The sequence below is a fragment of the Streptomyces sp. AB3(2024) genome, from assembly GCF_041862025.1.
In the GTDB taxonomy this organism is placed as follows: domain Bacteria; phylum Actinomycetota; class Actinomycetes; order Streptomycetales; family Streptomycetaceae; genus Streptomyces.
The window spans coordinates 1-51,808 of record NZ_JBGWAB010000047.1; the positions used below are offsets into that span (position 1 = coordinate 1).

Annotated in this window: 48 protein-coding genes and 1 pseudogene; 32 read left to right on the forward strand and 17 right to left on the reverse strand. The window is 74.2% G+C overall.

Annotated features, from left to right (window positions below; all coding sequences use genetic code 11):
* Positions 1–237 precede the first annotated feature (237 nt).
* From ACEPPI_RS19685 to ACEPPI_RS19760, 16 genes are all read left to right on the forward strand, one after another.
* Complete coding sequence (locus tag ACEPPI_RS19685; RefSeq protein WP_373916576.1) at positions 238–1,995, forward strand: enoyl-CoA hydratase-related protein; 1,758 nt, start codon at positions 238–240, stop codon at positions 1,993–1,995.
* A gap of 84 nt (positions 1,996–2,079) precedes the next feature.
* On the forward strand, positions 2,080–3,138 hold the full coding sequence (locus tag ACEPPI_RS19690) for a hydrogenase expression protein HypE (protein ID WP_285540187.1): 1,059 nt from the start codon (positions 2,080–2,082) through the stop codon (positions 3,136–3,138).
* A gap of 67 nt (positions 3,139–3,205) precedes the next feature.
* On the forward strand, positions 3,206–4,990 hold the full coding sequence (locus ACEPPI_RS19695; protein ID WP_373916536.1) for a nickel-dependent hydrogenase large subunit: 1,785 nt from the start codon (positions 3,206–3,208) through the stop codon (positions 4,988–4,990).
* On the forward strand, positions 4,987–5,514 hold the full coding sequence (locus tag ACEPPI_RS19700) for a hypothetical protein (RefSeq protein WP_373916537.1): 528 nt from the start codon (positions 4,987–4,989) through the stop codon (positions 5,512–5,514). The genes ACEPPI_RS19695 and ACEPPI_RS19700 overlap by 4 nt, the downstream gene beginning before the upstream one ends.
* Positions 5,511–6,161, forward strand: coding sequence for a DUF5947 family protein (locus tag ACEPPI_RS19705; protein ID WP_373916538.1), 651 nt, complete (start codon positions 5,511–5,513; stop codon positions 6,159–6,161). The genes ACEPPI_RS19700 and ACEPPI_RS19705 overlap by 4 nt, the downstream gene beginning before the upstream one ends.
* Positions 6,158–6,874, forward strand: coding sequence for a DUF6084 family protein (locus ACEPPI_RS19710; protein ID WP_373916539.1), 717 nt, complete (start codon positions 6,158–6,160; stop codon positions 6,872–6,874). The genes ACEPPI_RS19705 and ACEPPI_RS19710 overlap by 4 nt, the downstream gene beginning before the upstream one ends.
* Positions 6,871–8,289 (forward strand): hypothetical protein, encoded by a 1,419-nt coding sequence (locus ACEPPI_RS19715; protein WP_373916540.1) that lies wholly within the window; start codon positions 6,871–6,873, stop codon positions 8,287–8,289. The genes ACEPPI_RS19710 and ACEPPI_RS19715 overlap by 4 nt, the downstream gene beginning before the upstream one ends.
* Entirely contained in the window at positions 8,286–8,861 is a 576-nt protein-coding gene (locus tag ACEPPI_RS19720) for a hydrogenase maturation protease (protein WP_373916541.1), read from the forward strand. The genes ACEPPI_RS19715 and ACEPPI_RS19720 overlap by 4 nt, the downstream gene beginning before the upstream one ends.
* Positions 8,858–8,962: a hypothetical protein gene (locus ACEPPI_RS19725; RefSeq protein WP_373916542.1), complete on the forward strand. Its 105-nt coding sequence runs from the start codon at positions 8,858–8,860 to the stop codon at positions 8,960–8,962. The genes ACEPPI_RS19720 and ACEPPI_RS19725 overlap by 4 nt, the downstream gene beginning before the upstream one ends.
* Positions 8,963–9,075: 113 nt before the next feature.
* Complete coding sequence (locus tag ACEPPI_RS19730) at positions 9,076–9,471, forward strand: hydrogenase maturation nickel metallochaperone HypA (RefSeq protein ID WP_356211720.1); 396 nt, start codon at positions 9,076–9,078, stop codon at positions 9,469–9,471.
* A gap of 3 nt (positions 9,472–9,474) precedes the next feature.
* Entirely contained in the window at positions 9,475–10,326 is an 852-nt protein-coding gene (gene hypB, locus ACEPPI_RS19735; RefSeq protein ID WP_373916543.1) for a hydrogenase nickel incorporation protein HypB, read from the forward strand.
* Positions 10,326–12,695, forward strand: a complete 2,370-nt coding sequence (gene hypF / locus ACEPPI_RS19740; RefSeq protein ID WP_373916544.1) for a carbamoyltransferase HypF — start codon at positions 10,326–10,328, stop codon at positions 12,693–12,695. Before hypB ends, hypF begins: the two co-directional genes overlap by 1 nt.
* Entirely contained in the window at positions 12,664–13,032 is a 369-nt protein-coding gene (locus ACEPPI_RS19745) for a HypC/HybG/HupF family hydrogenase formation chaperone (protein ID WP_373916545.1), read from the forward strand. The genes hypF and ACEPPI_RS19745 overlap by 32 nt, the downstream gene beginning before the upstream one ends.
* Positions 13,029–14,297 carry a hydrogenase formation protein HypD gene (hypD, locus tag ACEPPI_RS19750; protein ID WP_373916546.1) on the forward strand — a complete coding sequence of 423 codons (1,269 nt, stop codon included), beginning with the start codon at positions 13,029–13,031 and terminating at the stop codon, positions 14,295–14,297. Before ACEPPI_RS19745 ends, hypD begins: the two co-directional genes overlap by 4 nt.
* Positions 14,298–14,376: 79 nt before the next feature.
* Positions 14,377–15,366, forward strand: a complete 990-nt coding sequence (gene hypE / locus ACEPPI_RS19755) for a hydrogenase expression/formation protein HypE (protein WP_373916577.1) — start codon at positions 14,377–14,379, stop codon at positions 15,364–15,366.
* 187 nt (positions 15,367–15,553) lie between these two features.
* Entirely contained in the window at positions 15,554–16,009 is a 456-nt protein-coding gene (locus ACEPPI_RS19760; protein ID WP_373916547.1) for an N-acetyltransferase family protein, read from the forward strand.
* 54 nt (positions 16,010–16,063) lie between these two features.
* Here ACEPPI_RS19760 and ACEPPI_RS19765 read toward each other — a convergent pair whose 3' ends face one another.
* Both ACEPPI_RS19765 and ACEPPI_RS19770 read right to left on the reverse strand, forming a co-directional pair.
* On the reverse strand, positions 16,064–16,336 hold the full coding sequence (locus ACEPPI_RS19765; protein ID WP_373916548.1) for a hypothetical protein: 273 nt from the start codon (positions 16,334–16,336) through the stop codon (positions 16,064–16,066).
* A pseudogene (locus tag ACEPPI_RS19770) lies at positions 16,333–17,149 on the reverse strand (MFS transporter). The gene ACEPPI_RS19765 and the pseudogene ACEPPI_RS19770 overlap by 4 nt, the downstream one beginning before the upstream one ends.
* Before the next feature lie 317 nt (positions 17,150–17,466).
* Between ACEPPI_RS19770 and ACEPPI_RS19775 the strand changes: the two are divergent.
* Positions 17,467–19,560: a discoidin domain-containing protein gene (locus ACEPPI_RS19775; protein WP_373916549.1), complete on the forward strand. Its 2,094-nt coding sequence runs from the start codon at positions 17,467–17,469 to the stop codon at positions 19,558–19,560.
* 176 nt (positions 19,561–19,736) lie between these two features.
* Complete coding sequence (locus ACEPPI_RS19780) at positions 19,737–20,396, forward strand: TetR/AcrR family transcriptional regulator (protein ID WP_373916550.1); 660 nt, start codon at positions 19,737–19,739, stop codon at positions 20,394–20,396.
* On the opposite strand, the gene ACEPPI_RS19785 is transcribed toward ACEPPI_RS19780, so the two are convergent.
* The 5 genes from ACEPPI_RS19785 to ACEPPI_RS19805 all read right to left on the reverse strand — a co-directional run bounded on the left by ACEPPI_RS19785 (position 20,362) and on the right by ACEPPI_RS19805 (position 27,056).
* The gene (locus ACEPPI_RS19785) at positions 20,362–21,762 is read right to left on the reverse strand and encodes an NADP-dependent succinic semialdehyde dehydrogenase (RefSeq protein ID WP_373916551.1); all 1,401 of its coding nucleotides are present in this window, start codon (positions 21,760–21,762) and stop codon (positions 20,362–20,364) included. The genes ACEPPI_RS19780 and ACEPPI_RS19785 overlap by 35 nt on opposite strands.
* A 191-nt stretch (positions 21,763–21,953) precedes the next feature.
* Positions 21,954–23,483 carry an ABC transporter ATP-binding protein gene (locus ACEPPI_RS19790; RefSeq protein WP_373916552.1) on the reverse strand — a complete coding sequence of 510 codons (1,530 nt, stop codon included), beginning with the start codon at positions 23,481–23,483 and terminating at the stop codon, positions 21,954–21,956.
* Positions 23,480–24,496 carry an ABC transporter permease gene (locus ACEPPI_RS19795; RefSeq protein ID WP_373916553.1) on the reverse strand — a complete coding sequence of 339 codons (1,017 nt, stop codon included), beginning with the start codon at positions 24,494–24,496 and terminating at the stop codon, positions 23,480–23,482. Before ACEPPI_RS19795 ends, ACEPPI_RS19790 begins: the two co-directional genes overlap by 4 nt.
* Positions 24,493–25,512: an ABC transporter permease gene (locus tag ACEPPI_RS19800; RefSeq protein WP_373916554.1), complete on the reverse strand. Its 1,020-nt coding sequence runs from the start codon at positions 25,510–25,512 to the stop codon at positions 24,493–24,495. Before ACEPPI_RS19800 ends, ACEPPI_RS19795 begins: the two co-directional genes overlap by 4 nt.
* On the reverse strand, positions 25,500–27,056 hold the full coding sequence (locus tag ACEPPI_RS19805; protein ID WP_373916555.1) for an ABC transporter substrate-binding protein: 1,557 nt from the start codon (positions 27,054–27,056) through the stop codon (positions 25,500–25,502). The genes ACEPPI_RS19800 and ACEPPI_RS19805 overlap by 13 nt, the downstream gene beginning before the upstream one ends.
* 313 nt (positions 27,057–27,369) lie before the next feature.
* Between ACEPPI_RS19805 and ACEPPI_RS19810 the strand changes: the two genes are divergently transcribed.
* The 6 genes from ACEPPI_RS19810 (at position 27,370) to ACEPPI_RS19835 (ending at position 34,009) form a co-directional block, all read left to right on the forward strand.
* Positions 27,370–28,365 carry a TauD/TfdA family dioxygenase gene (locus ACEPPI_RS19810; RefSeq protein WP_373916556.1) on the forward strand — a complete coding sequence of 332 codons (996 nt, stop codon included), beginning with the start codon at positions 27,370–27,372 and terminating at the stop codon, positions 28,363–28,365.
* A gap of 31 nt (positions 28,366–28,396) precedes the next feature.
* Positions 28,397–29,431: an ornithine cyclodeaminase family protein gene (locus tag ACEPPI_RS19815; protein WP_373916557.1), complete on the forward strand. Its 1,035-nt coding sequence runs from the start codon at positions 28,397–28,399 to the stop codon at positions 29,429–29,431.
* A gap of 35 nt (positions 29,432–29,466) precedes the next feature.
* Positions 29,467–30,855: a Y4yA family PLP-dependent enzyme gene (locus ACEPPI_RS19820; protein WP_373916578.1), complete on the forward strand. Its 1,389-nt coding sequence runs from the start codon at positions 29,467–29,469 to the stop codon at positions 30,853–30,855.
* Positions 30,856–30,885: 30 nt separating this feature from the next.
* Positions 30,886–31,914, forward strand: coding sequence for a cysteine synthase family protein (locus ACEPPI_RS19825; protein ID WP_373916558.1), 1,029 nt, complete (start codon positions 30,886–30,888; stop codon positions 31,912–31,914).
* A gap of 3 nt (positions 31,915–31,917) precedes the next feature.
* On the forward strand, positions 31,918–33,333 hold the full coding sequence (locus tag ACEPPI_RS19830; protein ID WP_373916559.1) for an MATE family efflux transporter: 1,416 nt from the start codon (positions 31,918–31,920) through the stop codon (positions 33,331–33,333).
* 85 nt (positions 33,334–33,418) lie between these two features.
* Positions 33,419–34,009, forward strand: a complete 591-nt coding sequence (locus tag ACEPPI_RS19835) for a hypothetical protein (RefSeq protein WP_373916560.1) — start codon at positions 33,419–33,421, stop codon at positions 34,007–34,009.
* A gap of 23 nt (positions 34,010–34,032) precedes the next feature.
* Here ACEPPI_RS19835 and ACEPPI_RS19840 read toward each other — a convergent pair whose 3' ends face one another.
* Positions 34,033–34,830 (reverse strand): LysR family substrate-binding domain-containing protein, encoded by a 798-nt coding sequence (locus ACEPPI_RS19840; protein WP_373916561.1) that lies wholly within the window; start codon positions 34,828–34,830, stop codon positions 34,033–34,035.
* 58 nt (positions 34,831–34,888) lie between these two features.
* Here ACEPPI_RS19840 and ACEPPI_RS19845 point away from each other — a divergent pair, with 58 nt between their 5' ends.
* A complete protein-coding gene (locus ACEPPI_RS19845) occupies positions 34,889–35,293 on the forward strand; it encodes a DUF5997 family protein (protein WP_373916562.1) in 405 nt (134 codons plus the stop codon).
* 81 nt (positions 35,294–35,374) lie between these two features.
* Positions 35,375–35,974: a DinB family protein gene (locus ACEPPI_RS19850; RefSeq protein WP_373916563.1), complete on the forward strand. Its 600-nt coding sequence runs from the start codon at positions 35,375–35,377 to the stop codon at positions 35,972–35,974.
* Between the two features lie 68 nt (positions 35,975–36,042).
* On the opposite strand, the gene ACEPPI_RS19855 is transcribed toward ACEPPI_RS19850, so the two are convergent.
* Positions 36,043–36,732 (reverse strand): response regulator, encoded by a 690-nt coding sequence (locus ACEPPI_RS19855; protein ID WP_373916564.1) that lies wholly within the window; start codon positions 36,730–36,732, stop codon positions 36,043–36,045.
* The gene (locus ACEPPI_RS19860; protein ID WP_373916565.1) at positions 36,729–37,925 is read right to left on the reverse strand and encodes a sensor histidine kinase; all 1,197 of its coding nucleotides are present in this window, start codon (positions 37,923–37,925) and stop codon (positions 36,729–36,731) included. Before ACEPPI_RS19860 ends, ACEPPI_RS19855 begins: the two co-directional genes overlap by 4 nt.
* 187 nt (positions 37,926–38,112) lie before the next feature.
* Here ACEPPI_RS19860 and ACEPPI_RS19865 point away from each other — a divergent pair, with 187 nt between their 5' ends.
* The 3 genes from ACEPPI_RS19865 (at position 38,113) to ACEPPI_RS19875 (ending at position 40,465) form a co-directional block, all read left to right on the forward strand.
* Entirely contained in the window at positions 38,113–39,030 is a 918-nt protein-coding gene (locus ACEPPI_RS19865; protein WP_373916566.1) for an ion transporter, read from the forward strand.
* A gap of 87 nt (positions 39,031–39,117) precedes the next feature.
* Entirely contained in the window at positions 39,118–39,855 is a 738-nt protein-coding gene (locus ACEPPI_RS19870; RefSeq protein ID WP_373916567.1) for a molybdopterin-dependent oxidoreductase, read from the forward strand.
* Complete coding sequence (locus ACEPPI_RS19875) at positions 39,839–40,465, forward strand: cytochrome b/b6 domain-containing protein (protein WP_373916568.1); 627 nt, start codon at positions 39,839–39,841, stop codon at positions 40,463–40,465. The genes ACEPPI_RS19870 and ACEPPI_RS19875 overlap by 17 nt, the downstream gene beginning before the upstream one ends.
* Positions 40,466–40,506: 41 nt before the next feature.
* On the opposite strand, the gene ACEPPI_RS19880 is transcribed toward ACEPPI_RS19875, so the two are convergent.
* From ACEPPI_RS19880 to ACEPPI_RS19905, 6 genes are all read right to left on the reverse strand, one after another.
* Entirely contained in the window at positions 40,507–42,075 is a 1,569-nt protein-coding gene (locus tag ACEPPI_RS19880; RefSeq protein WP_373916569.1) for a hypothetical protein, read from the reverse strand.
* Positions 42,076–42,204: 129 nt separating this feature from the next.
* Positions 42,205–42,864 carry an ABC transporter ATP-binding protein gene (locus ACEPPI_RS19885; RefSeq protein WP_373916570.1) on the reverse strand — a complete coding sequence of 220 codons (660 nt, stop codon included), beginning with the start codon at positions 42,862–42,864 and terminating at the stop codon, positions 42,205–42,207.
* Positions 42,857–43,753, reverse strand: a complete 897-nt coding sequence (locus tag ACEPPI_RS19890; RefSeq protein WP_373916579.1) for an ABC transporter ATP-binding protein — start codon at positions 43,751–43,753, stop codon at positions 42,857–42,859. Before ACEPPI_RS19890 ends, ACEPPI_RS19885 begins: the two co-directional genes overlap by 8 nt.
* Positions 43,754–43,830: 77 nt before the next feature.
* A complete protein-coding gene (locus tag ACEPPI_RS19895) occupies positions 43,831–44,754 on the reverse strand; it encodes an ABC transporter permease (protein WP_373916571.1) in 924 nt (307 codons plus the stop codon).
* Complete coding sequence (locus tag ACEPPI_RS19900; RefSeq protein ID WP_373916580.1) at positions 44,747–45,739, reverse strand: ABC transporter permease; 993 nt, start codon at positions 45,737–45,739, stop codon at positions 44,747–44,749. The genes ACEPPI_RS19895 and ACEPPI_RS19900 overlap by 8 nt, the downstream gene beginning before the upstream one ends.
* Positions 45,736–47,325 (reverse strand): ABC transporter substrate-binding protein, encoded by a 1,590-nt coding sequence (locus tag ACEPPI_RS19905; protein WP_373916572.1) that lies wholly within the window; start codon positions 47,323–47,325, stop codon positions 45,736–45,738. Before ACEPPI_RS19905 ends, ACEPPI_RS19900 begins: the two co-directional genes overlap by 4 nt.
* Before the next feature lie 229 nt (positions 47,326–47,554).
* On the opposite strand from ACEPPI_RS19905, the gene ACEPPI_RS19910 reads away from it, so the two are divergent.
* Together ACEPPI_RS19910 and ACEPPI_RS19915 are read left to right on the forward strand one after the other, a co-directional pair.
* Entirely contained in the window at positions 47,555–48,523 is a 969-nt protein-coding gene (locus ACEPPI_RS19910; RefSeq protein WP_373916573.1) for a fibronectin type III domain-containing protein, read from the forward strand.
* A 172-nt stretch (positions 48,524–48,695) separates the two neighbouring features.
* On the forward strand, positions 48,696–50,732 hold the full coding sequence (locus ACEPPI_RS19915) for an NB-ARC domain-containing protein (RefSeq protein ID WP_373916574.1): 2,037 nt from the start codon (positions 48,696–48,698) through the stop codon (positions 50,730–50,732).
* Between the two features lie 143 nt (positions 50,733–50,875).
* On the opposite strand, the gene ACEPPI_RS19920 is transcribed toward ACEPPI_RS19915, so the two are convergent.
* Positions 50,876–51,061, reverse strand: coding sequence for a DUF5999 family protein (locus ACEPPI_RS19920; protein WP_100661028.1), 186 nt, complete (start codon positions 51,059–51,061; stop codon positions 50,876–50,878).
* A gap of 155 nt (positions 51,062–51,216) precedes the next feature.
* Between ACEPPI_RS19920 and ACEPPI_RS19925 the strand changes: the two genes are divergently transcribed.
* Entirely contained in the window at positions 51,217–51,639 is a 423-nt protein-coding gene (locus ACEPPI_RS19925) for an SRPBCC family protein (RefSeq protein WP_373916575.1), read from the forward strand.
* The last annotated feature ends 169 nt before the right edge of the window (positions 51,640–51,808 follow it).

The window sequence follows — 51,808 nt, forward strand, 5'->3', positions numbered from 1 at the left end:
CGCCGCGGCCGGGCCCGGCGCTGCGGCGCTGCGGCGGTGGCGCGCAGCAGTGCCGCCGCGGTGCGGCCGAGCGGCCCTCCACGGAGGCGCTTTCGAGTGACACCGCCGCCCGGCTCCGGGCGTGGCCCCCGCCGGGTGCCCGACCATCTCAGGCGGCCGGTCATGCTCCGGTCACGGGCTGCCGATCAGGCCGGGATCCACGCCGTCGTGGCACCGGGCCGCCGCTGGGAGACACACGTGTACGTCCTGCTCGTCGCGAGCGCCTTCAACAGCCTCACGCAGCGAGTCCACGCCGAACTGCGCGACCACGGCCACCGCGTGGCGGTGGAACTCGCCCTGCCCGGCGTCCCCCTGGCGGAGGCCGTGCGCCGGCACGATCCCGATCTGGTCCTCGCCCCGATGCTGACGACGGCGATCCCCGAGGAGGTGTGGGCGGCCCGCACCTGTCTGATCGTCCACCCGGGGCCCGTCGGCGACCGGGGCCCTTCGTCCCTCGACCGGGCCGTGCAGGAGCAGGTGACCCGCTGGGGCGTGACGGTGCTCCGGGCCGGGGCGGAGATGGACGCCGGCGACGTGTGGGCCTCCGTGGAGTGCCCGGTCCCGCCGGTCGGCAAGAGCGACCTGTACCGGGGGGAGATCGCCGACGCGGCCCTGCGGGCAGTGCTGCTCGCCGTCGAGCGGTTCGCGTCGGGCACCCACACCCCCGCGCCCCAGGACCCGGCCACCGTCCGCACCCGCCCCTACCTGCGCCAGGAGGCCCGCCGCATCGACTGGGAGGCCGACTCCACCGACCGGGTCCTGCGCACGCTGCGCGCGGCCGACTCCCGGCCAGGGGTCCTGGACGAGCTGCTGGGCGGCGAGTGGTACCTGCACGGCGGCCACCCCGAACACCGCCTGCGCGGCCGCCCCGGCGACCTGCTGGCGACCCGGGCGGGGGCCGTGTGCCGGGCCACGGCCGACGGCGCCGTGTGGATCCCGGAGCTGCGGGCCCGCCGAGTGCCCGGGGAGCCCGCCCCGGTGAAACTGCCCGCCGTCCTCGCGCTCGGCGACCGGCTGCCGCCGCTGCGCGAACACCCGGCCCCGCCCCCGCACGCGGACGCCCGCAGCCGTACGTGGGCGGACATCCGCTACCGGGAGGAGGGGCCGGTCGGGTTCCTGTCCTTCGCCTTCCCCGGCGGGGCGATGGGCACCGCGCAGTGCCGCCGGCTGCTGGAGGCGTACCGGGCCGCCCGCGCCCGCCCCACCTCGGTACTCGTCCTGGGCGGTGGCCGCGACTTCTTCTCCAACGGCATCCACCTGGGCGTCATCGAGGCGGCCGCCGACCCGGCCCGGGAGTCCTGGGACAACATCAACGCCATGGACGACCTGGTCGAGGCGGTCCTCACCACCACCGACCGGCTGGTCGTCGCCGCCCTCGGCGGGAACGCCGCCGCGGGCGGGGCCATGCTGGCGCTCGCCGCGGACGAGGTCTGGTGCCGCGAGGGGGTGGTGCTGAACCCGCACTACCGCCTGATGGGGCTGTCCGGCTCCGAGTACTGGACGTACACGCTGCCGCGCCGCGTCGGGGCCGCCGCCGCGGACCGCCTGACCGCCGAGGCCCTGCCGCTGAGCGCGGCCGGCGCGCTCCGGCTCGGGCTGGTCGACCGTACGGTGCCCTGCGCGCCCCAGGCCTTCGCCGGCGAGACCGCGCGGCTGGCGGCGCACCTGGCGGCACTGCCCGCCGCCCAGTCCCGGATCGCCGCGAAGAAGGCCCTGCGGGAACGGGACGAGGCCGTCCGGCCGCTGGCCTCGTACCGGGAGGCGGAGCTGGCGCTGATGCACCGCACCTTCTTCGACCCCGCGGCCCCGTACCACGCCCTGCGCCGCGCCTTCGTGCGCAAGGAGCCGGCGGCCGCCACCCCGCCGCACCTGACCCGTCCCGTGCACGGGCGGCCCGCGGCCGCCGTCACTCCACTGGCCGTACATCACGGAGCACCGGGGGCCGAGGGCTGTTAGCAAGAAAGGTGTGGCCGGGGCAGTCCGGCCCACCGCGCACCCCGCCCGGAACTCCTCCCCGCCCTTCCCCAAGGAGGCATCCGCATGGATGCAGCACCGACCGCCGCCCCGGCAGAGGACCCCCCGATCCACATTCTCTGGATCAACGCGGGGCTGAGCTGCGACGGCGATTCCGTGTCCCTCACGGCAGCGATGCAGCCCAGCATCGAGGAGATCGTCATGGGGGTCCTGCCGGGACTCCCCAAGATCGCCGTGCACTGGCCCCTGATCGACTTCGAATGCGGCCCCGTCGGGGGCGCGGACACGTTCATCGAGTGGTTCTTCAAGGGCGAACGGGGCGAGATCGACCCGTTCGTGCTGGTGGTCGAGGGCTCGATCCCCAACGAGAAGATCAAGCCCGAGGGCTACTGGTGCGGGTTCGGCGACGACCCGGAGACCGGCCAGCCCATCACCACCAGCGAGTGGATCGACCGGCTGGCCCCCAAGGCCCTCGCGGTCGTGGCCATCGGCACGTGCGCCACGTACGGCGGCATCCACGCCATGGAGGGCAACCCGACGGGCGCGATGGGCGTGCCGGACTACCTCGGCTGGAACTGGACCTCGAAGGCCGGGATCCCGATCGTGTGCGTGCCGGGCTGTCCGATCCAGCCCGACAACTTCTCCGAGACCCTCACCTACCTGCTGTACCAGGCGGCGGGCTCGGCCCCGATGATCCCGCTGGACGACAAGCTGCGCCCGACCTGGCTGTTCGGCGCCACCGTCCACGAGGGCTGCGACCGCGCCGGCTACTACGAGCAGGGCCAGTTCGCGCAGACCTACGACTCCCCCCAGTGCCTGGTCAAGCTGGGCTGCTGGGGTCCCGTCGTCAAGTGCAACGTGCCCAAGCGCGGCTGGATGAACGGCATCGGCGGCTGTCCCAACGTCGGCGGCATCTGCATCGCCTGCACGATGCCCGGCTTCCCCGACAAGTTCATGCCGTTCATGGACGAACCGCCCGGCGCCAAGGTCTCCAGCAAGGCCAGCGGCGTGTACGGAGCGGTGGTCCGCCGGCTCCGCGCGATCACGGAACACACCGTCGACCAGGAGCCGAAGTGGCGCCAGAGCGGCCGGACGCTGACCACGGGCTACCGCCCGCCCTGGTGAGCTCCGCCGTCTCCCCCCGCACCCAGCGCACCAACCCCCGCACCGAAGAAGGGTCACGGCAGAAACGATGACACCGAAGACGAAGGCGGCCGGAGACGGCAGCGGCCTGGTCGAGATGGCCTGGGATCCGATCACCCGGATCGTGGGCAGCCTCGGCATCCACACGAAGATCGACTTCAAGCAGAAGCGGGTCGCGGAGTGCTACAGCACCTCGTCGGTCTTCCGCGGCTACAGCGTCTTCATGCGCGGCAAGGACCCCCGCGACGCGCACTTCATCACCAGCCGGATCTGCGGGATCTGCGGTGACAACCACGCCACGTGTTCCGTGTACGCGCAGAACATGGCCTACGGGGTGAAGCCGCCGAACCTCGCCGAGTGGATCATCAACCTCGGCGAGTCGGCGGAGTACATGTTCGACCACAACATCTTCCAGGAGAACCTGGTCGGGGTCGACTACTGCGAGAAGATGGTCCGCGAGACCAACCCGGGCGTCCTGGAGAAGGCCGAGCGCACCCCCGCCCCGCACGCCGGCGAGCACGGCTTCAAGACCATCGCCGACATCATGCGCTCCCTCAACCCCATCGAGGGCGAGTTCTACCGCGAGGCCCTCCAGGTCAGCCGGTACACCCGCGAGATGTTCTGTCTGATGGAGGGGCGCCACGTGCACCCCTCCACCCTCTACCCGGGCGGCGTCGGCACCATCGCCTCCGTGCAGCTCTTCACGGACTACATGAGCCGCCTGATGCGGTACTGCGAGTTCATGAAGCGGGTCGTGCCGCTCCACGACGACCTCTTCGACTTCTTCTACGAGGCCCTGCCCGGGTACGAGGAGGTCGGCCGCCGGCGCGTGCTGCTCGGCTGCTGGGGCGCGCTCAACGACCCCGAGCACTGCGACTTCACGTACGCCAACATGACCGACTGGGGACGGAAGATGTTCGTCACCCCGGGCGTGGTGGTGGACGGCAAGCTGGTCACCAACGACCTCACCGAGATCAACCTCGGCATCCGCATCCTGCTGGGCAGCTCGTACTACGACGACTGGGAGGGCCGGGAGCAGTTCGTCACGCACGACCCGCTCGGCAACCCGGTCGACCCGCGGCACCCGTGGAACCAGCACACCATCCCGGCCCCGCAGAAGCGGAACTTCGACGACAAGTACAGCTGGGTGATGTCGCCGCGCTGGTTCGACGGCAAGGACCACCTCGCGCTGGACACCGGCGGCGGCCCCCTCGCCCGCCTGTGGTCCACGGCGCTGTCGGGGCTGGTGCAGACCGACTACGTGCAGGCCACCGGTCACAGCGTGGTGATCACCCTGCCGCGCACCATGACCAAGCCCGAGACCCGCTTCGAGTGGAAGATCCCGAAGTGGTCCAACGCGCTGGAGCGCAACCGCGCCCGCACGTACTTCCAGGCGTACGCCGCCGCGATCGCGCTGCACTGCGCCGAGAAGGGGCTGGCGGAGGTCCGCGCCGGACGGACCCAGACCTGGGAGAAGTTCGAGGTCCCGGACGAGGGCCTGGGCGTCGGCTTCACCGAGGCCGTGCGCGGGGTGCTCTCGCACCACATGGTGATCCGCGACGGCAAGATCGCCAACTACCACCCGTACCCGCCGACCCCGTGGAACGCCAGCACCCGCGACACCTTCGGCACCCCGGGACCGTACGAGGACGCGGTGCAGAACACCCCGATCTTCGAGGAGAACTCCCCGGAGAACTTCAAGGGCATCGACATCATGCGCGCGGTGCGCAGCTTCGACCCCTGCCTGCCCTGCGGCGTCCACATGTACGTGGGCGGCGGCAAGACGGTCAAGACGATGCACGTGCCCACCGGCCTGAGCGGACTGGGCGGATGAGCGCCGCCCTGGACGCCCGGCAGGCGGGCGCACGGGTGGAGGAGGTCCTGGAAGGCCTGGCCTCCGGCGGGGACCGGCGGGCGTGCGCGGCCGCCGAGGAACTGGTGCGCGTCCTCATGGACTTCTACGGGGCCGGGCTCGCCCGGATCGTGGAGCGGCTCGGCGGGCAGGCGCTCGCCCCGGTGCTGGACGACGAGCTCGTGGCGAGCCTGCTCTCGCTGCACGACCTGCACCCCGAGGACGTCGGCACGCGGATCGGGCGGGCCCTCGGCGCCGCCGGGGACACGGTGGAGCGGGTCGCCTTCGACGGGGCCACCGGGGTGCTGCGGGTACGCCCCCGGGCGGCGGCATCCGGCTGCGGGTGCGGGAGCGGTTCCGCGGAGGACGCCGCCCGGGGCCTGGAGGAGGCACTGGCCTGCTTCGCACCCGAGGTGACGGCGGTGGAGACGGAGGCCGCCCCGGCCCCGCAGCAGCCCCTGCTGCAGATCTCCGTCCGGCCGCACGCCCCGGTGCGGGTGCCGTGACGGGGCCCGGCCTCCTGGCGGGCGGCCCGCGCGGCCTGCGCCGGTTCACGGGCCCCCGTCCGCCCCGCCCCGAGAGCTGCGAGCTGTGCGGGACCGCGGTGGCCGGGGACGGCCACCGCCACCTCGTGGAGACCGAGAAGCGGTCGCTGGTGTGCGCCTGCACCGGCTGCGCGCTGCTGTTCGACCGGCCGGGGATCGTGACGGGCCGGTTCCGCGCCGTCCCCGTCCGGTACCTGGCCGATCCCGGGCACCGGCTCGACGACGGGGCCTGGGAGCGCCTCCAGATCCCGGTCGGCGTGGCGTTCTTCTTCCGCAACGCCGCGCTCGACCGGCTGGTCGCCCTCTACCCGAGCCCGGCGGGGGCCACCGAGAGCGAGCTCGACCCGCAGACCTGGCAGAGCGTGCTGGGCTCCGGCCGGCTGTCCGCGCTCCTCGAACCCGACGTGGAGGCACTGCTGCTGCGCCGCACGGAGGGCCGCACCAGCTGTCATCTGGTGCCGATCGACATCTGCTACGAGCTGGTGGGGCGGATGCGGCTGTTGTGGCAGGGCTTCGACGGCGGCGCCGAGGCCCGGGCCGCGCTGGACGCGTTCTTCGCCGAGGTCGAACGGCGCGCCAGGGTGCTCGCTCCGGGGCCGGTGTCATGACGGCCGCCACGGAGTTCACCTTCACCTGCACCGGGGTGCGCGCCGACCCGTACGCCGCGGGCCCCACCCTCGTCTTCCGGCTGCGCGTCGGCGCGGGGGCGGGGGTGCGGGTGCACGCGCTGGCCCTGCGGGTCCAGTTGCGGATCGAGCCGGCCCGGCGCGGCTACTCGGACGCCGAGGCCGAGGGGCTCGCCGACCTCTTCGGCGAACGCTCCCGCTGGGGCAACACCCTCCAGCCGGTGCAGTTCGCCCAGGTGTCGGTGATGGTGCCGAGCTTCACCGGGGAGACCGAGACCGATCTGGTCGTCCCCTGCACCTACGACATGGACATCGCGGCCACCCGCTACTTCGGCGCCCTGGAGGACGGCGAGGCGCCGCTGCTGATGCTCTTCTCCGGCACGGCCTTCACCGGCGGGGGCGGCTTCCGGGTCGAGCCGGTGCCCTGGGACCGGGAGGCCTCGTACCGGATGCCGGCCGCGGTGTGGCGGGAGATGGTCGAGCAGCACTTCCCGGGCTGCGGGTGGCTGCGGCTGCCCCGCGACACGATGGCGGAGCTGCTCGCCTACCGCTCCCGGCACGCGCTCGCCTCCTGGGAGGCGACGGTGCGCTCGCTGCTCGACTCGGCCGCCGGGGCCGTCCCGGCCACCGCCCCGCCCCCGCCGCTGCGGCTGGGGGCCGTACTGCCGCGCGTCACCGAGAGGACCGCTCCGTGACCACCACCACCGAGCGGGACACCCGCTTCGACACCGCCCGGCACGTGGCGGACGCCGTCCTCTTCGAGGGGTACGTGCTCTACCCGTACCGGGCCTCGGCGGCCAAGAACCGGCTGCGCTGGCAGTTCGGGGTCCTGGTGCCGCCCGCCTGGGCCCCCGCGCACGGCGAGCACGCCTTCCAGCGGACCGAGGTCCTGATGGAGCCCCGCGGCGAGGCGACGCTCCACTTGGAGCTGCGCTTCCTGCACGGCCGGCGCCGCACCGTCCAGCGGCTCCACCTCGACGGCACCTACGCCGACGTCGGCGAACTGCACCTGCCCGACCGGATCCTGGTCCCCTGGGACGAGGGCGCCGAGGAACGGGTCGTACTGGCCGTCCCCGTGGCCGCGCTGGCCGGTGAGGGGGTCGTGCTCCCCTTCACCCGGCCGGCCCTCGAAGAGAGCGAACCGGTGCTGGACGGCTCGGGGCGCGCCATCGGCCGCCTGCTGCGGCGCACCGAGGAGGCCGAGGGCCGGGTACGGCTCTCGGCGGCCGAACTCGACGGCCCCTACCGGGTGCTGAAGCTCACCGCGGTCGTGGAGAACACCAGTGCCTGGACCCCCGCCGACGGGGACGGGGCCACCCGCGAGGCGGCCCTGCCGCGCTCGCTCGTCGCCACCCACCTCCTGCTGGGGCTGGACGCCGGATCCTTCCTGTCGATGACCGACCCGCCCGAGTGGGCCCGGGAGGCCGTGGCCGCGTGCGACAACCGGCACACCTGGCCGGTGCTGGCGGGCGGCGACGGCCGCTCCGACGTGGTCCTGTCCTCCCCGATCATCCTGGAGGACCATCCCGCGATCGCACCGGAGAGCGCCGGGGCGATGTACGACGCCCTGGAGATCGACGAGATCCTCGCGCTGCGCACCGCGACGCTCACCGAGGAGGAGAAGCGCGAGGCGCGCGGGACGGACGCCCGCGCGGCCGCCGTGATCGAGCTCGCCGATTCGATGCCGCCCGAGGTCCTGGAACGGCTGCACGGCGCGGTGCGCGGGCTGCGGGAGGTCACCGGCCCGGATGCCTTCGACGGGCCGTCCACCCTGACGGAGATCCCGGACGGGGAGGCCGTGTTCCGGCCGGAGGCTCCCTGGTGGGACCCGGCAGGAGCGGCTCCCGCGCCCGACCGGATCCGGGTCGACGGGGTCGTCGTGGGACCCGGCAGCCGGGTGCTGCTGCGGCCGGGCCTGCGGCGCACGGACGCCCAGGACCTGTTCCTCCAGGGCCGCTGCGCCCTGGTCGAGGCCGTCCTGCACGACGTGGACGGCGGGGTGCACCTCGCCGTCACGGTGGAGGGGGACCCGGGCGCCGACATCCGCCGGGAGCAGGGCCGGTTCCTGTACTTCCAGCCCGACGAGGTCACCCCGCTGGAGGACGCGTGAGCGGCGCGGTCCTGATCGCCGGCATCGGCAACGTCTTCCTCGCCGACGACGGCTTCGGCGTCGAGGCGGTGCGCGCCCTGGCGGCGCACCCGCTGCCGGCGCACGTGGAGGTGGTGGACTTCGGGGTGCGCGGGGTCCACCTGGCCTACCAGCTCCTGGACGGCTACGACACGCTCGTCCTGGTCGACGCCACCGCGCGCGGCGGCGCCCCCGGCACGCTGTACCTGATCGACGCGTCCGCCGGGGAGGCGGGCCCCCTGTCCCCGGGACCCGGCTCCCCCGGCGGCGCCGTCCTCGACGGCCACCACATGTCCCCCGACACCGTCCTGGCCCTGCTGGGCACGCTGTGCGCGGGCACCGGAGCAACTCCGCCCCGGCGGACCCTCGTCGTCGGCTGCGAACCCGCCCGCGTCGAGGAGGGCATCGGGCTGAGCGACCCGGTGGCCGCCGCGGTGCCGGAGGCCGTAGGGATGATCCTGGACCTGCTCCGGGAGGAGGAACCGCAGGGGGCCGCGGCCGACGCCGTCGCCACCGCCCACCCGAACCGCCGTGAACTGAGGAGAACCCCATGAAGAAGGCCGTCATCGGCACAGCCGCCGCCGTGGCCCTGGTCGCCGTCCTCGCGCAGGTCCTCCCCGACCTCAAGCGTTATCTGCGCATGCGCTGCATGTGAGTCCCGCTCCGCCCCGGCGCCCGAATGGCGTACGGGGCGTGTGGCGCACCGGCGTGCCCGCCCGTGCCTCCCGCGTCCTGCCGGTGTAATGAGCCCCGGCAGGACGGAGTCCGATGCACGAGATGTCGATCGCCATGGCCGTCGTGGGCCAGGTGGAAGAGGCGGCCCGGGCGGGCGCGGCGAGCGCCGTGCGCCGCGTGGAGCTCCAGGTCGGGGAGCTGGCCGGTGTGGTGCCGGACTCCCTGGCCTTCTGTTTCGAACTGGCCTGTGCCGGAACGGTCCTCGAAGGCGCCGAACTCGTCACGCGGTCCGTGACGGCCAGCGCCCGCTGCGCGGACTGTGCCGGAGCGTGGGCGGTGGGCATGCCGCCCGACCTGTGCTGCCCCGTCTGCGGACGGGCCACCGAGGTGGAACTGCTCACGGGGCGCGAACTGCGCATCCTCAACGTGACCTGGGAGGACGCCCCGGGCGCGGCCTCCTGCCGTGAACCGATCCCCGAGGAGGCCTGAACCATGTGCCGAGTGGTCGATCTGCAGCAGGCGGTGCTCGCCAAGAACGACGGGGCGGCGCGCGCCCTGCGCACCGAACTCGCCTCACGGGGAACGGCGGTCGTCAACCTGCTGTCCAGCCCCGGCAGCGGGAAGACGGCGCTGCTGGAGCGGGAGCTGTTCCTGGCCCGGGAGCGGGGCGTGCCCGTGGCGGCCCTGACGGCCGATCTCGCCACCGAGAACGACGCGGTGCGCCTGGCCCGTTCGGGCGTACCCGTCAAGCAGGTGCTCACGGACGGGCTCTGCCACCTGGAGGCCTCGATGCTGGGCCGCCACCTGGACGGGTGGCTGCCCGAGGAAACGCGGCTGCTGTTCGTGGAGAACGTGGGGAACCTGGTCTGCCCGGCCTCGTACGACCTCGGGGAGTCGCTGCGCGTGGTCCTCGCCTCGGTGACCGAGGGCGAGGACAAGCCGCTGAAGTACCCGACCGCCTTCGGGCTGGCCCAGCTGGTCGTGGTCACCAAGACCGACATCGCGGTGGCCGTCGAGTTCGACGAGGCGGCGTTCCGCGCCAACGTCCAGCGGGTCAACCCGGGGGTGGAGGTGGTGCTCACCTCGGTCCGCGCGGACGAGGGGACGGGCCTCCTGCTGGACCGGGCCCTGGCGGTCGGGGCGGGGGCGCGGGCGCACGCTCCCGTGATGGCCCGACAGCGGCACGAGGCCGGCCACCACGGCCACGGACACGAGCACGGGCCGGGTCACACCCACGACCACGACCACGACCACGACGATCACGATCACGGTCACCGCGGCCAGAATCACGAGCACGGACACGGACACGGTCAGCCCGGCCCCGCCGTGGCCCAGACCCGCTGATGGAGCACCTGGAACGCCGACGGGTCACCGTACGGGGCGTGGTGCAGGGGGTCGGCTTCCGGCCCTACGTCTACACCCGCGCCACCGGCCTCGGCCTCGCCGGGCACGTCACCAACACCCCGGAGGGCGTGGTCGCCGAGGTGGAGGGCTCCGCCGCCGCCGTGTCGGAGTTCTGCGAGCGGCTCGCGGCGGACGCCCCGCCGCTGGCCGTGGTGGACGCCGTCGACCACCGCCCGGTCCCCCTCGCCGGCGGCGCCGGCTTCACCATCATCGCCTCCCGGTCCGGCGGCCCCGCCCGGACGCTGGTCTCCCCCGACGTCGCCACCTGCGCGGACTGTCTCGCCGAGCTCGCGGACCCGGCCGACCGCCGCCACCGCCACCCGTTCATCACGTGCACGCACTGCGGGCCCCGCTTCACCATCGTCACCGGGCTTCCCTACGACCGGGCCCACACCACGATGGACCGCTTCCCGATGTGCGCCGACTGCGCCCGCGAGTACGCCGACCCGGCCGACCGCCGCTTCCACGCGCAGCCCGTCGCCTGCCCGGCCTGCGGGCCCCGGCTGCGGCTGCTGACCGGGCGGCCGCCGGGCGGGGAGACCCCCGATCCCGTCGCGGGCGCCCGCGCGCTGCTGGCCGCGGGAGCGGTCCTGGCCGTGAAGGGGCTCGGCGGGTACCACCTGGCCTGCGACGCCACCCTGCCCGGTGCCGTCGCCGAGCTGCGCCGCCGCAAGGACCGCGGGGACAAGCCCTTCGCGCTGATGGCCCGGGACCTCGCCGACGTCGAGGCCCTCGCCCACCTCGGCCCCGAGGAGCGGGAGCTGCTCACCGGCGGGGTGCGGCCCATCGTGCTGCTGCGCCGCCGCCCCGACGGCGCCCCGCTGCCGGGGGTCGCCCCCGGCAGCCCCGACCTGGGCGTGATGCTCCCGTACACCCCCCTCCACCACCTGCTGCTCGGCCTGGACGGGGACCCGCGGGGCCCGCGCCTGCTGGTGATGACCAGCGGGAACCTCTCGGGCGAGCCCATCGTCACCGACGACGCCGAGGCACTGGAGCGCCTCTCCGGCCTCGCCGATGCCTGGCTGACCCACGACCGGCCGATCCACGTGCCCTGCGACGACTCCGTCGTGCGGGTCTGCGACGGCGAACCCCTGGTCCTGCGCCGCTCGCGCGGGTACGCGCCGCTGCCGCTGACCCTGCCGCTGCCGGTCCCCGCCACCCTCGCCGTGGGCGGCGACCTCAAGAACGCCTTCTGCCTCGGCGAAGGACGTCGGGCCTGGCTTTCGGCGCACACCGGCGACATGGACGACCTGGCCACCCGGTACGCCTTCGAGCGGGCGGAGCGGCAGCTGGAATCCCTCACCGGGGTCACCCCCGCGCTCCTCGCCGCCGACGGGCATCCCGGTTACCGCTCCGGCCGCTGGGCCCGCGAGCAGGCCGGCGACCGCCCGCTGGTCCCCGTACAGCACCACCACGCGCACGTCGCCTCCGCGCTCGCCGAACACGGCCTCGACGGCTCCCGGCGGGTGATCGGCGTCGCCTTCGACGGCACCGGATACGGGGACGACGGCGCCGTCTGGGGCGGGGAGGTCCTCCTGGCCGACTACGCCGGGTACACCCGCTTCGCGCACCTGGCCTACGTACCGCTGCCCGGCGGCGACGCGGCCGTGCGGCGGCCCTACCGGATGGCCCTGGCCCACCTGTGGGCCGCCGGCCTGGACCGGGCTCCGGACCTGCCCTGCACCGCGGCCTGCCCGCCCACCGAACTGCGGGTCCTGGAGACCCAGTTGGAGCGTGGCCTGAACTGCGTCCCCACCTCCAGCATGGGCCGGCTCTTCGACGCCGTGTCCTCCCTGGCGGGCGTCTGCCAGCACGCCGGGTACGAGGCGCAGGCCGCCATCGAGCTGGAGGGCGCCGCGTGCGGGGCGCCCGCCGCCGGTCCCGGCTACGCCTTCGCCGTGCGGGTGCCCGGGGCCGGTGCGGCCGGCCCGGTCATCGCCGATCCGGCGCCCGTACTGGCGGCGGTGGCGGCCGACGTACGGGCGGGGGCCGGCCGGCCGGTGATCGCCGCCCGCTTCCACGCCGGCGTCGCGGACCTCGTCGGCACGCTCTGCGGACTCGCCCGCGACCGGCACGGCCCGGACACGGTGGCCCTCACCGGCGGGGTCTTCGCCAACACCCTGCTCTCCTCCGCCTGCGCCCGCCTGCTGCGCGAACGGGGGTTCACCGTCCTGAGGCACCGCACGGTCCCGCCGGGCGACGGCGGGCTGGCACTGGGCCAGCTCATGGTGGCGGCGGCCGGACACGTCACGGAACACCCACAACGAGGAGAAGCCCATGTGCCTGGCGGTACCCGGCAGAGTGCTTGAGATCGGGGAGAGGGACGGCACGCGCATGGCGACCGTCGACTTCGGCGGCGTGCAGAAGGAGGTGTGCCTGGAGTACCTGCCGGACCTGCGGGTCGGCGAGTACGCCATCGTCCACGTGGGGTTCGCCCTCCAGCGGCTGGACGAGGAGTCCGCCCTCCAGACCCTCGAACTCTTCGCGCAACTCGGAATGCTCCAGGAGGAGTTCGGCGACCCCTGGGAGCAGGCGGCCCAGGCGGGCGGCGGCGACTGGCCCTTCGCCGACGATCCGGCGGCGCCCGCCGCACGGCCCGCCACGGCCCACGGGAGCGACGTCCGGCAGGAGGAGGCACCGCGGTGAAGTACATCGACGAGTTCCAGGACCCGGCACTGGCCCGCCGGCTCCTCGACGAGATCCGCTCCACGGTGACCCGGCCCTGGGCGCTGATGGAGGTCTGCGGCGGCCAGACCCACACCATCATCCGGCACGGCATCGACCAGCTCCTGCCCGATCAGGTCGAGTTGATCCACGGGCCCGGCTGTCCGGTGTGCGTCACGCCGCTGGAGGTCATCGACAAGGCGCTGGAGATCGCCTCCCGCCCCGGGGTGATCTTCTGCTCCTTCGGGGACATGCTCCGCGTCCCCGGCACCGGCCGCGACCTGTTCCGGGTGCGCGGCGAGGGCGGCGACGTACGGGTCGTCTACTCGCCGCTGGACGCCCTGCGGATCGCGCGGGAGGACCCCGGGCGGGAGGTGGTCTTCTTCGGCATCGGCTTCGAGACCACCGCCCCGCCCAACGCCATGACCGTGTACCAGGCGCGCAGGCTCGGCATCCGCAACTTCAGCCTGCTGGTCTCCCACGTACGGGTGCCCCCGGCGATCGAGGCGATCATGCGGTCCCCGAGCTGCCGGGTCCAGGGCTTCCTGGCCGCCGGGCACGTGTGCAGCGTGATGGGGACGGGCGAGTACCCGGAGCTGGCGGCGCGCCACCGGGTGCCGATCGTCGTCACGGGCTTCGAGCCGCTGGACATCCTCGAAGGCGTGCGCAGGACCGTGATGCAGCTGGAGCGCGGCGAGCACACCGTCGACAACGCCTACGCGCGCGCCGTGCGCCCGGAGGGCAACCCGGCCGCCCTCGCCATGCTGGAGGACGTCTTCGAGGTCACCGACCGGGCCTGGCGAGGCATCGGGGTCATCCCGCGCAGCGGCTGGCAGCTGTCACCGCGCTACCGGGAGTTCGACGCCGAGCACCGTTTCTCGGTCACCGGCATCACCACCCGGGAGCCGGCCGAGTGCCGGAGCGGGGAGGTGCTCCAGGGGCTGCTGAAGCCGCACGAGTGCGAGGCCTTCGGCGGTCCGTGCACCCCGCGCAACCCGCTGGGCGCCACCATGGTGTCCAGCGAGGGCGCCTGCGCGGCGTACTACCTCTACCGCCGCCTCGACCTGCCCGCCGCCGGACCGCGGGCGGCCTCCGGCGCCGTACCGGCCACCACGCCCGGCGACGCGCCCGTCCCCTCACCGGATCCCGTGCCCGATCCGGCCCCGGACGTGCGGCCGGACCCCGCACCGCGGGCCGTGCCGGCCGCCGCTTCGAAGACCACGCTGGAGGCGAGCCCCGTTGCCTGAGACCGCACCGTCCGAGACCGTCCTCGACGTCACCGGCTGGACCTGCCCCGCCCCGCTGCGCGACCACCCCCGGGTGGTGATGGGCCACGGCGGGGGCGGCGCGCTCTCCGCCGAACTGGTCCAGCACCTGTTCGTCCCCGCCTTCGGCGGCGAGGCGCTGGCCCGGCTCGGGGACTCGGCGGCCGTCTCGCTGGGCGGCGTACGCCTCGCCTTCTCCACCGACTCCTACGTCGTGCGCCCGCTGTTCTTCCCCGGCGGGAGCATCGGGGACCTGGCTGTCAACGGCACGGTCAACGACCTGGCCATGAGCGGCGCCCGCGCGGCCTACCTGTCCTGCGGGTTCATCCTGGAGGAGGGCGTCGAGATGTCCGCGGTGGCGCGCGTGGCCGAGGCCATGGGCGCCGCCGCGCGGACCGCGGGCGTGGAGATCGCGACCGGGGACACCAAGGTCGTCGAGGCGGGCCACGGGGACGGGATCTACGTCAACACGGCGGGGATCGGGCTGATCCCGCAGGGGGTCGACCTGCACCCGCAGCGGGTGGTCCCGGGCGACGTGGTGATCGTCAGCGGCGAGATCGGCCTGCACGGCGTCGCGATCATGAGCGTCCGGGAGGGCCTGGAGTTCGGCGTCGACATCGAGAGCGACTGCGCGGCCCTGGGTGGTCTCGTGCAGAGCATGCTCGCGGTCACCCCGGACCTGCACGTCCTGCGCGACCCCACGCGGGGCGGCCTGGCGGCCTCCCTGAACGAGATCGCGGCCGCCTCCGGCACCGGGGTCGTCCTCCACGAGGGCCGCGTCCCGGTCCCCGAGGCCGTCGCGAACGCCTGCGCGATCCTCGGACTCGACCCGCTCTACGTGGCCAACGAGGGCAAGCTCGTCGCCTTCGTGCCCCGCGAGCACGCCGACGCCGTCCTCGACGCCCTGCGCGCCCATCCGCTGGGCCGGCACGCGGCGGTGATCGGCGAGGTCGTCGCCGATCACCCGGGCATGGTCGTGGCGCGGACCGGGCTCGGCGGCACCCGGGTGGTCGACCTGCCCGTCGGGGAGCAGCTGCCGCGGATCTGCTGAGGGATCCCGTGCGCCCCGGCGCACCCCCGCGGGCCCCGCCGACCTGTCCACGGCGGCGGGCTCGCGGCCGGCGTTTCGACACGGTGGCAGGCCCGCGCGGCGCGCGGCTCCCGCATGATCGGTTGCCTCGGCGGAGGAGGCCCCCTCCGCCCGCGCACCCGCCCCCGATCACAGGAGCCGCACCGCCGTGTCCGACATCACCGTCCGCGCCGTCCGTCCCGGGGACTTCGACCAGTGGCGCGCCCTCTACCGCGGCTACGCCGACTTCTACCGCGTGGAGCAGACCGAGGAGGCGGCCGCGACGGTGTGGGCGTGGGTGAACGACCCCGGGCACGAGGTCGGCGCGCTGGTCGCCGAGGACGCCTCGGGCCGCCTCCTGGGGCTGGCCCACTACCGTCCCTTCGCCCGGCCGCTGTCCGCGACGGTGGGCTGCTTCCTGGACGACCTGTTCGTGGCCCCGGAGCACCGGGGCTCCGGCGCCGCCGACCTGCTGCTCGGGGCGCTGCGCGCGCTGGCCGGGGAGCGCGGGTGGAGCGTGGTGCGCTGGATCACCGCCGACGACAACCACCGGGCGCGCGCCAAGTACGACCAGGTGGCCACGCGGACCATGTGGGTCACCTACGACATGGCCCCCGGTAACTGACGTGCCTCTGCGTGGCCGCGTGCCGGCGCGCTACCGCGTCCGCCGCGGTCGGCGCTAGCCGGCCGCGTCGTCGCAGGCGGGGCAGACCCGGTCGGCGTACCGCGGCGGGTACCAGGGGGCGTCCGGGTGTTCGGCGGGCCGCCAAGGGGCCGTCTCCATCGCGAAGGTGTCCCGGCCGCACAGGGTCCTCGGCCCCCGGACGGAGGTCCGGCCCGGGGCCGCGGGCGCCGCGTGCACCCGCAGCGGGGGCCGTTCGTCCCCGGAGGCGGAGTCCCCGGGCGGGGAGTCCCCGGAGGCGTACTCGTACACCACGACCGTCTCGCTCATACCTCGACGATAGGCGGCGCCGCCCCAGCCCGCGTGCCCGCGCCGCGGGCGGGGTCCGGGACGGTCTCCGGGCCGGGCCACCGCGCGCCGCGGTCGGCCGCCGGGAGCAGCGCCACCGGCGCGGAGGGCCGGTCCCGGGCGGTCCCCACCGCGAGCAGGCCGAGGTCGACGACGGTGGCCGCGGCCAGTGCCCGCATCGGAGCGATCCGGCTGCCGGCCCGGTCGGACCACCAGCCGGCGACCAGCCGCACTCCGGCCCCGGCCAGATTGGCCACGGCCGGCACACCGGCGGCCGCGCCGACGGACCAGCCGCGCGCCTGCGCCAGGAGCAGCAGGGAGAACCCGGTGACCACGAACTGGGGCACGCACAGCAGTCCGGCCGCCGCGTGGATCCGCCACAGGTAGCCGCCCCGGTAGGGCGCGGGCGTCCGGGGTGCCCTCCCGCTCCGCGGGGCGCGGCGGATCGACGGCGCGCAGGGCGATCGCCACCCCGGCCGCCCCGCACAGCGCCGCGCAGAACCCGAAGGCCCCGGCCAGGCCCGCGAGGTGGGCCAGCGGTGGGAAGACCGCGGCGGCCAGTGCGGTGCCGAGCGGCTGCGAGGCCTGCCGCACCCCCATCGCGATACCGCGCCGGGCGGGCGGGAACCAGCCGATGACCAGGCGGCCGGAGGCGGAGTTGACGGAGCATCCGGCGGCGCCCGCCAGGACCAGCAGCGCGCCCAGCGGGACCGCCCCCCGGACGGCGGCGGCGCCGGAGGGCGGGGAGCAGGTAGGGCAGACCGTAGAGCGCGACGGTACCGGCGGTCTGACCACCGGTCCCCAGGGCGAGCATCCTCCAACTGCGCGGTACTCGACGGGCGTTCATGCTGCCACCCTACGTTCGTGTCGACATTCGAGACAGATCGTTTCGAATGTTGGGACGCAGACAGAATCCCGGAGCTCCGCGCCGTGCCGGTGCCGGCGGCCCCGTCCGCACCGGCCTGGAGGGTGGCCGGAGCGTCATCAGGTCATCCGTCCCGGACTCTTGACTCCGTTCGCGCCACTCGCGATTCTCGACGCACCGTTTGTGCGGGGCATGACAATTCATGCCCGGATTCGACCGCGCCCCACGCCGACCGAAGACACGAGTGATGACCTTGACCCCTCACCCTCGCTCCCCACGCCCGCCGCGGCCACGCCGCAGGCGCCGCCCCCTCGCACTCCTGTCGCTGCTCCTCGCCGCCGTACTGGCCATGGTGCTGGGGCCCGTGCCCAGCTCCTCGGCCGACGCCGGCTGGTGGACCCCGACCGCACGCCCGCAGCCCGACGCCGACATCAACGTCACCGGCGAGCCCTTCAAGGGCACCGACGACCAGGGACGGGTCCGCGGCTTCGTCGACGCCCACGACCACATCATGGCCAACGAGGGCTTCGGTGGCCGCCTGATCTGTGGCAAGGCCTTCTCCGAACTCGGGGTCGCCGACGCGCTCAAGGACTGCCCCGAGCACTACCCCGACGGCTCCCTCGCCGTGTTCGACATGGTCACCAAGGGCGGGGACGGCAAGCACGACCCCGTCGGCTGGCCCACCTTCAAGGACTGGCCCGCCCACGACTCGCTCACCCACCAGCAGAACTACTACGCCTGGATCGAACGCGCCTGGCGCGGCGGCGAGCGCGTCCTCGTCAACGACCTCGTCACCAACGGCGTGATCTGCTCGGTCTACTTCTTCAAGGACCGCGGCTGCGACGAGATGACCGCCATCCGTCTGGAGGCCCAGAAGACGTACGACATGCAGGCCTACATCGACAAGATGTACGGCGGCCCCGGAAAGGGCTGGTTCCGGATCGTCACCGACTCCGCCCAGGCCCGTGAGGTGATCAAGCAGGGCAAGCTGGCCGTCGTCCTCGGGGTGGAGACCTCCGAGCCCTTCGGCTGCAAGCAGATCCTGGACGTCGCCCAGTGCAGCAAGGCGGACATCGACCGCGGGCTGGACGAGCTGTACGGGCTCGGCGTGCGCAGCATGTTCCTGTGCCACAAGTTCGACAACGCCCTGTGCGGCGTCCGCTTCGACGAGGGCGCGCTCGGCACCGCGATCAACGTGGGGCAGTTCCTGTCCACCGGCACCTTCTGGAAGACCGAGCAGTGCGCCGGCCCCCAGCACGACAACCCCATCGGCCTCGCACCGGCTCCACAAGCCCAGAAGGAGCTCCCGGCCGGCGTGACGGTGCCCTCCTACGCCGACGGCGCGCAGTGCAACGCGCGCGGACTGACCGACCTCGGCGCCTACGCGGTGCGCGGCATGATGAAACGCAACATGATGCTGGAGATCGACCACATGGGCGTCAAGGCCGCGGGCCAGGCCTTCGACATCATGGAGTCCGAGTCCTACCCCGGTGTGATCTCCTCGCACAGCTGGATGGACCTGGGCTGGACCGAGCGGCTGTACAAGCTCGGCGGGTTCGCCGCCCAGTACATGAACGGATCCGAGGGCTTCACCGCCGAGGCGGCCCGGACCAAGGCCCTGCGCGACAAGTACAACGTGGGCTACGGGTACGGCACCGACATGAACGGGGTCGGCGGCTGGCCGGGTCCCCGCGGCGCGAACACCCCCAACCCGGTCCGCTACCCCTTCCGCACCGCCGACGGCGGCTCGGTCGTCGACCGGCAGACCGCCGGCTCGCGGACCTGGGACATCAACACGGACGGGGCCGCGCAGTACGGCATGGTCCCCGACTGGATCGAGGACATCAAGCAGGTCGGCGGCCAGAGCGTGGTCGACGACCTGATGCGGGGCGCCGAGTCCTACCTGCACACATGGGGGGCCACGGAGAGCCACCGGGCCGAGGTCAACCTCGCCTCCCAGACCCCCGCCTCGGCCAGCTCCACCGAGTGGTGGAACCCCTTCGTCGACTACTCGCCGGGCAAGGCCGTCGACGGGGACACCGGCACACGCTGGGCCAGCGAGTGGAACGACGACCAGTGGGTGCAGTTCGACCTCGGATCCGCGCACACGATCCGGCGCGTCACCCTCGACTGGGAGGCCGCGTACGGGAAGTCGTACCGCATCGAAACCTCGGTCGACGGCGCCAACTGGCAGACCGCCTGGTCCACCACGACCGGCGACGGCGGGGTGGACACCGCCCGGTTCGCCGCCACCCCGGCCCGCTACGTGCGCGTCCACGGCGTGCAGCGCGGCACCCAATGGGGCTACTCGCTCCACGAGGTGGGCGTCTACGGCGGCTGACGCCCGGCGGGGGGGGGGGGGGGGGGGGGGGGGGGGGGGGGCGGGGGGGGCCGCGGGGCCCCCCCCCCCCCCCCCCCCCCCCCCCCCCCCCCCCCCCCCCCCCCCCCCCCCCGCCGCGTTCCCCGCCCCACAGCCGTAGCCGAACCCGCACGCGTACCCGCACCGAAAGGACCCCCATGGCCCGGATGCCCTCGGCCGAGCGGCGCCGCCAGCTGACGGAAGCGGCGATCCGCGCGATGACCCGCGACGGCGTCGCCCGGACCACGACCCGCTCCATCGCCGCGGAGGCGGGGGTGTCCCTGAGCGTCTTCCACTACTGCTTCGCGTCCAAGCAGGCCCTCCTCGAATCCGTCATCGAGGCGATCACCGCCCACTACATCACGGTGGTGCGGGAGGCGATCCGCCCGAGACCCACCCTGCGCGAGACGGTCCGGGCCGGCTTCCAGGCGTACTGGGACCACGTCTGCGACCGGCCCGGCGAGCACATGCTGACCTACGAGCTCACCCAGTACGCCCTGCGCCGGCCCGGGTTCGAGCACCTGGCGCGCCGCCAGTACGAGCTGTACTGCGAGACGTACGCGGAGCTCCTCGGGCAGCTGGGCCGCGACATGCGGCTCGAACCGCGCGTGCCGGTCACCGTGCTGGCGCGCTACCTGGCCGCCATGACCGACGGAATGACCCTGAACGCCCTCGTGCTCGGGGACGCCAGGGCCACGGCCGACCTCCTCGACCTGGTCACCGACCACGTCGTCGGCCTGATGGAACCGGCGGACGCGCCGCCGGGCGGCACCGACCGCCCGCTCACCGCGGATCCGCTGCCTGCCACACGGTGGTGATGTTGCAGAACTCCCGGATGCCGTGCCCGGACAGCTCCCGCCCGTACCCGGAGCGCTTGACCCCGCCGAAGGGCAGCGCCGGGTGGGAGGCGGTCATGCCGTTGACGAAGACACCGCCGGCCTCCAGGTCGCGGGCGAAGCGTTCGAGCTCGGCCTCGTCGCTGGTCCAGACGTTGGAACTCAGGCCGAAGGGCGTGTGGTTGGCCCGTTCCACCGCCTCGTCCAGGCTGCCCACCCGGTACAGGGTGGCCACGGGGCCGAAGGTCTCCTCCAGGTCGATCCGCATGGCCGGGGTGACGTCGGCCAGGACCGTGGGCTCGTAGAACCAGCCGTCCGGCAGACCGGGCGGGCGTCCGCCGCCGCACAGCACCGTGGCCCCCTGCCGGACCGCGTCATCGACGAGCTCCTCCACGTCCGCGCGCCCGGCCTCGGTGGCCAGCGGGCCGACGTCGGTGGACGCGAGCATCGGGTCGCCGACGGTCAGGGCGGCCATGCCGGCCGTGAAGAGCCGGGCGAACTCGTCGTAGACGTCGGTGTGGACGATGAACCGCTTGGCGGCGATGCAGGACTGGCCGTTGTTCTGCACCCGCGCGGTCACGGCGGTGCGGGCCGCGCGGGCGACGTCGGCCGAGGGCATCACGATGTACGGGTCGCTGCCGCCGAGTTCCAGGACGGTCTTCTTCACCTCGTCCCCGGCGACGGAGGCGACCGCGCGGCCGGCCGGTTCGCTGCCGGTCAGCGTGGCGGCGGCCACCCGAGGGTCGCGCAGGACCGCCTCGACCGCGGCCGAGCCGATGAGCAGGGTCTGGAAACAGCCGCGCGGGAAGCCCGCCCGTTCGAAGAGGTCCCCGAGGTACAGGGCCGTCTGGGGGACGTTGGAGGAGTGTTTGAGCAGACCGACGTTGCCGGCCATCAGGGCGGGCGCGGCGAAGCGCACGACCTGCCAGAGCGGGAAGTTCCAGGGCATCACGGCGAGTACGACGCCGATCGGCCGGTAGCTCACCCGGACGGCCGCGGCTCCCGCGTCGGCCACGTCACCGTCGGCGGGCCGCTCGTCGGCGAGGAGGGACTCGGCGCGGTCGGCGTACCAGCGCATCGCCTTCACGCACTTGAGGGCCTCGGCGCGGGCCGCGGCGAGGGGCTTGCCCATCTCGATGGTCATGGTGCGGGCGATGTCCTCCGCCTCTTCCTCCAAGAGGTCGGCGGCGCGGACGAGCAGCGCGGAGCGTTCGGCGAAGGTGGTGCGGCGGTAGGAGGCGGCGGTCCGTGCGGCCTCGGCCAGGGCGAGCTCGATGCCGTCGGCGTCGAGCTCGTCGAAGGTCAGCAGCGTGGTGCCGGTGGTGGGGTTGACGGTGGCGATGGGCATGGTCCGGCCTTCCTGCGAGGGAACCCCCACCGACCCTCCCCCGCGGCCCGCCGCCGCGCAACGCGTGGATCGGCCGGCCGGCTCAGGCGGCGGGGCTCGGCAGGGGCCTCGTCGGGCGGCGGGACGGCCGCCGCCCTCCGCGCACGAGCGGCCGGCCGGGACCAGCAGCAGCGCCCCGAGCGGGGTGGACATCACAGCCCGGCCAGGACCACCTCCGTGGGACCGGCCGCGGACAGCCTGCCCGCCTCCAGCAGGTGGGCGGTCCGCGTGTAGGCGGCGACCAGGTCCGGCTCGTGGCTGACCAGCACCACCGTCATCCGCCGTTCGGCCCGCAGGCGGCGCAGCAGCTCCATGACCGCGACGGAGGTGTCCGGGTCCAGGGCCGAGGTGATCTCGTCGCACAGCAGCACGTCCGGCTCGGTGGCCAGGGCGCGGGCGAGGGAGACCCGCTGGCGCTGCCCACCGGACAGCTCGGCCGGGTAGCGGGCCGCGAACTCGGCGGGCAGCTCCACCTGTTCGAGGAGCCGGGCGACCTCCGCGGTGCTACGGGGGCCTCGCGGCGTCCCCCCGTGCAGCCGCAGGGGCCGCGCCAGGGCGGAGCCCACCGTGCGGGCCGGGTTCAGCGCGTCCAGCGGGTTCTGCGGGACCAGCTGCACCCTGCGGCGGTGCTCCCGGGCACGTCGGCGGGCCGTGGCGGCGAGCGGGGCACCGTCCAGGGTGAGCGTGCCGGAGTCGGGGGCGTGGAGCCCGGCCAGTACGCGCAGCAGGGTGGTCTTGCCGGAGCCGGAGGGGCCGACGACGGCCGTGGCCGTGCCGGGTTCCGCGTCGAAGTCCACGGCGTCCAGGGCCCGGTGGCGCCCGGCCCGGTGCGCGAAGGCCACGCCGACCCCGCGGGCGCGGAGCCCGCCCGCGGGCCCGGCGGACACCGGGGCGGCGGACGGGGCGACCCTCGGGGGCGTCACGGGGGCTCGTACGGACGGGGACCGCGGCCGGGAGCCCGAGTCCGGCTGCGGCTGCGGCTGCGGCGGACCCGGGAGCCGGACCACCCGGTCGGCGCAGGCTTCGACCAGTTCGGGGTCGTGGCAGGCCATCACGACGGTCAGCCCGCGGGCGGCGGCCAGTTGCCTCAGCAGCACGCCGATCTCGTCGCGCAGGGCGGGGTCCAGCCCGGCCGTGGGCTCGTCCAGCAGCAGCAGCTCCGGCTCGCGGGCCAGCGCCCTGGCCAGGGCCACGCGCCGCTGCTGCCCGCCGGAGACGGCGGTGGGCCGGCGCTCGGGCAGGCCGTCGTCGACGGGGAGCCGGCATTCGCGCAGCAGGGCGAGGACGGCCGCCGCGCCCGGGTCGACGGCGGTCTCCGCGACGATCCGGCGGATCCGCATGCGGGGGTTGAGGGCGGAGCCGGGGTCCTGGCCGACGTAGGCGATCCGGGTACGGCGCAGCAGGCGCAGTTCCCCGGCGCCGAGGGAGCCGGGCTCGGTCCCCAGTACCTCCAGGGTTCCCGCGGTGACGGCGGCGCCCTCGGGGAGGTGGCCGGTCAGCGCGCGCAGCAAGGTGGTCTTCCCGGCCCCGGAGGGGCCGGTCAGGGCGGTGATCCGGCCCGCCGGGACGGTCAGGGAGACCGGCCGCAGCAGGACCGGCCCGCCCGGGATGCCGATCTCCAGGCCGCGGAGCACTGCGGCGGGGGCGTCGGACGTGCCGGGGCTCTGGTCGAGGTCGCTCACGAGGTGGTGACCGCCTTGTGGGAGGAGCGGGAAGGACGGGAAGAGAGCGAGGCGGAGGCGAGGTTGAAGCTGATGGCGAGGACGGCGATGGCGAGGCTGGGGGCGAGCACGGCCCAGGGGTTGAGCAGGATGCCGGGCGCGTTCTCACGGACCATCAGGGCCCAGTCCGCGGCGGGGGGCTGCGGGCCGATCTGGAGGAATCCGGCCATCGAGATGACGTACACGGCCTCGACGAACCGCAGGCCGAACAGGGCGAGCACGGTGGAGCGCAGGTTGGGCAGCAGCTCGCGCAGGGCGATGTAGGACAGCCGCTCGCCCCGGGCGGTGGCGGCCTCCACGTAGCCGGCGCGGGCCAGGGGCGCCGCGGCGGAGGCGACGATGCGCACGGCGTACGGGGTGCCGAGGACCACCGCGGCCGCTATGACGGCCCACCGGCCGCCGCCCGGCCAGGCCAGGGCGATGAGCATGATGCCGAGGACCGGCGGGAGCAGGATGAGGACGTCGGCGGCGCGTTCCACGGCGCGGCCGAGCGTGGGGTGCAGCACCGCGAAGCAGCCGAGCACGGTGGCGAGCAGGGTGACGACGACGGCGATGAGGAGGGCGCCGCCGATCAGGGCGCTGCCCCCGTGGAGCAGCCGGCTCAGCACGTCGCGCCCCAGCTGGTCCCCGCCCAGTACGGCTCCGTCCCCGGCGGCCGCGTAGGGGGCGGTGACGGGGGTGTCGAGGGGGTGCGCGGCGAGCCACGGCCCGGTGAGGGCCAGCAGGACCAGGAGCAGGCCGGGGGCGATCCGGCGCAGGGTCCGGCCGCGGGACCCGGCACCGGCCGGGCGCCCGGCCGGATCGCCGGCGGCGCCGTCCCGGAAGCCCGCGGGAACGCCGGCGGCGGGGGCGGGGGCGGGGGCGTCGGGCACGTCGGCGGGGGTGTCGGCAGGCGCATCGGCGGGCACACCGGCAGCGGTACCGGCCGGCATGTCGGCGGGGGTGTCGGCGGGGGTGTCGGCGGCTGCGTTCACGGGCGGTCTCCCAGGATGCGGTCCCGCAGCAGGTCGGCGGCCAGCAGGACGAGGCTGATGGCGGCGCCCGCGCAGGCGACGACGCCCGCGATGAGCGGGGTGTCGCGGCTGCTGACCGCCGAGGCCAGGACGCTGCCGATGCCCGGGTAGTTGAAGAGGGTCTCCACCACGACGGCGCCGCCGAGCAGCATGCCGGTGGAGGTGGCGATGCCGGTGGCGATCGCGGGGACCGCGCCCGGCAGCGCGTGGCGCAGGACGACCCGGCGCACGGGCAGCCCGTCGAGGTGGGCCGCCTCCACGTGCGGGGTGCGGGCCTGGTCGGCCAGGGCCCCGCGGACGATCCGGGTGTTCCAGCCGGTCTGCGGGATCACCAGCGCCAGGACCGGCATGACCAGCATGGTCCAGGAATCGGGTGCGCCGTCGGCACCGGTGAGGGTGACGGCGGGCAGCAGGCCGCTCCACAGGGCGAGGACGAGGAGCAGCCCGACGGAGACCACGAACTCGGGTACGGCGAAGGCGGCCGTGGCGGCGTGCGAGACGATCCGGTCGGTGAGCCGGCCGGGGCGGCAGGCGGCCCAGCAGCCCAGGGCGAGCGAGGCGAGGACGGTGAGGAGGAAGGCCGTGCCGCCGAGCAGGAGGGTGTTGGGGAGCGGGTCGGCGAGGAGGTCGGTGACCTTCTGCCCGCGCGCGCTGGTGCCGAGGTCCCCGGTGGGCAGGGCGGTCATCCAGTCGGCGAAGCGTTCCCAGACCGGGCGGTCGAGGCCGAGCAGGTGCCGGCGGGCCGCGACGTCGGCGGCGCTGTCCCCGCGCTCGGAGCTCGCGCTCGCCGCGTCGCCGGGCAGCAGCTCGACCGCGGCGAACACCAGGGCCAGCAGGAGGACCAGCATCAGGGCCCGGCGGGCCACCGCGGCCGCGAGGCGCAGCAGGGGGCGGACGCGGCGCGCCGCACCTGCCTCCCCCGGGGTTCCGGGGGAGGCAGGTGCGGGCTCGGGGGCCGTACGGCTCAGGCCAGCCACGCGTTCTCCAGCTGGACGCGGCCGTAACCGGGCAGCGTGGGCAGGCCCTTGACCTTGGCGGCGGCGAGGTCGATGCCGTCGGCCATGCCCCACAGGAGGTAGCCGGAGCGCTCGTGCTCGATCTGCTGGAGCTCCTTGAGGGCGGCGGCCCGCTCCTTCTCGTCGACGGTCGCGGTCGCCTTGCGGTAGGCGGCGTCGAAGGCGGGGTCGTTCCAGCCGGCCTCGTTCTGCCCGGCCTCGGAGACCATGGTCTTGGAGGCGAAGAAGACCACGGAGTCGTTGGTGCCCCAGTAGGTCGTGTAGAAGTCGCCTGTCTTCCAGGTCTTGTCCCAGAAGGCCCCGGACTCCTGCTTGACGACCTCGACCTTGATTCCGGCCTCGCGGGCCTGGTTGGCGAAGAGGGTCGCGGACTCGGCGAGTCCGGAGACGTCCTCGGTCGTGACGAGGGAGTAGGTCTTCGAGAGGTCGAAGTTCGCCTCGGCGAGCAGCTTCTTGGCCTTCTCCAGGTCCCGCTTGCGCTGCGGGACGTCCTTGGCGTAGGCGGGGTCGCCGGTGCCCATGATGTCGTTGGCGACGGTGCCGTAGCCGGAGAGGACCTGCTTGACCATGGCGTCGCGGTCGACGACCAGGCGCATGGCCTCGCGTACGCGCGGGTCGGCGAAGGGGCTGCCCGGCGCGGCACGCATGACGATCGGCATCGCCATGTCGTTGGGGCGGCGCAGGACCTGGATGTCCTTGCGGGTCGCGGCGGTGCGGGCGGCGACGGCGCCGGCGTTGGAGGCCACGTCGATCTGACCGGCCAGCAGGGCGTTGGCCATGGCCTGCGGGGTCTCGAACATGGTGACCTCGATGGCGTCGAGGCGCACGGTCCCGCCGTACCACTTGTCGTTGCGGACCAGGCGGGCGTTGCCGCCCCGGTACCAGTCGAGCTTGAACGGGCCGGTGCCGGGGGCCTTGTCGAGGGCGTTGTCCGGGGTGTCCTTCTTCATCACGAAGGTGGCCAGGCGCGTCAGCAGCGGGAAGTCGGCGTTGGCGTAGTCGGAGACGACGACGACCGTGTCCGCGCCGTCGGCGGTGATGCTCTCGGGCCCCTTGACCCCGGGCAGGCGGGCCGCGCCGGAGGGCGTGGCGCGCAGCCGGCGCAGCGACCAGACGACGTCCTCGGCGGTGACCGGGGTGCCGTCGTGGAAGGCGGCGCCCTTGGCGAGCTTGAAGCGCCAGGTCTTCAGGTCGGCGGAGGGCTCCCAGGAGGCGGCCAGGCGGGGCACCGTGTTGGTCTTCGCTCCCGGCATGGCGAGGGTGTCGAAGACGAGGGCGATGACGAGGTAGTCGCTCTCGTTGGCCTGGGTGCCGTGGGGGTCGCGGGTGATGGCTCCGGCACGGCCGAGCGCGCCGATACGGAGCGTGCCGCCGCTCTTGGGCGCGGCGTCCCCGCCGGCCTTCCCGTCCGTGGTGCCGCCGTCTCCCGAGGAGCAGGCGGCGAGCAGGGCTGCCGCGCCCATCGCCCCGCCGGCCCACAGCACTTGGCGCCTGTCGATGTCCACGTACGTCCTCGTTCCGCTGAAGCAACTGAGTGAATGCTTAGGTTTGCCTACCCTAATGACGACCACCCCTGCAAGTTGCGATCCGCGATGGGACGCATGTCCGAATATCGATTCCAGGTGACCAGCAAGTAAGGTTTGCCTTACCTCACTTCGGTGCTAGCGTTCGAAGCGTTCCCCGGTTCCGCAGGTTTTCGAACGGGCTCCAACTCCCTTTCATTTCTTGCCAGTTGACGCTCCCCGCCATCCCTTCGGGAGAGAGCGCACCCAGAGAACCGGGCTCTCCCTGCCATCCGAAGAAACGGATCTTCTCGCCATGAGCACGGCAGCCGCCCCAGTCCGTCAGCTCGATGCCCACACCGTGGCCGAACTCCGTCGGGCCGCCGAGGAACTCCTGGCCGAGTTCGGCACCTCCGCCACGAGCCCCCGGCTCCTGGCCCGCGTCCGCGAAGTGGCCGACGGCCTCGGCGAGGACCTGCGCCACCACTGCCGTCCCGTCGACACCGCCGACGGACTGTTCGTCCTGCGCGGCCTCGACGTCGACGACGCCGCCATCGGCCCCACTCCCCCGGGATGGGCGAGCGCCGGTGACAGCGGAGCCGTGTACGACCTCGCCCTCCTGCTGCTCGCCACCGTGATGGGCAACCCCATCGCCTGGGAGGGCCAGCAGGACGGCCGCTTCGTCCACAACATCGTTCCCTCACCCGGCCACGAGAGCGAACAGACCGGCGCCAGCAGCTCGGTCCTGCTCAGCCCGCACACCGAGGACGCCTTCCACCCCGGCCGCGCCCACCTGCTGATGCTCGGCTGCATGCGCAACCACGACCACATCGCCACCACCGCGGCGAGCGTCCGCCTCACCCGGCTCACCGACGCCGACGTCGACGTCCTCACCCGGCCCGCGGTGCCGATCCTGCCCGACGACGCCTACGCCGAGGCCCAGGGCTACGCCGACCAGGCACCACCGCCCGTCCCCGCCCTCTTCGCCACCGAGGACGGCATGACCCTGCGCTTCGACCCGGCGTACACCCCGCTGGAGGAGGCCGACGAGGCGTACCGGTCCTCGTACGGCCGGCTCTCCGAGGAACTGGCCCGGGTCTCGGTCGCCGTCAGCCTCAGTCCCGGCGACGTCCTGGTCGTCGACAACGACCTCGTCGTGCACGGCCGCGTCGCCTTCCGGGCCCGCTACGACGGCACCGACCGCTGGCTCAAACGCGCCTCGGTACGCGTACCCGGCCGCCACACCCGTCCCGACGCCGAGGCCGGCGAACACGGCTACGGCCAGAGCGCCCTCGAAGCACACGCGAGCTGACCACCCGCCCCGCACCCGGAGGACCGACCCCATGACCGACACCAAGGCCGCCCCCGCCACCACCGCTTCCGCCTCCGCGCCGGCGGACGACCGGCACCTGCGCGTCCTGTCCACCACCGACCTCGCCGGGATCGACATATCCCTGGCCGACGTGGTGGAGACGGTGGAAGGCGCCTACCGCACCCTCGACGCCGGCCTGTCCGACAACCCCCGCAAGCTCACGGTCAAACCGACGGACGGGCACTCCGTCTCCTACGCGATGCTCGGCCGCGACGGCTCCCGCGACGTCGTCGCCGTCAAGACCTCCTACAAGCACGGCCTCGACAAGGGCCGCGAGGAGCAGCACTACTACACCGCGCTGACGCTCTACGACGACGCCACCGGCCTGCCCGTCGCGATGATGGACTGCTCCCGCATCGGCTCCCTGCGCACTCCCGCCGTCTCGGCACTGCTGGCCCGCGAACTCGCCGCTCCGGCGGCCCGCGGCGCCCTGGTCATCGGCACCGGTACCCAGGGCCGGCTGGCCCTGCCGTTCCTGCTGACCACCCTCCCGGACCTGGACCGGCTGATGCTGTCCGGTACGCACCCCGAGGGCATCGCCGCCGTCCGCGAACAGCTGCGCGCCCACTTCCCCGACCGGGACGTGGAGCTGGTCACCGACCTGCGGGCGGCCGCCGCCGACGCCGACGTCATCGTCGCCACCGCGGGCGGCCACACCCCGGCCGCGGTGGAGGCGGGCTGGCTCCGGCCCGGCGCGCTGGCGGTCCTCGTCGGCCACGGGCTGGCGCCGTCCACCCTGCACGAGGCCGACCGGGTGATCGCCACGAGCGAGGCACAGATGAACGTCACCGGCGCGGACATGGCCGACGCCGACGGCGAACTCCCGCCGGTGGACTGCGAGTTCCCGGCCGTGCTCGCCGGGCGGAGCAGGGGCCGGACCGGCGCCGACGAGCGCGTCTTCGCCTACAACAGCGGTCTCGTCGTCACCGACATCGCCCTCGGACACCGCTTCGCGCAACTCGCGCTCGCCCAGGGCCTGGGCACGGAGGTCGCGCTGTGGGCGTGAACGGCTCGACGGCGACGCACGGTTCCGCCACCGGGGTGGCCGGTCCCGCCGCGACCGGCGCCGCCCCGCCCACCCTGCCGGTCCTGCCCGACGAGGCCACCGAGCGGGTGCTGGCGAGCGGGCTGCTGCCCGAGCTCGCCCACGCCTTCGGCGGCCCGTTCCACTTCCTGCTGCCCGAGGCCTTCGACACCAACCTTCGGGGCATGCGGGAGGCCCTGGCCTCGGCCGGGGTCGAGGGGTTCGTGTACTTCGCGAAGAAGGCCAACAAAGCCGCCGTCTTCGCCGAACGCGCCGCGGCCGGCGGTGCCGGCGTGGACGTGGCCTCCGTCGGCGAGCTGTGCGAGGCCCTGGGCCACGGCGTGCGGGGCGAGCACCTCGTGGTCACCGGGCCCGCGAAGGACCCGGCGCTGCTGGACCTGGCCGTGCGGCACGGAGCGCTGATCGCCGTCGACGCCCTGGACGAACTCGACGCGCTCGTCGCGCTCGCCGACGGGGGGCCCGGCGGGCGGATCCGCCCGGCCCGGATCCTGTTGCGCTGTCTGCCGCCCGGTCAGCCCCACAGCCGCTTCGGGCTCTCCGAGCCGGAACTGGCCACGGCCCTGGACCGCTGCGTACGGGCCGGGGGCGCCCTGCGCACGGAGGGGTTCTCCTTCCACCTCTCCGGCTACGCCCTCCAGCCCCGGGCCGACCTCGCGGCCCGGCTGGTCGGCCTGTGCCTCGCGGCGCGGGTGCGCGGCCTGGAGGCGAGCCGGATCAGCATCGGCGGCGGCCTGCCGGTCAGTTACACCGACGCCGAGAGCTGGCGCGGCTTCCTCGCGGAGCAGCACAGCGGTCACTACCACGCCGCCAAGACCTTCCACACGGGCGACTTCTACCCCTACCACTCCCCCGTCGCGGGCGCCGAGGCACTGGCCGCGCTCCTGGCCACCCGCCCCGAGGGCCACGGGCAGCCGCTGTCCCGGCTCCTCTCCGACTCCGGCGTCCTGCTGCTCCTGGAGCCCGGACGAGCCCTGCTCCACCAGGCCGGAGCCACGGTCTTCCGGGTCCAGGGCGTCAAAGAACGCGCGGGCTACCGGATCCTGACCGTGGACGGCACCAGCCTGAGCCTGTCCGAACAGTGGTTCAACAGCGAGTACCTGCCCGACCCCGTCCTCCTCCCCCAGACCCCCGGGGCCGAGCGGGGGACGTTCCCGGCGAGCGTCGGTGCGGCCACCTGTCTGGAGTCGGACCTGCTCACCTGGCGCAAGATCCCCTTCCCGAGCCGCCCCCGCACCGGTGACCTGCTCGTCTACCCCAACACGGCCGGCTACCAGATGGACTCCAACGAGTCCCCCTTCCACGACCTGCCCCTGCCCCCGAAGGTCGTCATGGACCGGACCGGTCTGCCGCGCCCCCGCTGGCGCCTGGACCGCCACTTCACCTGACGCCCCCACCCCCACCCTCTGGAGTCACCGATGCCCGGAGCCCTTCAGCGTCCCGCCCTGGTATCCCGCGTATCCGACCTCGTCGGGTACACCCCCCTGCTGGAACTGGCCTCCACCGGGACCGGCAGCCGCCTGCTGCTGAAACTGGAGATGTTCAACCCGACCGGCACGGCCAAGATCCGCATGGCCCGTGCCATGGTCGACGCCGCCGAGGCGGCGGGCGAACTCCGGCCCGGCGGCAGGATCGTCGAGTCCACCTCGGGCAACACCGGCCTGGGCCTCGCGGTCATCGCCGCCGAGCGCGGCTACGCCTTCACCGCCGTCGTGGACCACCACGCCTGCCCCGACAAACTGCGGGGCATGAAGGCGCTGGGCACCGAGCTCGTCTACGTCGTCGACGACGGCACCGAGGAACTCGCCACCGCGGCCCGCGAGGAACTCGCCGAGGACATGGCCCGCGGGCAGGACAACACCATCTTCACCGAACAGCACAACAACCCGGCGAACGGTGTCGGATACTTCCCCGTGGCGCACGAACTCCACGAGGCGCTCGGCGGACGGATCGACGTCCTGATCGGCGCGGTCGGCACCGGCGGCGCCCTCTGCGGCACGGGCCGGGAGCTGCGCAAGCTCATGTCCGGCTTCTCCGTCATCGGCGTCGAGCCCAAGGGCTCCATCGCCTTCGGCGGCCCGGCCCACGACTACTACCAGTCCGGTACCGGCACCCCGGAGGGGGCCGGGATAGGCGCCCTCGTAGACTTCGACCTCATCGACGAGGGGGTCAAGGTCGGCGACGTCGAGGCCTTCGCGACCTGCCGCGCCGTCGCCCGTACCGGGCTCCTCATCGGCGGATCCGCCGGAGGCGTGGTCCACGAGGCCCTCGGCCGGCTGCCCTCCCTGCCCCCGGGCACGACGATGGTCGCGCTCGTCAACGACGGCGGAGAGAAGTACATGGACACCGTCTTCAACGACGACTGGATGAGGGCCCGCGGCCTCCTCGACCCCGAGGCCGAGCGGGAGATCGAAGAACTGCTCACCAAACTCCGCGGGAACCGGTGAACCATGCTCACCACTCTCCTCCGCGACAGCCGCGCCCTCGGGGTCCTCGCCGTCCCCCTGATCCTCACCCAGCTCGCCCAGGTGGCGCTGACCACGACCGACACCGTGATGATGGGGCTCCTGGGCACCCGGGAGCTCGCGGCCGGCGGTCTGGCCATCGTCATCTTCAACCAGCTCCGCACCATGGGCGTCGGCCTCGTCACCTCCGTCGGCAACCGGATAGCCGCCGCGGCCGCGCGGGCCGAACGGGCGGCCGAAGGGGGCGACGGCACCGCGGGGGGAGGGGCCGCGGACGACGAGGTGCGGGGCATCGTCCGGGCGAGCCTGGCCGTCGCCACGCTCGCCGGCGTCATCGGCGCGGTCCTCATGATCCTCATCGGACAGGCCCTCGGCCTGCTCGGCCAGGACGCGGACGTCGTCGGCCCCGCCCGGACGATGCTCCTCGCCCTCGCCCCCGGACTGCTGCCCTGTCTGTGGTTCCAGGCCGTACGCCAGTTCACCATCGGCATGCGCCGTCCGCAGGCCCTGCTGCGGATCACCATCGCCTCGGTCGCGGTCAACGCCGGCCTCAACTGGGTGCTGATCCACGGCACGTTCGGTCTGCCGCGGCTCGGACTCACCGGTATCGGCATCGCCACCTCGACCGTGTACCTGCTGTCCTTCCTCGCCCTCTTCGTCTCGGCGAAGCGGGACGAACGGCTGGCACCCCTCCTGACCCTCGACATCGCCAAGGCCGACCCGGCCACCGTCAAGCAGCTGGTCGCCCTGGGCGTCCCCATCGCCGCCACCTACGGCTCCGAGGCCGGATTCTTCTCGCTCACCGCGCTCATGGCCGGCTCCTTCGGACCCGAGGCCCTGGCCGCGCACACCGCCGTCAACCAGCTCGTCTACATCGTCTTCCAGGTCGCCGTCGGGCTCTCCCACGCGGCCTCCATCAACGTCAGCCGCGAACTCGCCCTCGGCCACCACGACGACGCCCGGCGCATCAAGAACACGGCGCTGGCCTGCGCCGCCGCCGTCATGGCCGTCGTCGGACTGCTCTACCTGACGGTTCCCCGGCTGGTCCTGGCGCCCTTCCTGGACTCCGGTCCCGATGCCGGCCAGGCTCCGGCCATCGCCGCCCAGCTCCTCGTCGTCACCGCGTTCCTGCAGTTCTTCGACTGTGCGCAGAACATCGGCGTGGGGCTGCTGCGGAGCCTCGACGACACCAGGAGCGGCTTCCGCATCACCCTCGTCGGCTACTGGGCCGTCGGACTGCCGGCCTCCTGGATCCTCGCGTACGCACTGGACCTGGACACCCTCGGCATCTGGCTCGGCCTGCTCACCGGCCTCGCCACCACGGCCGTCCTGCTGCTGCGCCGCTACTCCCGCTCCCTCACCGCCCATGCCCTGGCCCACCCCGCACCGGCCACCTGCTGAGACCGGGGTCCCCCGGGACCGCTCCCGGTCGCACAATGGGAGCAGGGGACCAGGCCGGACAGACACGGCGGGAGGCACGCACCCGGTGGACGAACAGGAACAGGACGCGTCGGGCGACCGCAGGCAATGGGCGGCGGCGGTGCTGGCGGGCCTCGGCACGGCCGAGGACATCGACCGCACGCTCGCCACGGCGCTCGATCCGCACACGGACCTGAGCGCCGAGAACAGCGTCCGCAGGGCCCGCGCCGTCCACGCGGCGGCCCTGGGCCTGGGGCCCGCCGGATGCGCGGCCGCGGCCGGGATCCCGGAGCCGATGCTGGCCGGCTGGCGCGCCCACGACCCGGCCTTCGACACGGCTCTCGCCTCGGCTTCGGCCCTGGCCGAGGCGCACCGGGTCGGGGCACCCGGCAAGGTCGGCGGTTTCGGCCTGCGCCTGCTGCTCCAGTCCGTGGCCAAGGGGGTGCACGCCGGGACCGCCGCGGCGATCGTCGGCCTGCGTTCCGACCAGCTGCTGCGGCTGCGCCGGGCCAACCCGCAGGTGTCGGCGCTCCTCGACGCGGCCGTCCAGCAGGCGAGGGGCCTGCGCGGGAACGACCGCCGGCCCCGGCGCGGCCACGCCTACCGGCTGGTGCACGTCAGCGACGCCGTACCCCCGGAGGAGACGGCGCGGCGCTGAGGAGACGGCCGGACGGCCCGGCGTCAGGGACGGCGGCGCGGCTTGCCGCGCTTGGCGGCCTTGGGGGCGGCGGAGCCGCCGCGGGGGTTCTTGCCGGACGTCTTCCCCGTCGCCTTGCCGCCCGTGCCGCCGCCCGGCTTCGCCCCGGTCCGGCCCGCGCCGGACTTGGCCGCACCGGCCTTGCGCTGCTTGGGCTGGGGCGGCGTCGGCGGACGGCCGCGGGTGCTGTTCACGGTCCGTCCCCGGACGATGCCGATGAACTCCTCCACCAGATCGGTGGTCCGCTCCTCGGGCCAGGACAGCGCGATGCGCGACTCGGGGGCGTCGGTGACCGTCCGGTAGGTGAGGTCCTTGCGGTGGTGCAGGCGGGCGAGGGACTGCGGAACGACGAGGACGCCGATGCCCGCGGCCACCAGCTCGATCGCGTCCGCCGTCGTGGCCGGGCGTTCGAAGGCGGGACGGCCCGGGAGGGTCTCCCAGCCGAGGACGTCGTCGAGGGGGTGCAGCACGATCTCGTCGGCCAGGTCCGCGGTCGACACCTCCTCCACGGCGGCCACCAGGTGGTCCTTCGGGATCACCACCACGGTCGTCTCGGTGTAGAGGGGGATCGCGCTGAGGTCCGCCCGGTCCACGGGCAGCCGCACGAATCCGGCGTCGGCGCCGCTGCCGCGCAGCGTGTCGAACGCCTCTGCGGCGGACACGCCCACCAGGGTCAGCGGGACGTCGGGCAGCCGCTCGTTCCAGATCCGCACCCACTTCGTGGGCGTCACTCCCGGGACGTAGGCGAGCCGGAACGAAGGGGGTACATCCGAGCCTGTCACTCCGCCAGGTTACCGGTCGTGGTCGGAGGTAGCGCACACGCTCGATACCCTTGAGACCATGACCTCGCACCAGAGCACCCAGACGATGAAGCCCGCGACTGCGGCGAAGAAGCTGGGTGTGTACCTCGAAGCCACCCCCGCAGAGTTCCAGGAGGGTGTGGTTTCGCGCTCCGAGCTGAACGCACTCCAGTCCGAGCCGCCCGCGTGGCTGGTGGAGCTGCGCCGCAACGGCCCGCACCCGCGGCCCGTCGTCGCGGCGAAGCTCGGCGTGTCCATCGCCGGTCTCGCGCGCGGCGGGGTCACCGAGGCCCTGACCACGGACCAGATCGAGGCCATCAAGCAGGACGACCCCGAGTGGCTCCAGAAGGAGCGCGCCACCCAGGCCGAGGTGCGCAAGGAAACCGTGCGCATCAAGGAGAAGAACGCCCAGAAGGCGCAGAAGCAGGCTGGCGACTCCCAGTAGCGGTCCCCGGGGGCGCGGGAAGCCGGCGGCGTCCGCCGAAAATCCGGTGACCACGGAGCCCCCGGTCGCAAGACTGGCCCGATGATCACATCGGATGCCAAGAAGGACCTGCAGATCTACCTCCAGGACGCCCGCGAGGTCCTGCTGTGGAAGCTCGACGGACTCTCCGAGTACGACGTCCGCCGGCCCGTGACCCCGACCGGCACCAATCTGCTGGGGCTGGTCAAGCACGCGGCCGGCGCCGAGGCCCTGTACTTCGGCGCCGGCTTCGGGCGGCCCTTCGAGTCGACGGCGTTGTGGATCACCGGCGACGCCGAACCCAACGCGGACCTGTGGGCCACGGCCGACGAGACCCGTGAGCAGATCACCGACCTCTACCGCGCGGCCTGCGCGCACGCGGACGAAACGATCGGGGCGCTCGACCTCGACGCCGTGGGCCGGGTGCCCTGGGGTGCCCGCAACGAGGTGACCCTCCACCACAGCCTCGTCCACATGATCGCCGAGACCGACCGGCACGCCGGGCACGCGGACGTCCTACGGGAGCTCATCGACGGGACCACCGGCCTGCGGACCGGGAGCGAGAGCCTGCCGGAGCGCGACGCGGCCTGGTGGGAGGCCCACCGGGCCCGGGTCGAGCGGGCGGCCCGGGAGGCCGGCCGCCTCGACGGCTCGGCGCCCTGAACACGCCCCTCCCCGAACACGCCCCGCCCCGAACACGGCCCGCCCGGAACCCCGCGGGGCGCGGCGGCTCAGCCGGGTGGTGCGACCAGCCCCGCCTCGTAGGCCGTGATCACCAGCTGGACCCGGTCCCGGGCGGCGAGTTTGCTGAACAGCCGCGCCACGTGGGCCTTGGCCGTGGCCACGGAGATGAACAGCTCCTCGGCTATCTCGGTGTTCGACAGGCCCCGCCCCACCAGGACGAGGACCTCCCGCTCCCGGTCGGTGACCCCCGTGAGCGGGCGCTCCGGCCTCCGCGGCGGCTCGGCCCCCGCGCCGGCCCCCGGCTGCGGGCTCCGGACGAAGTCCGCGATCAGCCTGCGCGTGGCCCCGGGGGCGATCAGGGAGTCCCCGGCGGCCACGACCCGGATGGCGGCGAGGATGTCGTCCAGGGCCATGTCCTTGACCGCGAACCCGCTCGCACCGGCGCGCAGCGCCCCGTAGACGTGTTCGTCCTCGTCGAAGGTGGTCAGGACGAGGATCCTGGGCGCGCCCGGCTGCGCGGTGATCCGCCGGGTGGCCTCGATGCCGTCCATGCCCGGCATCCTGATGTCCATCACCACCACGTCGGGGACGTGCTCGGCCGCGAGCGCGACGGCGTCCGCGCCGGTGCCGGCCTCGGCCACCACCTCCAGATCGGTGGTGTCGGCGATGAGCACGCGCAGCCCGGAGCGCACCAGCGGCTGGTCGTCGACGAGCAGCACGCGTACGGGACCGTTCATCGGGCCGCCTCCGTCCGCACGGCGGGCAGCGGCAGCTCGGCCGCGACGCGGAAGCCGCCCTCGGGGCGCGGTCCGGCGCTGAAGCGACCGTGGAGCAGGCTGACCCGTTCGTACATGCCGGTGATGCCGAAGCCGCTCTTCCCGGCGCGCGCGGACATCCCCCGCCCGTCGTCGAGGACCTCCACGCGCAGTTCCTCCGCCGAGAAGTCGAGGCCCACCCGGGCGCGGACACCGCCGCCCGCGTGCCGGACCACGTTCGTCAGCGCCTCCTGCACGATGCGGTACACCGACAGGTCGATGTCCGGCGGGAGGTCGCGCCGCTCGCCCGTGGTGCGTACCTCGACCCGCACCCCGGAGTCGGCCAGCGAGGCCGCGAGGGCGTCGAGGTCGGCCAGGCCGGGCGCGGGCCCCGTCGGAACGTGGCCGCCTTCCCCGTCGGGCTGGGCCCGGCGCAGGGCGACCAGGGTCCGGCGCAGGCCCGCCAGGGTCTCCCGGCTGGTGGCCTCGATGGCGTCGAGGGCCTTGCGGGCCTCGGCCGGCTGGGTCCCGATGACCCGGCTGCCGACCCCCGCCTGGATGGCGATCACGCCGATGCTGTGGGCGACCATGTCGTGCAACTCCCGCGCTATGCGCAGACGTTCGGCGGTGAGGGCCTCGGACACCTCCGACTCGCGCAGTTCGGCGCGGTGTTCGCGCCGCTCGCGCAGCAGGAGACCCGCCATGCCGCAGGCGCCCAGCGTCAGGAGGGTGACGAGCAGGCTGCCGTTCATCCCGTACGGGTCGTGGGCCAGGCCGGCGACCGCCGGCAGTTCCACCAGGGCCACGACGGCGCCGGCGACGGCCGTGGCCCGGCGGGTGCGGGTGACGACGACGATCCCGAAGACGATGGCCACGGGAACGTAGACCAGGTGGCGGTCGGTCGTCAGGTCGCCCCGCTGGGCACCGTAGGCCACCACCGTGGCGGCGGTCAGGGTGAGGGCCAGGGCCACGAGGGGCCTGCGCCGCAACAGGCCCGCGAGCAGGCTCAGCGCCAGCGTCAGGACGCTCGCCCTCAGCAGTCCGGTGGCCCGCGGGGTCCCGCCGATGAGCAGCAGCGCGGTGAGCGCGTAGAGGAACGCCCCGCCCCAGTCCGCGAGGGCGTGGCCCCACTTCCCGCCCGGCGTCGGCGGAACACTCTGCGTTGTTCTGTCCATGTCGCGACAGTAACGGGGGGCCTCCCGCCCGGGCATCGGCCCGGGGGCGTACGCCCCCGGGCGGGGCCGGATTCGTTGAAACCCGTTCGGCCGTGCGGCGTTAGAAGGGCGGAACGGCGTGGGCGCACGCCCCGCGCCGGTCGGGCCCCCGCCCATACGAGTACGACGAACGAGTACGAGGAGCGAGATGAACCAGCCGACGCCGGCCGGACCCGGCCGCAGGAGACTGGCGGCCCACTGCCGGAGGATCGCCGAGGACCCCTCCTTCGGGATGGCCGTCTTCGCCGTGATCCTGCTCAACGCGGGACTGATGGGCGCCGAGACCTACAGCGGGCTGGCCGACGCGCACCGCCAGGTCCTGCAACTGGCGGAGACCGGCTGCCTGACCCTGTTCACCCTGGAGATGCTGCTGCGCCTGGGCGCGTACGCGGACCGGCCGAAAGCATTCTTCCGGGATCCCTGGAACATCTTCGACCTGCTGATCGTCGCCTCGGCCTTCCTGCCGTTCCTGCGCGAGAACACCACCGTGCTCCGGCTGCTGCGGCTGGCCCGCGTGCTGCGCACCGCCCGGTTCCTGCCCCACCTGCGGATCCTGCTGCTGGCCGTGGGGCGCAGCCTGCCGGGCACGGCCAGCTTCCTGTTCGTCGGGGCGCTGGTCCTGTACGTGTACGCGATGGTCGGCTGGGTCTGCTTCGCGCAGTCCGACCCGGGCCACTACGGGTCGATCGGGCGGGCCATGCTCACCCTGTTCCTGCTGACCACCCTGGACGGCCTGACCGATGCCGTCCGGGCCGGTCTGGAGATCTCCCGGTTCAGCATCGTCTACTACGCCTCCTACGCGCTGCTCGCCTCCTTCGTGCTGGTCAACGTCCTGATCGGCGTGGTGCTCAACTCCCTCGACGAGGCGCGCGAAATGGAGGAGGCCGAAGCCCGGGCCCGGGAGCGCACGGCGAACGGCACGGATCCGGCCGACGAGGTCCGCGACCGGATCGTGGCGGCCCGCCTCGCCCTGGACGACCTGGAGGCGAGCCTCTCCCAGATCCCCGCCACCGCGAAGGCCCTCCCGGAACCCGAGCGGGAACGCCGGCTCGAATCGGCCGTCTAGCGGCGGGGCCCGCCGGGATGTGACGGAAGTCTGACGGACGGCCGCCGCGCCTGGTGTCCGGACCCCTGCCGGTGGTCGAATCATCGGGTGAGCACGGATACGCGTACGCAGGACCCCGACGGGCACGGTGCCCCCGTCGGGCGGCGGCTGCTCCTCGGCACCGTCGCGGCCGGCGCCGCCGCACTGGTCGCCGCGCCCGCCCTGCGCCGGGGCGTGGAGGCCGGGCTGGGGGCGGCGGCCGACCGGGATCCGACCGGTCTGACCGGGCTGCTGCCGAACGGCGGCGGGTTCCGGTACTACTCGGTGGCCGCGTCCGTGCCGGAGCGCGGGGCGGCCGACTACCGGCTGCGCGTCGACGGCCTGGTGGAGCGGCCGATGACGTACGACCTGGCCGCGCTGCGACGGCTGCCGCAGACCCGGGTGGTCCGCGACGTGCAGTGCGTGACCGGCTGGCGGGTCCCCGGCACCTCCTTCGAGGGCGTCGCGGTGATGCGCCTGCTCGACGCGGCGGGAGTGCGGCCCGAGGGCCGGGCCATCCGGTTCACCTGCTTCGACGGGACGTACACCGAGAGCCTCACCCTCCCGCAGGCGCGGCGCGACGACGTCATGGTGGCCCTGAGCATGCAGGACCGGCCCCTGGAGCACAGCCACGGCGGGCCGGCCCGGCTGTACGTGGCGCCCATGTACTTCTACAAGTCGGCGAAGTGGCTCTCGGGCATCACCGTGACCCGCGAGGCCGAACCCGGCTACTGGGAGGAGCTCGGTTATGACGTGGACGCCTGGGTCGGCCGGTCGAACGGACGCGACGATGCCCCGACCGTCTGAGGCCGGTCCGTCCGGCCCGCCCGAGCGGGTGCGGCGGTTCACCCCGGCCGAGCGCTGGGTGCACCGGGCCACGGCCGCCCTCATGGGGCTCTGCCTGGTCACCGCCGGCTGCCTGTACCTGCCGCCGCTCGCCGAGCTGGTCGGGCGCCGGCACCTGGTGGTCACGGTCCACGAGTGGGCCGGTCTGGCGCTGCCCGTGCCCGTCCTGCTGGGGCTCGCCTCGCACGCCTTCCGTACCGACCTGCGGGTGCTGAACCGCTTCGGCCCGCACGACCGGGTCTGGCTGCGTTCCGCGCTGCGCCGCCGGGGACCGCGCCCGGCCGGGAAGTTCAACGCCGGGCAGAAGCTGTGGGCGGCCTGGCTCGCCGGGGCGGTGCTGGTGATGCTGGGCACCGGGCTGCTGATGTGGTTCACCCGGCTCGCACCGCTGCTGTGGCGGACCGGCGCCACCTTCGTCCACGACTGGCTGGCCCTGGCGCTGGGGGTCGTACTCGCCGGGCACATCGGCAAGGCCCTGGGCGATCCGGAGGCCCGGCGCGGGATGCGCACCGGTTTCGTCGGGCGGTGGTGGGCCGACGCCGCGCATCCGCTGTGGCGGCCCGGGGACTGAGCCCCCGCCGTTCGGGCGGGGGCCGGTCCGCGCGGCTTCGGTCAGCCGCCGTCGCGGACGGCGACGATGCCGTTGAACACGCCGACGTAGGCGGTGCCGTCGGGGCCGAGGGTGATCGGCGCCCAGTTGTTGTCGTACAGCGGCCCGGTTCCGGTCAGCTGCCGCCAGCGGCGCTCACCGGTGCGGAAGTCCACCGCGGTGAGGTACCAGGCGTCGATGCCCCAGAAGTTGGGCTCCTTCTCGTAGAAGTAGAGCAGCCCGTTGCCGGTGGAGAGCTTGGGGACGACGGAGGGCGAGCGGATCGCGCTCTGCCACACCGTGTCGCAGCCGCTGCCGTCGGCGCGGACGTCGATGCGGCTGACGCCGCCGGTGACCGACTTGCCGAGGAGCAGCGAGGTGGGGTTCTCGTAGCCGTAGTTGTTCTCGACGACGATGCTGTTGCCCCAGGTGATGAGGGAGTTGTCGGTGGTCGAGGCGCCGGAGCCGAAGACGGGCACCTTGCAGACCAGCCGCCGGTCGGCGGGGACGTCCACGCCCCGCCGGTAGACGAGGACGTTCATCCGGTCGTCGGCGTTGTCGGTGATGGCGACGTAGCCATTGCCGAAGAGGTCCGGGGTGGTGCCCGAACCCTGGTTCACGGAACCGGGCTTGGTGCCGGTACCGCGGTCGTAGGTCTGGCGCCACTGTGCCTCGGGGGTGCCGTCGGCGGTGGCGCGGAAGCTGTAGAGCGCGTGGTCGGTGACGATGGAGACCCCGTCCTCGGCGACCGAGAAGGAGTTCTGGATCTCCTCGCCCTCCAGGCGGATCGAGCGGATCGCGCCCGTGCCCGGGTCGACGGTGCCGACGCGGCCCAGCCGGGTGACCCACCAGATGCGGCCGTTCCAGTCGGGCATGACGGAGGTGACCGGGTCGCAGGTGCCGCTGGGCCACAGGTTGGTCCAGCTGACGCAGTCGTGGGGCACCTGGCCGGTGAGGTCCCAGTCGTTCTCGACGGTGAACTTCCAGCTGCCGTCGGGGTTCTGGCTGTGGGCGAGGCGCAGGACGTGCTGGCGGGAGTCGGCCAGCACGGCCCGGTCCTGGTCGTCCAGGTAGAAGTAGGCGCCGCCGGAGGTGTCCTTGAAGATCTTCGCGAAGTCGAGGGAGGTGATCGCCTCGACCGTCGAAGAGCGCTGCGGGAGCTGGTACTCCGCGAGCGTGGCGAGCGTACGGGGCTCGAGGAGCTTGACCTTGAAGCCGGAGAAGGTGCCGCAGACGGTGACGAGGCGGCCGCCCGCGTCGAAGGTGGCGGTGGCGCACTCACCGCCGAGGGCGGCGATCTTCTCGCTGGTGACCTGCGGGTTCTTGCCGAGCGGGCCGGACCAGGGAGAGGTGGCGCTGCCGGCCGCGTCGGAGTGCATGCCGCTGCGGCCGTTGGGCGCGAGGAAGGGGTGCTGCGGCGGGGCTTCGCCGGGCAGCGGCGCCGCGGCGGCGGGGCTCCCCTCGTAGTGGCTGACCAGGCGGTGGCCGGGAGCCTTGGGGATCTCCTCGGCGTGGGCCGGGGAGATCCCGCCGATCACCGTCAGGGCGGCGATGGCGGGGACCACAGCGCAGTTCAGCGCTCTTCGGAACATCCGGTCATCCTCCTTTTTCCACAGTGTTGTTGACATTGCGTCTGACATCGCGCCGCCGCCAGACGCTAGATCGCACTGCCCGAGGAGTCCATGGAAGAGCCGGATGATTCACGAAGGCGCAACAGTCGATCAACTGTCCGCGATGTCGCTCCAGTGGGCCGTACGGTCGCACCACCGGCCGAGCAGCACCGGATCGTGGCCCACCGCGAGCAGCCCGGCCCCGGTCTCCCTGCGGTACGCCTCCACCGCCGCGACCAGGGCCGCCGTGGTGGAGGCGTCGAGCATCGCGGTCATCTCGTCGCAGACCAGCCAGCGCGGCCGCAGCACCAGCGCGCGGGCCACGCAGGCGCGTTGCAGCTGGCCGTCGCTGACCTCGTGGGGGCGCCGGGCGAGGAGGTCCGGGCCGAGGCCGACCCGCTCGGCCAGTCCGTCGACGGCCGCTTCCGCCCCCCGCCCGCGGCCCGTGGCCCGCAGCGGCTCCGCGACGAGGTCGCGCAGCCTGAGGCGGGGGTCCGCGGCGAGCCTGGGCTGCTGGAAGACGACGCCGACCTCGGTGCGCAGGGAACGCGGGGCCCGGTGCCGGAAGCCGGTCACGGTGCGGCCGCCGAGGACCACCGTCCCCCGGTCCGGCCGGTGCAGCAGGGCGGCGACCCGGGCCAGGGTGGACTTGCCGCAGCCGCTGGGCCCGAGCAGGCCGAGGGCCTCGCCGGGGCGCAGCGCGAGGTGCGCGTCACGGACGACGGGCCGGCGGCGGTCGTAGCCGGCGGTGATGCCCCGGAGCTCAAGCACGGTGGCAGGCCACCCCTTCGGTCAGCGGGGGCCGTACGGCCCGGCAGTCGGCGTCGGCCAGGGCGCAGCGGGCGGCGAAGGCGCAGCCGGGCGGCAGGTCGCCGAGTTCGGGCGGGGCTCCGGGGATCGGTGTGAAGGCGCGCTCGGGGAGGGCGTCGAGCAGGCCGCGGGCGTAGGGGTGGCGGGGGCCGGGTGCGCCGAAGAAGGCGTCGGCGGGGGCGAGTTCCACGATCCGGCCCGCGTACATGACGGCGACGGTGTCGGCGACACGCCGGGCCGCGGCCAGGTCGTGGGTGATCATCAGCAGAGCCCGGCCGGCGTCCCTGGTGTGGGCGCGCAGTTCGTCGACGGTGCGGTCGACGAGGTCCCGGTCGAGGCCGGTGGTCGGCTCGTCGGCGAGGAGCAGGGAGGCGTCCCCGACGAGCGCGAGGGCGGTGGCGGCGCGCTGGGCGAGGCCGCCGGAGAGTTCGTGGGGGTGGTGGTCGAGGTGGTCGGCGGGGAAGGCGGCCCGCGCGGCGGCGGCCTCGGCGGCCGCGCGCAGCCGCGCCTTCCCGCCCTGCGGGGCGAGCAGCTCCCGGACGGTCTCCTGGAGCTGCGAGCGGACGGTGCGGACCGGGGTGAGGTGTGCGGCGGGGCTCTGCGGGACCAGGCCGACGCGTCGGCCGCGGACCGTGCGGGCCAGGGTCCTCTCGTCGGCGGCGAGCAGGTCGAGGCCGTCGGCGAGCCGGGCCGACCCGGCGGTCTCGGCGTTGCCGGGGAGCAGGCCGAGGAGTGCGGAGGCGAGGACGGACTTGCCGCAGCCGCTCTCGCCGACGAGGGCGAGGCAGCTGCCGGAGCGCAGTTCGAAGGCCGCGTCGGTGACGGCCTCGACGTGGCGTCCGCCGCGCATCCTGAAGCGGACGCCGAGCCCCTCCACGCGCAGGACGGGGGGCGCCTGCCCGGCGGGCGCGAGTGCGGGACGGGGGCTCACAGGGTCAGCTCCGAACGGCGCCGGGGGTCGAGCCGGTCGCGCCAGGCACCGGCGAGCCCGGCGAGGGCCAGGGTGGGGACGATGAGCAGCAGCCCGGGGAAGAGGGTGGGCCACCAGTCGCCGGCCAGGAGGGAGCCGCGCGCGTCCTGCACGAGGGTGCCGAGGCTGGCCTGGCGGGCGGGCAGGCCGAGGCCGAGGAAGGACAGGGCGGACTCGTGCCACATGGCGTGCGGGATCATCAGCACCGCGGCCAGCCCGGCCCGGGGCAGCACTGCGGGCACCAGGTGGCGTACGGCGACCCGCCACCGCGACGCGCCGCCGGAGACGGCCGCGTCCACGTACGGGCGTCCGCGCAGGGAGAGCACCTCGGCGCGCACGATCCGGGCGGTGGACAGCCAGTGGGTCAGCGCCACGGACACCACCACGGGCCAGACGCCGGGCCGGAACAGGGCCACGACGAAGATGCCGAGCAGCAGGTGCGGAACGGAGGAGAGGGCGTCGACGCCGCGCATGACGAGCCGGTCGGTCCAGCCGCCCAGCGCCCCGGCGGCCGCGCCCACCGCCGTGCCGACCACGGTCGCGGCGAGCGCCGCCACCAGGCCGACCAGCAGGGAGACGCGCAGCCCGAAGACGCAGCGCAGCAGCAGGTCGCGGCCCAGGTCGTCGGTGCCGAAGGGGTGGCGCACGGACGGCGGCAGCAGTTTCGCGGAGAGGTCGACGGCCTGCTGGTCGAGCTGTGCCAGTGGGGGCACCAGCAGGACGGCCAGGGCGAGCAGGGCCAGCACGGCCGCCGAGGCGCGCAGGCGCAGGGTGCGCGTGGAGCGGCGGTCGGGCCCGTGGCGACGCCACTTCACGGGGCCCGCGGGGGCGTCGGGGGCCGCGCCCGCGGGGGCGCCGGTCGCGCCGGGGAGGTCAGCCATCGAAGCCCACCCTCGGGTCCGCCAGCCCGTACAGCAGGTCGGACAGCAGGTTCCCGGCCAGCACCGCGGCGGTGGCCAGGACGGTCAGGGCGGCCAGCAGCGGGAAGTCCACCGAGGTGGCGGCCTGGACGGTGGCGGCCGCGATGCCGGGCCAGCTGAACACGGTCTCCACCAGCAGGGCCCCGGTGATCAGCTCCGGCACTCGGGAGCCGATGAGCGTGAGCACGGGGAGCATCCCGCAGCGCAGCCCGTGGCCGAGCAGGACCCGCCGCTCGGACAGGCCCCGCGCCCGGGCCCCGCGTACGGGGTCCTGCTCCAGCGCGTCGGCCACGCCCTCGCGCACGTAGAGGTAGAACCAGGGCATCTGGGAGAGGCCGAGGACCAGCGCGGGCAGCACCAGGTGCGAGGCGACCTGCCCGGCGGTGACGGTGTCGGCGGCGGCGTCGGTGAGTCCGCCGGACGGCAGTGCGCCGAGGCGGACCGCGAACAGCCAGACGGCCAGCAGCCCGAGCCAGAAGGCGGGGGCCGCCTCCAGGACGTAGGCCAGGGCGGTGGCGACCCGGTCGAGGGGGCCGCCCCGGCGGCGGGCGGCGAGCACGCCGAGGGCCGTGGCCGGCAGCAGGGCCACGGCGAGGGCGCAGCAGGCGAGCAGGGCCGACCAGCCCAGGCGTCCGGTGATGACGTCGGCGACGGGCTGGCGCAGGACGGCGGAGGTGCCGAGGTCTCCGGTGAGCGCCGAGGTGAGCCAGTCCCACCAGCGCGCGGTGAACGGCCGGTCCACGCCGAGGTTGGCGCGCAGCTGGTCGAGTTCGGCCTGCGAGGCGGTCAGGCCCGCGGTGCCGGCGTAGGCCTTGACGGGGTCGAAGGGGGACAGGGCGGCGACGGCGAAGACGCCGAAGGTGACGAGGAGCAGGACGGGGGCGGCGAACAGGGTCCGCCGCCCCGCCATGCGCGCCATCGGCCCCCAGGGGAGGCCGCGGGTCACTTCTGCTTCGGCTTCCAGTGCTCGACGTTCCACCAGGGGCCGGAGCCGAGACCGTGGTCGTGGGGTTCGACCTGGGTGGAGGGGCCGTCCCAGCGGTCGTTCACGACGTAGAGGTGGTCGATGTGGGTGAGGAAGACGTAGCCGGGGTTCTTGACGAGCTCGCGCTGCACGGTGTCGTACGCGCTCTTGCGGGCGGCCGGGTCGCCGCTCCTGCGGGCGTCGGTCAGCGCCCGGTCGACGACCGGGTTGTCGTACCGGGCCATGTTGTTGAAGCCGTCGCCCGCGAGGGAGGAGCTCAGCAGCGGGTACTGGTCGAAGTCGGGGTCGGCCGGGGAACCGCCGCCGGCGAGGACGGCGTCGGTCTTCATCCGGGGTTCGATGACCTCCCAGGTCCCGGCCTCGGTCGTGACCTCGACGCCCGCCTTGCGGGCGTCGGAGGCGAAGGCCAGCGCGTGGTCCTGGCGGATCTTGTCGCCGGTGGTGTACCAGAGCGGGAAGGAGGCGCGGACCCCGTCCTTGACGCGGACGCCGTCCGCGGCGGGCTTCCAGCCGGCGTCGTCGAGGATCCGCTTCGCCCGGTCGGGGTCGTACGCGCGTTCCGTACCGGGCGTGAACCAGGGGCTGTCCGTGGGCACCGGGCCGTGGGCGGCCCTGCCCGCGCCGTCCAGGAGCTTGTCGACCATGGTCGCGCGGTCGACGGCGATGTCCAGCGCCTGCCGGACGGCCGGGTCGCCGGTGACCGGGTGGTGCGTCGGGAGGGTGACGTCGCGGTAGTCGAAGGTCTTCGCGGCGAACGTCCTGCGCGTGCGGTCACCGGCGAAGCCCGCGGCCAGGTTCGGGGGCAGGATCGCGGCGTCGAGCTCGCCGGAGCGCAGCCGGGTGGCGCGCACGTCGTCGTCCTTGATCACGGCCATCGTGAACTTCTTCACGGCGGGCTCGCCGCCCCAGTAGGACGGGTTGGCCCTGAAGGAGATCTTCTCGCCCTTGGACCAGCCGGTGAGCACGTACGGTCCGGTGCCGACGGGCCGGGTGGTGAACCCGCCGCTGTTGACGTCCTGCTTCCCGGCGACGTGCTGCGGGGCGATGGGCAGGACGGTGCGTTCGGCGAAGGGGGCGTAGGGGTACTTCAGGGTGAAGACGACCCGGTCCGGGCCCTGTGCGGTGACGCTCTCGATCGCGTCGAGTTCGGTCTTGGAGGCGTTGTTCGTCGCCGGGTCCAGGATGGTCCGGTAGGTGAACTCGACGTCGGCGGCCGTGAAGGGCTTCCCGTCGCTGAACTTCACGCCCTGGCGCAGCCGGTACGTGTACGTGCGGCCGTCGGCGGAGACCTCGGGCAGGGCTTCGGCGAGGGCGGGCCTGAGCTTCATGTCCGCGTCGTGGGTGAGCAGCCCGTCGAAGATCTTGGAGTTGCCGTCCTTGCCGTAGCCGAGCAGCGGGCTGAGGCTCTCCGGCTCGGTGGCGATGCCGACCACGGCGGAATCGGCCGGCCGGGCCGGCCCCGAGGGGTTCGCGCAGGCCGTCACGCCCGTGATGAGTGCGGTGGCGAGCGCGGCTGCGGCCGCTCCCCGTACTGTCCGGGCCGTCATGCTGTGCACATCCCTGTTTACGGTCATCTGTTATTGCAAAGAGATCGCAATAATGTCAGACGGGTTCAGAAGAAGACGAATCCGGCCACACCACCCCCCTCGGGGCCTTCCTGCCGCCCCGGCCGCCGCCCGCCCGCGGCACGGGTCTTGCCCGGTCGGCGCCGCGCGTGCCATATATGTCTAGACCTTTACGAGGTCACCGTGGCAAGGAAGCGCAGGAAGGCCCCCCGTGCGACGCACCGCTCCCCCGCACCCCCTCCCCCTGGCCCTCGTGCTGTGCCTGGCGGCCGGCGCGCTGGCCGGGTGCGGCGGCTCCGGCGACACCCGCCCCCCGCACGCGCCCGCCGGGCTCACCGCCCAGGCGGGCAGCGCCACTTCGGTCCACGTGATGTGGGAGTCGGCCGCGCCCGCCGACGGGGTCACCGGCTACCAGGTCTTCCAGGCCGGACAGCTGGTCAAGGAGCTGCCGGCCGACCGGACGATGGTGGACGTGACCGGGCTCGCCCCCCGGACGGCCTACGACTTCACCGTCCGCGCCCGGGACGCCGCCGGGAACCGCTCCGCCCCCAGCGCGCCCGTACGGGCCACCACCCCGGCGGCGAGGCCCGAGGACCACGTGCCCCCCACCGCCCCGCCCGCCACCACCGGCCGCGCCGAGGGCCCCCGGACGGTCCGGCTCGACTGGACCCCGGCCACGGACGACACGGGCGTGACCGCCTACGACGTCTACCAGGGCGGCACCCGCATCCACACGGCCGGCCCCGCCGAGCGGGGCACCTCGCTGACCGGCCTGCAGCCGGGCACCGCCTACTCCTTCACCGTCCGCGCCCGCGACGGGGCCGACAACTCCTCGCCCGACGGCCCCGCCGTCGCCGTGACCACCCCGGCCGACCCCGACCGCGCCCCGGACACCGCGCCCGGCGCCTTCACCGCGACCGCCTCCCCCGGCACGGTCGACCTGAGCTGGAACCCGCCGGACACGGGGCGCCCCACGAGCGAGTACCAGCTCTACGTCAACGACCGGCCCGTCACCGTCATCCAGTTCGGGGCCGGAGCCGTACCGGCCGGCCGCGCCTCCTACCGGATCGGCACGGCCGAACCGGCCGGGACCGCCTGGTCCCTGAAACTCCGCGCCCGCCTGCCCGACGGCAACTGGGGAGCCTTCTGCGAGGAGCGCCGGATCACCCTCGCCGGCTGAGGCGGCCGACGCCGGCCGACCCACCGTCACCCGCACGGCGCACGGCGATCCGAAGCGAACGGCCGTGCCGTGAAAGAAGATCGCGCACAATACATCCGTGTTCGGTGAGTACTCGGTCAACGACAATCAGGCAGACTCCGCGGGTGTCGGCCCTGCGCCAGACTCTGGCGCCGTGCCGGGAAATCTGCCGCCGGACGTGGCGAGCTTCGTCGGTCGGGAGGGTGAACTCACCCTGCTCGACCGTCTGTTGGGCGAACGAAGACTGATCACCCTGACCGGGGTCGGCGGCGTGGGCAAGTCCCGCCTCGCCCGACGCGCCGTCGGCCGGGCCTCGGCCCGGCGCGACGGGGTCTGGCGCGACGGGGTCTGGTGGGTACAGCTCTCGCCGCTGCGCGACCCCAGACTGCTCACCACCACGGTGGCCCACGCCGTCGGTCTCGCCGACCACTCCGCGCAGCCCCTCGACGAGGAGCTGTGCGCGTGGATGGCGGACAAGGAGATCCTCCTCGTCCTCGACACCTGCGAACACCTCGTCTCCGAGGTGCGGCACCTGACGGGCGAACTCCTGCAGTCCGCACCGGGCCTGACCGTGCTGACCACCTCCCGGGAACGGCTGGGCTCCCCCGGCGAACGGGTCGTCGAGGTCCGCCCGCTGCCCTCCGAGGGCCCCGACAGCGACGCCCTGGCCCTCTTCCGGGCCCGCGCCCTGACCGCCGCCCCGGAGGCCGCCGCCGCCGTCTTCGCCGACCCGGACCGCACCCGCACCGCCGCCGAGGTCTGCCGCCGCCTGGACGGCATCCCGCTCGCCCTCGAACTGGCGGGCGCCCGGCTGCGGTTGTGGACTCTGGAGCAGATGGCGCAGCGTCTGGGCACCCGCTTCGAGGTGCTCGCCGACACCCGGGCCGCGCACCTGCCCCGGCACCAGACCATGCGCACCGCGATCGGGTGGAGCCACGAGCTGTGCGAGCCCGTGGAGCGGCTGCTGTGGTCCCGGCTGTCGGTGTTCACCGGGGACTTCGACGTGGCCGCCGCCCGGGCCGTGTGCTCCGGCGGGCCGCTGGCCCCGGGGCGGGTGGAACGGGTACTGGAGGGGCTGGTCGCCAAGTCCGTCGTACGCCGCTCCCGGGAACGGGGGGCGGGCGCCCGCTACCTGATGCTGGACACGATCCGCGAGTTCGGCCACGACTGGCTGGTGGAGCTGGGCGAGGTACGGTCCGTCGCCGACCGGCACGCCCACTGGTACGCCGCGCTGTCGCAGGCCGCCGACAAGGGCTGGATGGGGCCCGGCCAGGTGGACTGGTACCGCAGGATGACCGCCGAGCACGCGCAGCTGCGCACCGCCCTGGAGCACCTGCTCGCCGCCGACCCGGCCGCGGCCCTGGAGATGGCCGGAGCCCTGTGGTTCTTCTGGTTCGCCTGCGGGCACGTCCACGAGGGCCGTCGCTTCCTGGAACGGGCCCTGGACGAGGCCCCGCCCGGGGGCGCCGCCCGGGCCCAGGGGCTGTGGGCCCTCGGCCTGACGATGCTGCTCCAGGGCGACTTGGAACCGGCCCGGGAGACCGGCCTGCGGTGTGCCCGTGCGGCCGCCCCGCTCGATGACCCGGAGCCGGAGCTGCGCGCCGCCTACCTGCGGGCCGTGTCGGTCCTGATGCCGGGCGACCCGACTGCGGCGATCGTGCTGGCCGGACCCCGGGCGCGGGCGGGCCACGGCGGCCGCACCAGCGGCACGGGCTGGCTGCTGTGCCGGCTGGCCACCGGGTACGCCCTGTGCGACCTCGGGCGCTACGAGGAGGCCGCCGAGGAGGCCCGGGGGCTGCGGGAGTCCTGCGCGGAGCTGGGCGAGCGCTGGCTGCGGGCGTACGCGGACTACATCCTGGCCGTCGCGGCGCTGGGGCTCGGCCAGCACGGGGAGGCGGCCCGGCACGTGCGGGCGATGCTCTCGGGGAAGCGGCTGCTGGGCGACCGCTTCGGCATCGCGCTGGGCCTGGACGTGCTCGCGGCCGCGGTGGCGGCCCTGGGCGACGGGGAGCTGGCCGCGCGGCTGCTCGGCACCGGGCACGCCTGGTGGCGCACGGTCGGCCGGCCGCAGATGGGCTCGCCCTCGTTGACCGCCCTGCGGGACCAGGGCGAACGGCAGGCACGGGCGGCGATCGGCGACGCGGCGTACGAGACCGCGTTCCTGGGCGGTACTGAGGCGCCCACCGGCTGATCGCCTTCCGGTGGACGCCGTAATGCCGGGGCTCCCGTCAGTACGGGAGGGGTCTGCCCGACGGTGTGCGCAGGTCCAGGTCTCGGGGGGCGGGCTTGGGGACGGGCTTGCGGATCAGCTGCTGGCGCATGCTGCCTCCTCGCTCAGACCAGGGCCGGCCGACGGGGTTCCACCGTCCGGCCTTCGGGGAGCAGTTCACCGGTGTCGTCGAACACCACCACGCCGTTGCAGAGCAGGCTCCAGCCCTGTTCGGGATGGGAAGCCACGACGCGCGCGGCCTCGTGGTCGGCGCTGTCGGCGGGCGGGCAGGGGGGCTGGTGGGAGCACATGGCGCACCTCCTCGCAGTGTGGGGCGGGAGGGCCGGTGGTCACCCGGTCGAATCCGCGATCCACGGTGGCGGTGAGTATTACCGATCGCCGCCCCCGGACGGAACCCATATTCGAGGTCCAGTTCAGGGTGTGTATGCCCGCTTACCATGCGCTCATGCCCGTCATCCGGATCATTCGCCGCAGCCCGCTCGCGCCGGCCGACGCCTGGAGGCGGGTGACGGACTGGGAACGCCACGGCGCGCAGGTCCCGCTGACCCGGACGATCATCTGGACCGCGCCGCCGACACGTGCCGGAACCCGCTTCACGGCCCGCACCGGAGTGGCCGGAATCACCTTCGACGACCCGATGGAGGTCGTGCGCTGGGAGCCGCCCCGGCTGGTCCGGCTCGAAAAGCGCGGCCGGGCGGTGACCGGCTGGGCCGAGATCGAGGTGCGGCCGGGCCCCGGCGGGGGCTCCGAGGTCCTCTGGCGGGAGGAGCTCCGGGTACGGGGCCTGCCGCGCCTGCTGGACCCCCTGACGGCCCGCGCGGGCCGGTTCCTGTTCGGCCGCGCCCTCACCCGCCTCCTGCGCGGCTGAACCCGGGCCGGGGGCTCAGCGGACCCGGCCCACGGCCCGTGCGCCACCCGACGGCGGGCCCGACCCCACGGCCCCCGCACCACCCCACAGCGGGCCCGGCCCACGGCCCGCACCACCGCGCCACGGCGGGCCCGGTCCCACGGGCCCGTACGCCACCACGCCGCGGGCG

Excerpts from the sequence above, each read along its gene's own strand:
- ACEPPI_RS19690 (WP_285540187.1), top strand. The coding sequence starts at position 2,080 with ATGGATGCAGCACCGACCGCCGCCCCGGCAGAGGACCCCCCGATCCAC.
- ACEPPI_RS19695 (WP_373916536.1), top strand. The coding sequence starts at position 3,206 with ATGACACCGAAGACGAAGGCGGCCGGAGACGGCAGCGGCCTGGTCGAG.
- ACEPPI_RS19700 (WP_373916537.1), top strand. The coding sequence starts at position 4,987 with ATGAGCGCCGCCCTGGACGCCCGGCAGGCGGGCGCACGGGTGGAGGAG.
- ACEPPI_RS19710 (WP_373916539.1), top strand. The coding sequence starts at position 6,158 with ATGACGGCCGCCACGGAGTTCACCTTCACCTGCACCGGGGTGCGCGCC.
- ACEPPI_RS19725 (WP_373916542.1), top strand. The coding sequence starts at position 8,858 with ATGAAGAAGGCCGTCATCGGCACAGCCGCCGCCGTGGCCCTGGTCGCC.
- ACEPPI_RS19730 (WP_356211720.1), top strand. The coding sequence starts at position 9,076 with ATGCACGAGATGTCGATCGCCATGGCCGTCGTGGGCCAGGTGGAAGAG.
- hypB (WP_373916543.1), top strand. The coding sequence starts at position 9,475 with ATGTGCCGAGTGGTCGATCTGCAGCAGGCGGTGCTCGCCAAGAACGAC.
- hypF (WP_373916544.1), top strand. The coding sequence starts at position 10,326 with ATGGAGCACCTGGAACGCCGACGGGTCACCGTACGGGGCGTGGTGCAG.
- ACEPPI_RS19745 (WP_373916545.1), top strand. The coding sequence starts at position 12,664 with ATGTGCCTGGCGGTACCCGGCAGAGTGCTTGAGATCGGGGAGAGGGAC.
- hypE (WP_373916577.1), top strand. The coding sequence starts at position 14,377 with ATGGGCCACGGCGGGGGCGGCGCGCTCTCCGCCGAACTGGTCCAGCAC.
- ACEPPI_RS19765 (WP_373916548.1), bottom strand. The coding sequence starts at position 16,336 with ATGAGCGAGACGGTCGTGGTGTACGAGTACGCCTCCGGGGACTCCCCG.
- ACEPPI_RS19775 (WP_373916549.1), top strand. The coding sequence starts at position 17,467 with ATGACCTTGACCCCTCACCCTCGCTCCCCACGCCCGCCGCGGCCACGC.
- ACEPPI_RS19780 (WP_373916550.1), top strand. The coding sequence starts at position 19,737 with ATGGCCCGGATGCCCTCGGCCGAGCGGCGCCGCCAGCTGACGGAAGCG.
- ACEPPI_RS19785 (WP_373916551.1), bottom strand. The coding sequence starts at position 21,762 with ATGCCCATCGCCACCGTCAACCCCACCACCGGCACCACGCTGCTGACC.
- ACEPPI_RS19810 (WP_373916556.1), top strand. The coding sequence starts at position 27,370 with ATGAGCACGGCAGCCGCCCCAGTCCGTCAGCTCGATGCCCACACCGTG.
- ACEPPI_RS19815 (WP_373916557.1), top strand. The coding sequence starts at position 28,397 with ATGACCGACACCAAGGCCGCCCCCGCCACCACCGCTTCCGCCTCCGCG.
- ACEPPI_RS19825 (WP_373916558.1), top strand. The coding sequence starts at position 30,886 with ATGCCCGGAGCCCTTCAGCGTCCCGCCCTGGTATCCCGCGTATCCGAC.
- ACEPPI_RS19830 (WP_373916559.1), top strand. The coding sequence starts at position 31,918 with ATGCTCACCACTCTCCTCCGCGACAGCCGCGCCCTCGGGGTCCTCGCC.
- ACEPPI_RS19845 (WP_373916562.1), top strand. The coding sequence starts at position 34,889 with ATGACCTCGCACCAGAGCACCCAGACGATGAAGCCCGCGACTGCGGCG.
- ACEPPI_RS19850 (WP_373916563.1), top strand. The coding sequence starts at position 35,375 with ATGATCACATCGGATGCCAAGAAGGACCTGCAGATCTACCTCCAGGAC.
- ACEPPI_RS19855 (WP_373916564.1), bottom strand. The coding sequence starts at position 36,732 with ATGAACGGTCCCGTACGCGTGCTGCTCGTCGACGACCAGCCGCTGGTG.
- ACEPPI_RS19860 (WP_373916565.1), bottom strand. The coding sequence starts at position 37,925 with ATGGACAGAACAACGCAGAGTGTTCCGCCGACGCCGGGCGGGAAGTGG.
- ACEPPI_RS19865 (WP_373916566.1), top strand. The coding sequence starts at position 38,113 with ATGAACCAGCCGACGCCGGCCGGACCCGGCCGCAGGAGACTGGCGGCC.
- ACEPPI_RS19875 (WP_373916568.1), top strand. The coding sequence starts at position 39,839 with ATGCCCCGACCGTCTGAGGCCGGTCCGTCCGGCCCGCCCGAGCGGGTG.
- ACEPPI_RS19880 (WP_373916569.1), bottom strand. The coding sequence starts at position 42,075 with ATGTTCCGAAGAGCGCTGAACTGCGCTGTGGTCCCCGCCATCGCCGCC.
- ACEPPI_RS19890 (WP_373916579.1), bottom strand. The coding sequence starts at position 43,753 with ATGCGCGGCGGACGCCACGTCGAGGCCGTCACCGACGCGGCCTTCGAA.
- ACEPPI_RS19895 (WP_373916571.1), bottom strand. The coding sequence starts at position 44,754 with ATGGCTGACCTCCCCGGCGCGACCGGCGCCCCCGCGGGCGCGGCCCCC.
- ACEPPI_RS19905 (WP_373916572.1), bottom strand. The coding sequence starts at position 47,325 with ATGACGGCCCGGACAGTACGGGGAGCGGCCGCAGCCGCGCTCGCCACC.
- ACEPPI_RS19920 (WP_100661028.1), bottom strand. The coding sequence starts at position 51,061 with ATGTGCTCCCACCAGCCCCCCTGCCCGCCCGCCGACAGCGCCGACCAC.
- ACEPPI_RS19925 (WP_373916575.1), top strand. The coding sequence starts at position 51,217 with ATGCCCGTCATCCGGATCATTCGCCGCAGCCCGCTCGCGCCGGCCGAC.